The organism is Phenylobacterium glaciei (genome assembly GCF_016772415.1).
GTDB classification, from domain to species: Bacteria; Pseudomonadota; Alphaproteobacteria; order Caulobacterales; family Caulobacteraceae; genus Phenylobacterium; species Phenylobacterium glaciei.
This window is the reverse complement of the sequence record NZ_JAGSGD010000001.1, coordinates 2,021,534-2,076,932: the sequence shown is the minus strand read 5'-3', so window position 1 is coordinate 2,076,932 and position 55,399 is coordinate 2,021,534. Positions and strand designations below refer to the sequence as shown.

General features: G+C 68.6%; 52 protein-coding genes and 1 tRNA gene (2 of these 53 cut by a window edge). 32 read left to right on the top strand and 21 right to left on the bottom strand.

The window, feature by feature from the left end; genetic code table 11:
• Positions 1 to 1,930: the 3' portion of a lytic transglycosylase domain-containing protein gene (locus tag JKL49_RS10110; protein WP_249778070.1), read on the top strand. Its footprint begins 221 nt before the window's first position; 1,930 of the gene's 2,151 nt are visible here — the last part of the coding sequence; the start codon falls outside the window, past its left edge; it ends in the stop codon at positions 1,928 to 1,930.
• Here the strand turns inward: JKL49_RS10110 and JKL49_RS10105 are convergent.
• From JKL49_RS10105 to JKL49_RS10085, 5 genes are read right to left on the bottom strand one after another with little or no spacing between them, the layout of a single operon-like run.
• Complete coding sequence (locus JKL49_RS10105; RefSeq protein ID WP_215340079.1) at positions 1,927 to 2,442, bottom strand: hypothetical protein; 516 nt, start codon at positions 2,440 to 2,442, stop codon at positions 1,927 to 1,929. The two genes, JKL49_RS10110 and JKL49_RS10105, sit on opposite strands and share 4 nt — an antisense overlap.
• Entirely contained in the window at positions 2,439 to 3,200 is a 762-nt protein-coding gene (locus JKL49_RS10100; RefSeq protein WP_215340078.1) for an ATP-binding cassette domain-containing protein, read from the bottom strand. The genes JKL49_RS10105 and JKL49_RS10100 overlap by 4 nt, the downstream gene beginning before the upstream one ends.
• Complete coding sequence (locus JKL49_RS10095) at positions 3,197 to 4,174, bottom strand: FecCD family ABC transporter permease (protein WP_215340077.1); 978 nt, start codon at positions 4,172 to 4,174, stop codon at positions 3,197 to 3,199. Before JKL49_RS10095 ends, JKL49_RS10100 begins: the two co-directional genes overlap by 4 nt.
• Positions 4,171 to 4,899, bottom strand: coding sequence for an ABC transporter substrate-binding protein (locus tag JKL49_RS10090; RefSeq protein WP_347340371.1), 729 nt, complete (start codon positions 4,897 to 4,899; stop codon positions 4,171 to 4,173). Before JKL49_RS10090 ends, JKL49_RS10095 begins: the two co-directional genes overlap by 4 nt.
• Positions 4,900 to 4,955: 56 nt before the next feature.
• A complete protein-coding gene (locus JKL49_RS10085) occupies positions 4,956 to 5,585 on the bottom strand; it encodes a TetR/AcrR family transcriptional regulator (RefSeq protein WP_347340370.1) in 630 nt (209 codons plus the stop codon).
• Positions 5,586 to 5,767: 182 nt separating this feature from the next.
• Here JKL49_RS10085 and JKL49_RS10080 point away from each other — a divergent pair, with 182 nt between their 5' ends.
• Together JKL49_RS10080 and JKL49_RS10075 are read left to right on the top strand one after the other, a co-directional pair.
• On the top strand, positions 5,768 to 6,670 hold the full coding sequence (locus JKL49_RS10080) for an RsmD family RNA methyltransferase (protein WP_215340076.1): 903 nt from the start codon (positions 5,768 to 5,770) through the stop codon (positions 6,668 to 6,670).
• Positions 6,667 to 7,458 (top strand): TrmH family RNA methyltransferase, encoded by a 792-nt coding sequence (locus JKL49_RS10075; RefSeq protein WP_215340075.1) that lies wholly within the window; start codon positions 6,667 to 6,669, stop codon positions 7,456 to 7,458. The genes JKL49_RS10080 and JKL49_RS10075 overlap by 4 nt, the downstream gene beginning before the upstream one ends.
• Here JKL49_RS10075 and hrpB read toward each other — a convergent pair.
• A complete protein-coding gene (gene hrpB / locus JKL49_RS10070) occupies positions 7,455 to 9,890 on the bottom strand; it encodes an ATP-dependent helicase HrpB (protein WP_215340074.1) in 2,436 nt (811 codons plus the stop codon). The two genes, JKL49_RS10075 and hrpB, sit on opposite strands and share 4 nt — an antisense overlap.
• Positions 9,891 to 10,015: 125 nt before the next feature.
• Here hrpB and JKL49_RS10065 point away from each other — a divergent pair, with 125 nt between their 5' ends.
• The 5 genes from JKL49_RS10065 (at position 10,016) to JKL49_RS10045 (ending at position 14,868) form a co-directional block, all read left to right on the top strand.
• The gene (locus JKL49_RS10065; protein ID WP_215340073.1) at positions 10,016 to 11,557 is read left to right on the top strand and encodes an amino acid permease; all 1,542 of its coding nucleotides are present in this window, start codon (positions 10,016 to 10,018) and stop codon (positions 11,555 to 11,557) included.
• Positions 11,558 to 11,631: 74 nt separating this feature from the next.
• Positions 11,632 to 12,306 (top strand): MBL fold metallo-hydrolase, encoded by a 675-nt coding sequence (locus tag JKL49_RS10060; protein ID WP_215340072.1) that lies wholly within the window; start codon positions 11,632 to 11,634, stop codon positions 12,304 to 12,306.
• A gap of 44 nt (positions 12,307 to 12,350) precedes the next feature.
• Positions 12,351 to 13,091, top strand: coding sequence for a response regulator (locus JKL49_RS10055; RefSeq protein ID WP_215340071.1), 741 nt, complete (start codon positions 12,351 to 12,353; stop codon positions 13,089 to 13,091).
• Complete coding sequence (locus JKL49_RS10050) at positions 13,088 to 14,443, top strand: sensor histidine kinase (RefSeq protein ID WP_215340070.1); 1,356 nt, start codon at positions 13,088 to 13,090, stop codon at positions 14,441 to 14,443. Before JKL49_RS10055 ends, JKL49_RS10050 begins: the two co-directional genes overlap by 4 nt.
• Positions 14,444 to 14,652: 209 nt before the next feature.
• A complete protein-coding gene (locus JKL49_RS10045; RefSeq protein WP_215340069.1) occupies positions 14,653 to 14,868 on the top strand; it encodes a con-10 family general stress protein in 216 nt (71 codons plus the stop codon).
• Between the two features lie 68 nt (positions 14,869 to 14,936).
• On the opposite strand, the gene egtB is transcribed toward JKL49_RS10045, so the two are convergent.
• Positions 14,937 to 17,159, bottom strand: a complete 2,223-nt coding sequence (gene egtB, locus JKL49_RS10040) for an ergothioneine biosynthesis protein EgtB (protein WP_215340068.1) — start codon at positions 17,157 to 17,159, stop codon at positions 14,937 to 14,939.
• A gap of 218 nt (positions 17,160 to 17,377) precedes the next feature.
• Between egtB and JKL49_RS10035 the strand changes: the two genes are divergently transcribed.
• Positions 17,378 to 17,917, top strand: coding sequence for a sigma-70 family RNA polymerase sigma factor (locus JKL49_RS10035; protein WP_215340067.1), 540 nt, complete (start codon positions 17,378 to 17,380; stop codon positions 17,915 to 17,917).
• Between the two features lie 7 nt (positions 17,918 to 17,924).
• Here JKL49_RS10035 and JKL49_RS10030 read toward each other — a convergent pair whose 3' ends face one another.
• Entirely contained in the window at positions 17,925 to 18,788 is an 864-nt protein-coding gene (locus tag JKL49_RS10030) for an alpha/beta fold hydrolase (protein ID WP_215340066.1), read from the bottom strand.
• A 128-nt stretch (positions 18,789 to 18,916) separates the two neighbouring features.
• Here JKL49_RS10030 and JKL49_RS10025 point away from each other — a divergent pair, with 128 nt between their 5' ends.
• Positions 18,917 to 20,539, top strand: a complete 1,623-nt coding sequence (locus tag JKL49_RS10025) for a peptide ABC transporter substrate-binding protein (RefSeq protein ID WP_215340065.1) — start codon at positions 18,917 to 18,919, stop codon at positions 20,537 to 20,539.
• A gap of 11 nt (positions 20,540 to 20,550) precedes the next feature.
• Here the strand turns inward: JKL49_RS10025 and JKL49_RS10020 are convergent.
• Positions 20,551 to 20,640: transfer RNA gene (locus JKL49_RS10020), tRNA-Ser, on the bottom strand.
• A gap of 170 nt (positions 20,641 to 20,810) precedes the next feature.
• Here JKL49_RS10020 and hfsE point away from each other — a divergent pair.
• From hfsE to hfsH, 4 genes are all read left to right on the top strand, one after another.
• Positions 20,811 to 22,370 carry a polysaccharide biosynthesis protein HfsE gene (gene hfsE, locus JKL49_RS10015; protein WP_215340064.1) on the top strand — a complete coding sequence of 520 codons (1,560 nt, stop codon included), beginning with the start codon at positions 20,811 to 20,813 and terminating at the stop codon, positions 22,368 to 22,370.
• Positions 22,371 to 22,445: 75 nt separating this feature from the next.
• Entirely contained in the window at positions 22,446 to 23,891 is a 1,446-nt protein-coding gene (hfsF, locus tag JKL49_RS10010; RefSeq protein ID WP_215340063.1) for a polysaccharide biosynthesis protein HfsF, read from the top strand.
• Entirely contained in the window at positions 23,888 to 24,805 is a 918-nt protein-coding gene (gene hfsG, locus JKL49_RS10005) for a polysaccharide biosynthesis protein HfsG (protein WP_215340062.1), read from the top strand. The genes hfsF and hfsG overlap by 4 nt, the downstream gene beginning before the upstream one ends.
• Positions 24,805 to 25,569, top strand: a complete 765-nt coding sequence (hfsH, locus tag JKL49_RS10000) for an oligosaccharide deacetylase HfsH (RefSeq protein ID WP_215340061.1) — start codon at positions 24,805 to 24,807, stop codon at positions 25,567 to 25,569. The genes hfsG and hfsH overlap by 1 nt, the downstream gene beginning before the upstream one ends.
• On the opposite strand, the gene JKL49_RS09995 is transcribed toward hfsH, so the two are convergent.
• From JKL49_RS09995 to JKL49_RS09985, 3 genes are all read right to left on the bottom strand, one after another.
• Positions 25,566 to 26,831: an O-antigen ligase family protein gene (locus JKL49_RS09995; protein WP_215340060.1), complete on the bottom strand. Its 1,266-nt coding sequence runs from the start codon at positions 26,829 to 26,831 to the stop codon at positions 25,566 to 25,568. The genes hfsH and JKL49_RS09995 overlap by 4 nt on opposite strands.
• Positions 26,828 to 27,529, bottom strand: a complete 702-nt coding sequence (locus JKL49_RS09990; RefSeq protein WP_215340059.1) for a P-loop NTPase family protein — start codon at positions 27,527 to 27,529, stop codon at positions 26,828 to 26,830. Before JKL49_RS09990 ends, JKL49_RS09995 begins: the two co-directional genes overlap by 4 nt.
• 80 nt (positions 27,530 to 27,609) lie before the next feature.
• Positions 27,610 to 29,031: a GumC family protein gene (locus JKL49_RS09985; protein ID WP_347340369.1), complete on the bottom strand. Its 1,422-nt coding sequence runs from the start codon at positions 29,029 to 29,031 to the stop codon at positions 27,610 to 27,612.
• A 168-nt stretch (positions 29,032 to 29,199) separates the two neighbouring features.
• On the opposite strand from JKL49_RS09985, the gene JKL49_RS09980 reads away from it, so the two are divergent.
• Positions 29,200 to 30,000, top strand: a complete 801-nt coding sequence (locus tag JKL49_RS09980; RefSeq protein ID WP_249778069.1) for a polysaccharide biosynthesis/export family protein — start codon at positions 29,200 to 29,202, stop codon at positions 29,998 to 30,000.
• Positions 30,001 to 30,059: 59 nt separating this feature from the next.
• On the opposite strand, the gene JKL49_RS09975 is transcribed toward JKL49_RS09980, so the two are convergent.
• Positions 30,060 to 30,329 carry a sel1 repeat family protein gene (locus tag JKL49_RS09975; protein WP_215340057.1) on the bottom strand — a complete coding sequence of 90 codons (270 nt, stop codon included), beginning with the start codon at positions 30,327 to 30,329 and terminating at the stop codon, positions 30,060 to 30,062.
• A 338-nt stretch (positions 30,330 to 30,667) separates the two neighbouring features.
• On the opposite strand from JKL49_RS09975, the gene JKL49_RS09970 reads away from it, so the two are divergent.
• Together JKL49_RS09970 and JKL49_RS09965 are read left to right on the top strand one after the other, a co-directional pair.
• Complete coding sequence (locus JKL49_RS09970; RefSeq protein WP_215340056.1) at positions 30,668 to 31,150, top strand: hypothetical protein; 483 nt, start codon at positions 30,668 to 30,670, stop codon at positions 31,148 to 31,150.
• A gap of 123 nt (positions 31,151 to 31,273) precedes the next feature.
• On the top strand, positions 31,274 to 31,705 hold the full coding sequence (locus JKL49_RS09965) for an RcnB family protein (RefSeq protein WP_215340055.1): 432 nt from the start codon (positions 31,274 to 31,276) through the stop codon (positions 31,703 to 31,705).
• A gap of 60 nt (positions 31,706 to 31,765) precedes the next feature.
• Here JKL49_RS09965 and gatB read toward each other — a convergent pair whose 3' ends face one another.
• Positions 31,766 to 33,262, bottom strand: coding sequence for an Asp-tRNA(Asn)/Glu-tRNA(Gln) amidotransferase subunit GatB (gene gatB / locus JKL49_RS09960; RefSeq protein ID WP_215340054.1), 1,497 nt, complete (start codon positions 33,260 to 33,262; stop codon positions 31,766 to 31,768).
• 109 nt (positions 33,263 to 33,371) lie between these two features.
• Between gatB and JKL49_RS09955 the strand changes: the two genes are divergently transcribed.
• The gene (locus JKL49_RS09955; protein WP_215340053.1) at positions 33,372 to 33,686 is read left to right on the top strand and encodes a hypothetical protein; all 315 of its coding nucleotides are present in this window, start codon (positions 33,372 to 33,374) and stop codon (positions 33,684 to 33,686) included.
• A 57-nt stretch (positions 33,687 to 33,743) separates the two neighbouring features.
• Here the strand turns inward: JKL49_RS09955 and gatA are convergent, their stop codons facing one another.
• The 3 genes from gatA to JKL49_RS09940 form a co-directional block, all read right to left on the bottom strand.
• Positions 33,744 to 35,216: an Asp-tRNA(Asn)/Glu-tRNA(Gln) amidotransferase subunit GatA gene (gene gatA / locus JKL49_RS09950; protein WP_215340052.1), complete on the bottom strand. Its 1,473-nt coding sequence runs from the start codon at positions 35,214 to 35,216 to the stop codon at positions 33,744 to 33,746.
• 4 nt (positions 35,217 to 35,220) lie between these two features.
• Positions 35,221 to 35,508, bottom strand: a complete 288-nt coding sequence (gene gatC / locus JKL49_RS09945) for an Asp-tRNA(Asn)/Glu-tRNA(Gln) amidotransferase subunit GatC (RefSeq protein WP_215340051.1) — start codon at positions 35,506 to 35,508, stop codon at positions 35,221 to 35,223.
• A gap of 80 nt (positions 35,509 to 35,588) precedes the next feature.
• A complete protein-coding gene (locus JKL49_RS09940) occupies positions 35,589 to 37,850 on the bottom strand; it encodes an ATP-binding protein (RefSeq protein ID WP_215340050.1) in 2,262 nt (753 codons plus the stop codon).
• A gap of 173 nt (positions 37,851 to 38,023) precedes the next feature.
• On the opposite strand from JKL49_RS09940, the gene ruvX reads away from it, so the two are divergent.
• Positions 38,024 to 38,497 carry a Holliday junction resolvase RuvX gene (gene ruvX, locus JKL49_RS09935; RefSeq protein ID WP_215340049.1) on the top strand — a complete coding sequence of 158 codons (474 nt, stop codon included), beginning with the start codon at positions 38,024 to 38,026 and terminating at the stop codon, positions 38,495 to 38,497.
• A 436-nt stretch (positions 38,498 to 38,933) separates the two neighbouring features.
• Here the strand turns inward: ruvX and JKL49_RS09930 are convergent, their stop codons facing one another.
• Together JKL49_RS09930 and JKL49_RS09925 are read right to left on the bottom strand one after the other, a co-directional pair.
• A complete protein-coding gene (locus JKL49_RS09930; RefSeq protein ID WP_215340048.1) occupies positions 38,934 to 39,284 on the bottom strand; it encodes a hypothetical protein in 351 nt (116 codons plus the stop codon).
• A 24-nt stretch (positions 39,285 to 39,308) separates the two neighbouring features.
• Positions 39,309 to 41,147, bottom strand: a complete 1,839-nt coding sequence (locus JKL49_RS09925) for a caspase family protein (protein WP_215340047.1) — start codon at positions 41,145 to 41,147, stop codon at positions 39,309 to 39,311.
• A gap of 231 nt (positions 41,148 to 41,378) precedes the next feature.
• Between JKL49_RS09925 and JKL49_RS09920 the strand changes: the two genes are divergently transcribed.
• The 7 genes from JKL49_RS09920 to dprA are packed head-to-tail and all read left to right on the top strand — an operon-like array spanning position 41,379 to position 46,897.
• Positions 41,379 to 42,356, top strand: a complete 978-nt coding sequence (locus JKL49_RS09920; RefSeq protein WP_215340046.1) for an aspartate carbamoyltransferase catalytic subunit — start codon at positions 41,379 to 41,381, stop codon at positions 42,354 to 42,356.
• On the top strand, positions 42,356 to 42,937 hold the full coding sequence (locus tag JKL49_RS09915; protein ID WP_215340045.1) for an LOG family protein: 582 nt from the start codon (positions 42,356 to 42,358) through the stop codon (positions 42,935 to 42,937). Before JKL49_RS09920 ends, JKL49_RS09915 begins: the two co-directional genes overlap by 1 nt.
• A complete protein-coding gene (pyrC, locus tag JKL49_RS09910) occupies positions 42,934 to 44,226 on the top strand; it encodes a dihydroorotase (protein WP_215340044.1) in 1,293 nt (430 codons plus the stop codon). The genes JKL49_RS09915 and pyrC overlap by 4 nt, the downstream gene beginning before the upstream one ends.
• Before the next feature lie 58 nt (positions 44,227 to 44,284).
• A complete protein-coding gene (locus JKL49_RS09905) occupies positions 44,285 to 44,587 on the top strand; it encodes an ArsR/SmtB family transcription factor (protein ID WP_215340043.1) in 303 nt (100 codons plus the stop codon).
• 3 nt (positions 44,588 to 44,590) lie between these two features.
• Positions 44,591 to 45,133: an AAA family ATPase gene (locus JKL49_RS09900; protein ID WP_215340042.1), complete on the top strand. Its 543-nt coding sequence runs from the start codon at positions 44,591 to 44,593 to the stop codon at positions 45,131 to 45,133.
• A gap of 25 nt (positions 45,134 to 45,158) precedes the next feature.
• The gene (gene plsY / locus JKL49_RS09895; protein ID WP_215340041.1) at positions 45,159 to 45,800 is read left to right on the top strand and encodes a glycerol-3-phosphate 1-O-acyltransferase PlsY; all 642 of its coding nucleotides are present in this window, start codon (positions 45,159 to 45,161) and stop codon (positions 45,798 to 45,800) included.
• Positions 45,797 to 46,897, top strand: coding sequence for a DNA-processing protein DprA (gene dprA, locus JKL49_RS09890; protein WP_215340040.1), 1,101 nt, complete (start codon positions 45,797 to 45,799; stop codon positions 46,895 to 46,897). Before plsY ends, dprA begins: the two co-directional genes overlap by 4 nt.
• On the opposite strand, the gene JKL49_RS09885 is transcribed toward dprA, so the two are convergent.
• Complete coding sequence (locus tag JKL49_RS09885; RefSeq protein ID WP_215340039.1) at positions 46,894 to 47,073, bottom strand: hypothetical protein; 180 nt, start codon at positions 47,071 to 47,073, stop codon at positions 46,894 to 46,896. The genes dprA and JKL49_RS09885 overlap by 4 nt on opposite strands.
• 178 nt (positions 47,074 to 47,251) lie before the next feature.
• On the opposite strand from JKL49_RS09885, the gene topA reads away from it, so the two are divergent.
• From topA to rpmG, 6 genes are all read left to right on the top strand, one after another.
• Entirely contained in the window at positions 47,252 to 49,897 is a 2,646-nt protein-coding gene (topA, locus tag JKL49_RS09880) for a type I DNA topoisomerase (protein ID WP_215340038.1), read from the top strand.
• 6 nt (positions 49,898 to 49,903) lie between these two features.
• The gene (locus JKL49_RS09875; protein WP_215340037.1) at positions 49,904 to 51,040 is read left to right on the top strand and encodes an AAA family ATPase; all 1,137 of its coding nucleotides are present in this window, start codon (positions 49,904 to 49,906) and stop codon (positions 51,038 to 51,040) included.
• Positions 51,041 to 51,104: 64 nt separating this feature from the next.
• On the top strand, positions 51,105 to 51,506 hold the full coding sequence (locus JKL49_RS09870; protein WP_215340036.1) for a GFA family protein: 402 nt from the start codon (positions 51,105 to 51,107) through the stop codon (positions 51,504 to 51,506).
• 43 nt (positions 51,507 to 51,549) lie between these two features.
• Positions 51,550 to 53,859, top strand: a complete 2,310-nt coding sequence (gene rnr, locus JKL49_RS09865; RefSeq protein ID WP_215340035.1) for a ribonuclease R — start codon at positions 51,550 to 51,552, stop codon at positions 53,857 to 53,859.
• A gap of 72 nt (positions 53,860 to 53,931) precedes the next feature.
• Complete coding sequence (locus JKL49_RS09860) at positions 53,932 to 54,639, top strand: NUDIX hydrolase (RefSeq protein WP_215340034.1); 708 nt, start codon at positions 53,932 to 53,934, stop codon at positions 54,637 to 54,639.
• A gap of 94 nt (positions 54,640 to 54,733) precedes the next feature.
• Positions 54,734 to 54,901 carry a 50S ribosomal protein L33 gene (gene rpmG / locus JKL49_RS09855; protein WP_215340033.1) on the top strand — a complete coding sequence of 56 codons (168 nt, stop codon included), beginning with the start codon at positions 54,734 to 54,736 and terminating at the stop codon, positions 54,899 to 54,901.
• 63 nt (positions 54,902 to 54,964) lie between these two features.
• On the opposite strand, the gene JKL49_RS09850 is transcribed toward rpmG, so the two are convergent.
• Positions 54,965 to 55,399 carry the 3' portion of a hypothetical protein gene (locus tag JKL49_RS09850; RefSeq protein WP_215340032.1) on the bottom strand. 276 nt of this gene lie beyond the right edge of the window, so the window shows 435 of its 711 coding nt (coding positions 277-711); its start codon lies off the right edge, out of view; it ends in the stop codon at positions 54,965 to 54,967.

Sequence of the window (55,399 nt, the reverse complement as noted above, 5' to 3'; positions counted from 1 at the left end):
TGTCACGGGCGCGCGCACCGCGATCGCCATGATCAACGATCCGATCGCCAAGAAGATCGCCATCTGGGCGATGGCCGACGCCAATTCCGACGCGCTCAGCTTCTTCGAGATCGACCAGGCGCGCCGCGACCTGGCCGGCTGGCCCCGCGCCACCCGCCGGCAAGTGGCCGCCGAGAAACTGCTGGAGACCGGGGGCCTGAGCCCGCAACGGACCATCGAATGGTTCGGCGGCTCTGATCCCGTGACCGCCGAGGGCGCCATGGCGCTGGCATCGGCCTACCGCGCCACGGGCCGGACCAAGGAGGCGACCCTCCTGATCCGCAACACCTGGCGCAACAAACTGTTTGAGGCCGATCCGCAGCGGGCCATGCTGGCCCGGTTCGGCGATGTCCTGACGCCGGACGACCACGTGCGGCGCGCCGACGTCATCCTGTTCGGCAGCCAGGGTCCGGCGGCCCGGGACATGATCCCCCTGCTCCCCGCCGACCAGGCGCAGCTGGCCCAGGCGCGGATGGCCCTGCGCCAGAACGCGGGCAACGCCAACGCCCTGGTCAACAACCTGCCGGCCAGCGTCTCCAACTCGCCGGGCCTGGCCTTTGAGCGCGCGGCCTATATGCGCCGCCGGGGCATGGACCAGGTGGCGCTGGGGCTGGTGCGCAGCTTCCCCACCGAGATCCCCTTCTCCGAGATGGGCGACCGGATCTGGGACGAGCGCTACCAGCTGGTGATCACCTCGCTGCGCAACAGCGACTCACAAGGCGCTTACCTCGCCGCCGCGGACACCGGCCTGACCCAGGGGGCCGACGCCGCCGAGGCCGAGTTCTATGCCGGATGGATCGCGCTCACCCGGCTGAAGCGTCCCGAGGACGCCGACCGTCACTTCGCCGCCATCGAAAAGATCGGCTCCTCGCCAATCACCCGCGCCCGCGCCCTCTACTGGCGCGGCCGGTCGGCCGAGGCCAGGGGGCAACAGGATCGCGCCCAGGGCTTCTATGGCGCGGCGGCCAAGTTCAACACGACCTTCTACGGCCAGCTGGCCGGCGAGAAGGTGGGCTCGGGCAAGCTGGTCCTGGGGCATGATCCCGGCATCACCCAGTCCGACCGCAACCGTTTCGAGGGCCGCGACGCCGTGCGCGCCGCCCGCATGCTGTATGAGATCGGCAACAAGGACCTGTTCAAGACCTTCGTCCTGACCCTGGACGACGTCCTGCCCACCGCAGAGGAAGAAGCCCTGCTGGTGGACATGGTCCGCGGCTACGGCGACATCGACACGGGCATGAAGGTGGTGCGCGCCGCCGCCCAGCGTGGCTTCATCCTGCCCGAGCGCGGCTATCCCGTCCGCTCGACCCCGAGCGTGGCAGGGGGACCGGAGTCCGCACTTGTGCTTGGCATCACGCGGCAGGAGAGCGGCTTCGACCCGATGATCCGTTCCGGCGCCGGCGCTCGGGGCATGATGCAGCTGATGCCGGGCACCGCTTCGGTGGTCGCCCGCCGCATGGGCGTCGGCTATTCGCCCGGCATGTTGGATGACCCCGAGTACAACATGCGGGTCGGATCGACCTATCTGGGACAGATGGTGGACAACTTCTCCGGCTCCTACCCCATGGCCATCGCCGCCTACAACGCCGGACCCGGACGGCCCGCCACCTGGTCGGCCTTCTGCGGCGACCCGCGCGGCGCGGCCACCGACCCCATCGACTTCATCGAATGCATCCCGTTCTCCGAGACCCGCAACTACGTGATGCGTGTGATGGAAGGCATGCAGGTCTATCGCGCCCGGCTGAACGGCGGCACGGCGCCCATCACGCTCTCGGCGGACCTCAAGCGCGGTGGCTACGGCACGGGCTATACGCCGTCCGGCGGTATGGTGGAGACTCAGAACTCCGTCCCGACCCAGGCGGCGGGCGGGATGCGGCCCATCCCCAACTAGGCTTCGTTCACCCAGGTTTCGATCAACGGGGCGATCAGATCGAGGTCCTCGTAGAGATGGTCGTCGCCGGGGATTTCCACCGCCGTGCAAAGCGGGTGGCGCGCCACGATGGCGGCGACGTCGCGATAGGCGCCGTTGTAGTCGGCCGTCTGCTGGATGAAGAGCGTCGGAACCGCCGCGCAGTGGGCCTCCAGCAAGGGCATCCATCCCTCGGGAATGAACCGGGCGAGCGGGGTCGCGAGGAAGACGCAGGCCTGGGGCGCGAACCCGTGCCGTTCTCGCGCCAGCATGACGATCAGGTTGCCGATCGACTTGGAGATGACCAGGTCGGCGCCGCTGCCGCTGACCGCCAGAGCGTCGGGCGAGACATCGGGATTGCTGACATCGGCGCAGTCCCAGAAGCTATGGGGCCGTACGACGGCCTGCGTCTGACCGATCTCAAGCCGATCAATCAGACCCTGCATCTGGGCCAGGGTCTCCGGCTTGCGGCCGGGCAGTCCCAGCACCTTCATGGCCGATATCTCCGCGCCGCCAGGGTCAGGCCGGCGGAGGTTTCTTCCAACGCGCCTTCCAGGCCAAAGACCTCGCGCAGGACCGTGGGGGTGAGGGCGTCACGGGGGGCGCCTTCGGAAACCACGCGGCCTGAGCCCACCACCACAAGCCGGTCGCAGGCGCGCGCCGCCAGGCCCAGGTCGTGCAGGGTGAGGACCACGGCGGCGCCGCGCGCGGCCTCCTCGCCGAACAGCTCCAGGGACAGCAGTTGGGCGTCGGGGTCGAGGCCGGCAGCCGGTTCGTCGGCCACCAGCAGCGGCGCGGCGGTCGCCAGCAGACGGGCCAGCAGCACCCTCGCCCGCTCGCCGCCCGAGAGGTCGAGCACCCCGCGCTCGGCGAGGCCGGCCAAGCCCACGCGGCCCAGGGCGTCCATGGCGACGGCCTGGGCGAGCGCAGGGGATTTCAGGGCCGCGCCCAGGCTGGCGATGCGCCAGGCCGGCAGATTCCAGCCGACCCGGCGTTCCTGGGGCAGGTAACCGGCCAGGGCGGCGCGAGTGGCCTCGTCCAGGCCCGCGACGTCACGCCCGCCCAGCTCGGCGCGGCCAGAGTCGAGCTTGGCCAGGCCGAGGGCGGCGCGCAACAGGGTGGTCTTGCCCGCGCCGTTCGGCCCGACGACGCCGACGACCTGGCCGGGTTGAACCGTCAGGCTGGCGCCGCGCAGCACCGGGGTCTCCCCCCGGCGGACCGTGGCGTCGTGCAGGGACAATGCGGCGGTCATGCGCGCCAGCTCCGGGCCGCGCGCCAGGCGATCAGGGCGAACAGCGGCGCGCCGAACAGGGCGGTGACGACGCCGAGCTTCAGCTCCTGGTCGGTGGGAATCATGCGGGCGGCGATGTCGGCGGCGACGAGCAGAATGGCGCCGGCCAGGGCCGAGGGGGCCAGGGCCTTGCCGGGATCGGCGCCGGCGCCGGCCCGCACCAGATGCGGCGCGGCCAGGCCCACAAAGCCGATGATCCCGGCCATGGCGACCGCCGCCCCCGTGAGCAGGGAGGCGCCGGCCACGGCGGCGGCGCGCAGGCGACCCATGGGCAGGCCCGACAGGGCAGCGGTCTCCTCGCCCAAGGTCAGCATCACCAGGCCCCGCGCCGCGTAGACGCAGAGGCCGGCGCCAAGCGCCATGGGCGCCAGTTCCCAACCGATATCGCTCCAGCTTCGGTTGGCCACCGTGCCCATCAGCCACGACAGGATCTCCGCCGTGGTCACCGGCGACGGCGACAGGTTGAAGATCAGCGAGGTCAGGGCGCCGGCGAAGGCCGAAAGCGCCACGCCGAACAGGATCAGGGTCTCCGGCTCGCGGAACCGGGCGGCCAGCGCGGTCAGCAGCAGACCGGTGGCGAGGGCTGCCACCAGGGCCGCGGCCTCCGTCCCACCGGGGATGGCGGCCAAGCCGAGGGCGATGGCCAGGGATGCGCCGAGACCAGCGCCGGCCGAGACCCCGAGCACCCCAGGGTCCGCCAGGGGATTGCGCAGCAGGCCCTGCATCACCGCCCCGGCCAGGCCCAGCGCCCCGCCCACCACAGCGGCGGCCACGACCCGCGGCGCGCGGATAGCCCACAGAACCTCGCCCGGCCCCGCGGTGGGATCGCTGAAGGCCTGGGCGTACTGGGCGGCGCTCAGCGGCGTCTCCCCCAGCAGCAGGCCGAGCGACAGCAGCACCAGCAGGGCGGCGATCAGGATCAGGTTGAGCTTCATCGCGGGGCTTTGGACGCCAAGATCTCGACGGCCTCGGCGGCGGCGGGATCGGGACAGCCCAGCATGGAGCCCGGCAGGCTGGCCACGGTGCGCCGGGTGGCGACGCGGCGCATGACCTGGTGGCGGCCCAGGCTCCAATGGTTGTTGGACATCAGGTCCCCGAAGAAGCCCAGCACCAGGGCGCGCGGCGGCGTCATCGCCATCTGCTCCAGGGAGACAGGCTGGAAGCCGGGACCAGGCGGCGTGGGGGTCAGGCCGGCGGACTTCAGGATCTGATACACCAAGGTTCCCTCCCCGCCGGTGAAGCCGCCCGGGGTGATATAGAGCGCCGTGGCCCCGCGCCAGGCGCCAGCCGAGCGATCCAGCCGGGCGTCCATCTCCGCGATGACGGCCTCGCCCTGGGCTCGGCGGTCCAGGGCGGCGGCCACCCGGCGGACATTGGCCCGGACGCCGCCGAAGTCCGAAGCGTCCTCGATGGTCACCACGCGAACGCCGCGTTTCTCGACCTGAGCGATGAAGCGCGGATCGCCGCCCCAGTAGCGGACGATCAGCTCCGGCCGAGCCGCGAGGGTCGATTCCAGGCTGCTGCGGCGTTGGGGCAGACCCTTGGCCAGGTCACGGAGCCGGGAGTCTGCATCATTGGCCCGGGTGGACAGACCCACGATCGCCTCACGCGGGCTGAGCGCCAGGACATACTGGTCGGCGCATTGATCCAGGGAGAGCACGCGCGGCGACGCCTGGGCGAGGCCCGCGAAACTCAGAGCGGCGAAAAGGGCCGCGATCAGTCGACGACGAGGCCGTGCATCAGGCCGTCCAGGGTGACCTCGATCACCTCGTCCACCGGCGCCCAGGCGAAGTTCGGACGGCCGGTCATCAGGGCCACCACGCCATGGCAGGCCGCCCAGAGCGCCTGGGCCGCGCTGTCGCCAGTGCCGCTCCGCAGCCGCCCCTCGGCCGCGATCTCGCGCACCGCGCCGCTGAAGATTTCGTAGCATCGCGCGCCCATGTCCGCCGTGCCTTCGTGCCAGACGGTCGATACGGGGTGAACCCCGGCGAACACAAGCAGATAGGCGTTCGGGTGCTCGAAACCCCAGCGCATATAGGAGTCGAGCATCAGCTTGACGCGGGTCACGGCGTCCAGCGGCTTGGCGGCGATGGCGGCGTTGCGCTCCAGGAGCTGGATGATGGTCCGCTCGCAGATCTCCAGCAGAATGCCGCCCTTGTCGGGGAAATGCATGTAGAGGGCGGTGGAGGAGACCCCGACCTCGTCGGCGATCTTGCGGATCGTGGCGCCCTCATAGCCCTCGGCCACGAAGATGCGTTCCGCGGCCTCAAGGATTTCCGCCCTGCGAAGGTGGCCATCGCCCTTAGGCTTGCGCGCCGAGCGCCTCGTGGTCACTGCCGTCGTCACGGGAATCCTTTCGTCATCCGAACAGCTTGCAGCGGAAACCAAATCCGGCGGCCGCGCAAGTCAGACCTGTAACAATGCGGCATCAAGGCGGCGTGCGCCATACCCGCTCTTCCACACCGTCCACCCCCGCCGGCCACCGCCCGACTGGACGCCGCGCGGGCGGAACGGGTAAGGCCAAGGACATGAGCAAGCCTGCCCCCACCGTGGCCGAAGCCCCCGGCGTCATGCGCACCACCGGCTGGGGCGACTACGCCCTGATCGATAGCGGCAACGGACGCAAGCTGGAGCGCTACGGCCGCTATTCCGTGGTGCGGCCCGAGCCCCAGTGCCTGTGGACGCCCTCGCTGAGCGAGGGCGTCTGGGCCAATGCCGACGCGGTGTTCGATCCCACCGACGAGGAGGACGCCGGCCGCTGGCGGTTCCGCGAGCAGCCGAAGGACACCTGGCCGCTCTCCTGGCAGGACGTGAACTTCAAGGCTCGCTTCACCGCCTTCCGCCACCTGGCCTTCTTCCCCGAGCAGGCGGCCAACTGGGCGTGGCTGGATCAGAAGGTCCGCGCGGCGGAAGGCCAGCCCAGGGTGCTGAACCTGTTCGGCTATACCGGCGTGGCCAGCCTGGTCTGCGCGGCGGCCGGCGCGGCGGTGACCCATGTGGACGCCTCGAAGAAGGCCATCGGCTGGGCCCGCGAGAACGCCGAGGCCTCGGGCCTGGCCGACAAACCGATCCGTTGGATCTGCGAGGACGCGCGCCGCTACGTGCAGCGCGAGGTTCGTCGCGGCTCGAAATACGAAGGCATCATCCTCGATCCGCCGAAATACGGCCGCGGGCCGGATGGCGAAGTCTGGAAACTGTTTGAGAATTTGCCTGAGCTTTCGACCCTATGTGCCGAACTACTTTCGGATAAGGCGGAATTTCTGCTGCTGAACGCCTATGCCGAGCGCATCTCCGGCGCGGCTCTAGCCGGCCTGCTGTCGGAGAAGCTGAAGGATCGCGGCGGGCGTATCGAATGGGGCGAACTGGCCCTGGTGCAGCAGGATGGCGAACGCCAGATCGGCATGTCCTTCTATGCCCGGTGGGCGCCGTGAGCGACCGGACCGTCACCTCCCTGACCAATCCGACCGTCAAGGCGGTCCGCGCCCTGCACCTGCGCAAGGAACGCGACGAGACCGGCCTGTTCGTCGCCGAGGGCCTGAAGATCGTCACCGAGGCCATCGAGACCGGCCACGCCCCGGCGATCCTGATGTACGGCGCCGAGGCAACCACCCATCCTCTGCTCCGCCAAGCCATGGCCGCCACCCGCGCCGGCGGCGGCGAGGTGATCGAGGTCACGCAGGAGATTCTCGCCAAGGTGTCGCGACGGGACAATCCGCAGGCGGTGGTCGGCGTCTTCCATCAGGTCTTCATGCCGCTGGAGGCCCTGGCCCCCTCGGCCGCCCCCTGCTTTGTCGCCCTGCACCGGGTGCGCGACCCGGGCAACCTGGGGACCATCGTGCGCACCGCCGACGCGGCGGGCTGCGGGGCGGTGATCCTGGTGGGGGAATGCTGCGATCCGTTCTCGGTGGAGGCGGTGCGGGCTACCATGGGCTCGGTCTTCGCCGTGCCGATCGTGCGGGCCACCGAGGAGGCCTTCGCCGCCTGGCGCGCCCGGTGGCCCGGCTCGGTGATCGGCACCCTGCTGACCGCGACCATGGCCCACCACCAAGCCACCTACGCCAAGCCGGCCCTGGTGTTCATGGGCAACGAGCAGCAGGGACTGACCCCGGAGATGGCGGCGCTGTGCGACGTCAACGTCAAGATCCCGATGCGCGGCCGGGCCGACAGCCTCAACCTGTCGGTGGCTACCGGGGTCATGATCTACGCAGCCACAGCCTAGGTCCCGCGCGGCTTGGCGCGGGCCGTCGGCGGCGTGTTGGCGGGGTCTTCAGGCCAGACGTGTTTCGGGTAGCGGCCGCGCATGTCGGAGCGGACGTCCTTCCATGAGCCCTTCCAAAACCCCGGCAGGTCCTTGGTGGTCTGGACCGGGCGGTGGCCGGGCGACAGCAGCGACAGGGTGAGCGGCGTACCACCAGCGACGGTGGGATGCTCGGTCAGGCCAAACACCTCCTGCACGCGGACATCGACCCGGGGGCCGCTCTCGGCGGTGTAGTCGATGGTGAAGGCGTTGCCGGTGGGGGCGGTCCAGCGCAGGGGCGCCGCGGCGTCGAGGCGGCGCTGCTGGTCCCAGGCGATCAGGCCGCGCAAGGCGCCGTCGAGCGCGTCGGGTTTCAGCGCGGCCAGGGACCGCAGGCCCCGCAGCAGCGGGACCAGCCAGTCGTCCAGGCTTTCAAGCAGCGCGGCGTCCGACAGATCAGGCCAGTCCCCGCCGGAGGCGCGCAGGAAGCCGACCCGCGCCCGCAGGGATTCGGCGGCGGCGCCCCACGTCAGGGCGCTCAGGCCCTCATTGCGCACGCGGTCGGCCAGGGCGGTGGCGATCAGCCTGGGGTCGGGGTTCTCGTCGATCTGTTCACTCAGGGTCAGGCGGCCCAGGCGGGTGATCTGTTTGGCGCGCAGACGACCGCCGCCACTTTCCTCCAGGCGGCTCTCGACCACCAACTGGTCGGCGAAGGCCCTGATCAGTTCTGCCTCGTCCAGGGGCGCGGCCAGCAGGATGCGGTCGCGGCGGTCACCGCCGCCCAGTTCGGCGATGGCCAGCCACTTCTCGCGAGCCAGAGCGTCGGTGGCGTCGACGAAGGCGCCGCGGCCGCTGACCAGCTGGAACTCGCCGGCGGGTCCGCGGGCCTTGGCGATGCGCTCGGGATAGGCGAAGGCCAGCAGCAGGCCATCGTCCAGGGGCTCCCCCTTCCCGGCCCGGCCCGCCATGCCTGCCCAGCGATCGGCCAAGGATTTGGCGTCACGGGCGCGGGGCGAGCGGTCGCGCTCGAAGCTGTCCAGCCGGTGGCGCAGGTCGGCGTCACGGCCGCCGAGGTTGCGCTCGGTGACCAGGGCGGCGATGCGGGCGGCGCGGGGCGCCTGGCCGGTGGCCGCCGCCTTCAGGATCATGTGCGCCAGACGTGGGGCGAGCGGCATCTCGCTCAGAGCCTCGCCATGGGGCGTGAGCACGCCGTCGTCAGTCAGGGCCTCAAGCCGTCGCAAAAGGGTGCGGGCCTCGGCGAAGGCGGCGGCGGGCGGGGCGTCGAGGAAGGCCATGGCCCCCACGTCCTTCGCCCCCCAGCGGGCGAGATCCAGGGCCAGGCCCGAGAGGTCGGCGTCGAGGATCTCTGGGTCGGCATAGGCCGGCAAGGCGCGGGTTTCCGCCTCGTCCCAGAGGCGGTAGGCGACGCCCGGCTCGGTGCGGCCGGCGCGGCCTCGGCGCTGGTCGGCGGCGGCGCGGCTGACCCGGACGGTGGCCAGTCGTGTCAGGCCGCTGGCGGGATCGAAGCGCGGCACGCGAGCCACGCCTGAGTCGATCACCACGCGAACCCCCTCGATGGTCAGGCTGGTCTCGGCGATGGAACTCGCCAATACAACTTTGCGCACGCCCGGCGGGGCCGGCGAGATAGCGCGGTCCTGCTCGGCGGGGTCCAGCGCGCCATAGAGGGGCGCGATCAGCACCTCGGGGCGGCGCAAGCGCTCGGCCAACAGGTCGGCGGTGCGGCGGATTTCCCCCTGGCCCGGCAGGAAGACCAGGATGCTGCCGGTTTCCTCGGCGAGCGCCCGCTCCACGGCCCGCACGGTCCGGTCCTCCAGGCGCTGGCGGTCGTCGCGGCCGAGATAGCGGGTGTCGACCGGATAGGCGCGGCCCTGACTCTCCACCACCGGCGCGTCCAGCAGCCGGGCGACGGCGGCTCCGTCCAGGGTGGCCGACATGACGAGCAGGCGTAGGTCGTCGCGCAGCAGGCCCTGGGCGTCGCGGGCCAGGGCCAGGCCCAGGTCGGCGTCCAGGCTGCGCTCGTGGAACTCGTCGAAGATCACCAGGCCGACGCCCTCCAGGGTGGGGTCGCCGAGAATCATCCGGCTGAAGACGCCCTCGGTCACCACCTCGATGCGGGTTCGGGCGGAGATGCGCGACTGCATCCGCACGCGATAGCCAACCGTCTCGCCGACCCGCTCGCCCAGGGTCTTGGCCATGCGGTCGGCGGCGGCGCGGGCGGCCAGGCGGCGCGGCTCCAGCATGATGATCTTGGCCCCGGCCAGCCAGGACGCGTCCAGCAGGCGTAGGGGAACCAGGGTCGTCTTGCCCGCGCCGGGCGGGGCCACCAGGACGGCGGAGGTGTTTTCCACCAGCGCCGCCTGCAAGGCAGGCAGGATTTCCTCAACAGGCAGCATGCAGGGGGTCTATCCGCGCCCAGCGGCCACGCCAAGCCTTGCCGCTTGACCGCTCCGTAACCAGACCGCACGGTCGGGCAAGCTTAATTCGCGCGGCGGGGGGACCGCCGCGACTGGGAGGGAATATGTGGCGTGTAAAGCCGCTAGACGCGATCCTCGCGACCGCTGAGAAAAAATCACTGCACCGCTCCCTTGGGGCCTTCCAGCTGACCATGCTGGGCATCGGCGCCATTATCGGAACCGGGATCTTCGTTCTGACCGCCGAGGCGGCCCAGAAGGCAGGCCCCGGGATGATCGCGGCCTTCGTCATCGCGGGCTTCGTCTGCGCCGTGGCCGCCCTCTGCTACTCCGAAATGTCGGCCATGGTGCCGGTTTCGGGCAGCGCCTACACCTACAGCTACGCGGTGATGGGCGAGATGGTCGCCTGGATGGTCGGCTGGGCGCTGATCCTGGAATACGCCGTCGCCGCCGGCGCGGTTTCTGTGGGCTGGTCGGGCTATGTCGTCGGCCTGATCGAGAACGCCTTCGGCATCGACATCCCCAACGCCCTGGTTCTGGGGCCCATGGACGGCGGGATCGTCAACCTGCCGGCCGCGGCCATCGCTCTTGTCGTGACCGCCCTGCTCGTCGTCGGCACGCGGGAGTCCGCCGCCGTCAACGCCTTCCTGGTGACCATCAAGGTCGCGGCCCTGACCCTGTTCTGCGTCCTGGCCCTGCCGGTCATCAAGATGGAGAACTTCGAACCCTTCGCCCCGCTCGGCATGGCCGGGATCTCGGCGGCCGCGGCCTCGATCTTCTTCGCCTATGTGGGCTTCGACGCCGTCTCGACGGCGGCTGAGGAGACCAAGAATCCGCAGCGGAACATGCCCATCGGCCTGATCGGCTCGCTCGGCGTCTGCACCATCTTCTACATCCTGGTGGCCTCGGGCGTCATCGGCACCGTCGGCGCCCAGCCGGTGATGGACGCCGCGGGCCATGGCCTGCGTCCCGGCAGCCCCGAGATGACCGCCGCCTGCGGCGCCCTGTCGGCCGACCACGTGGTCTGCTCCAAGGAGGCGCTTGCCTGGACCCTGCGCAAGATCGGCTGGACTCAGATCGGCAACCTGCTCGGCCTGGCCGCCGGCCTGGCCCTGCCCTCGGTTATCCTGATGATGATGTTTGGCCAGACCCGCATCTTCTTCGTCATGAGCCGCGACGGCCTGCTCCCGGAGGTGCTGTCCAAGGTCCACCCGAAGTTCAAGACGCCGCACGTCATCACCATCATCACCGGGGTGTTCGTCTCCGCCTTCGCCGCCTTCTTCCCGGTGGGGGTGCTGGCCGACATTTCCAACTCCGGCACCCTGTTCGCCTTCGCCATGGTGGCGATCGCGGTGCTGGTGCTGCGCAGGACCGACCCCGACCGCAAGCGCCCGTTCCGGACGCCCGCGGTGATGTTGGTGGCCCCGCTCGCGGCGGCCGGCTGCATCTATCTGTTCTTCAGCCTGTCGAAGGAAACCCAGCTGCTGTTCGTGATCTGGGCGGCCATCGGCCTGGTGGTCTACTTCCTCTACGGTTTCCGCCACAGCCACATGGCCCGCGGCATCGTGGAGGTGCCCGAGCTATCGCCGGACGCGCCGCCGGAATCGGTGCCGCCGATGCCCGGCGCGCCGCCGCCCGGCTCGCACTAGCCAACCAAGACTGAGGGGCCCGGGATCACATCCCGGGCCTTTTCATATGGGCCACATGGGCCGATGCTGACGCCATGTCCGAGACCGCCTCCTCCCCCATCCGCGCCCTCATCGCGCCGGTCACCCCCCTGGCGCAGAACTGCACCATCGTCTGGTGTGTGAAGACGATGAAGGCGGCGATCATCGATCCGGGCGGCGAGGTGCCGCGCCTGCTGGGCGCCCTGGCGGCCCACGGCCTGACCCTGGAGAAGATCTGGATCACCCACGGCCACCTGGACCATGCGGGCGGCACGGCGGACCTCAAGGCCATCACCGGGGTCCCCATCGAGGGCCCGCACCGCGACGACGCCTTCTGGATCGACCAGATGGAGGAGAGCGGCGCCAAGTGGGGCATGCCGGAGGCCAAGTGTTTTACCCCCGACCGCTGGCTTGAAGACGGCGACACCGTTACCCTCGGAGAGACCAGCTTCGAGGTCTACCACTGTCCGGGCCACACGCCGGGCCATGTGGTGTTCTTCCATCGCGAGGCCCGCTTCGCCCAGGTGGGGGACGTGCTGTTCCAGGGTTCGATCGGCCGTACCGATTTCCCGAGGGGAAATTTCCAGCAGTTGATCGACTCCATCACCGGCAAGCTGTGGCCGTTGGGGGATGATGTGGCCTTTGTCTCCGGTCACGGCCCGATGTCGCGGTTCGGCATCGAGCGGCGGACCAATGGCTATGTCGCCGACGATGTCCTTGCGGGCGATTAGCCAGTTTCAGCCGTGAAATCTGTGCGTTACGGGAGGGGCTGAAAATGGCGCGGATGGAACCCAGCACCGAACAGGTCCCCGCGACCGCCCGCATCCTGATGGTCGACGACGACCCGGGCATCCTCGACGTCGTCTCCGACTTCCTGGGCAAACACGGCTACCTCGTCGAGACCGCCGGGGACGCGCGTGAGATGGAGCAGGCGCTGGAGCGCGGCCCCGTCGACCTGATCGTGCTCGACGTCATGCTGCCGGGCGAGGACGGCCTGTCCATCGCCCGCCGGCTCAGCGGCGAAGGCCCGCCGATCATCATGCTGTCGGCCATGGGCGAGGACACCGACCGCATCGTCGGCCTGGAGCTGGGCGCCGACGACTACCTGGCCAAGCCCTGCAATCCCCGCGAACTGCTGGCCCGGGTCCGCGCCGTCCTGCGCCGCGCCGAGCAGCGCGGTCAGGCCAATGCCATCGGCGCCGGCTGCGAGTTCGCGGGCTGGCGGCTGGACCTGGTGCGGCGCGAACTGCGCTCGCCCCCCGGCGTTGCGGTGAACCTGTCGTCGGGCGAGTTCTCCCTGCTGCGCGCCTTCGTGGAACGGCCCCAGCGGGTGCTGACCCGCGACCAGCTTCTCGACTTCGCCCGCGGCCCGGACTCAGACGCCTTCGACCGGGCCATCGACGTGCAGATCAGCCGCCTACGCCGCAAGCTGGACGACGGTGGCGGCGGCACCGACCTGATCCGCACAATCCGCAACGAAGGCTACATGTTCACCGCCAAGGTGAAGCGGACATGAGGCTGCCCTGGTCGGGCCGGCCCACCGCCTCGCTGTTCGCCCGCCTGCTGACCCTGATCGGCATCACCCTGGTGGCGTCGCAGGTGATCATCCTGACGATGATCTTCGTCCTGCCGCCGCCCGCGCCCGACTTCTACCGGCTGAGCGAGGTGGCGCAGACCTTCAAGGGCCGAGCGCCCAGCCTGACCGAACGCCGGCCCCTGGAACTGAAGATCGTCGACAGGGCGCCCTCGCCCACCATGGAGGGTCGCATGGTGCCCAACATGCGCGCCGAGCTCGCCCGCGAACTGGGGGTGGCCGAGGCCCGGGTGGTGTTCGCCGCGCCGTCTCGCATGCCGGTCTCCGACCGTCGGGTGTTCCGCATCATCCGCGACCGCATGGCCCGGGACGGCGGCGAGCAGGAGGAGCACTTCCTGATCGCCCCCTTCGACGTGGCCGTGCAGCGCGCCGACGGGCGGTGGGACATGGTCCGGCCGACGCCGCGCCTGGGGCTCGACCCCTGGCAGCTTCGCATCGTGCTGTGGCTGCTTCTGTCGGCCGCCCTGCTGGCGCCGGTGGCCTACACCTTCGCCCGCCGGCTGGCCCACCCCTTCCAGCTGTTCGCCGACGCCGCCGAGCAGTTGGGCCGCGATCCGCGCGGAACGCGGCTGCCGGTCTCTCTGAAGGGCACGGCGGAGATCAATATCGCGGTCAGCGCCTTCAACGAGATGCAGGACCGCCTGCGCCGCTATGTCGAGGACAGGACTGCGATGGTGGGCGCCATCGCCCACGACCTGCGCACCCCCCTGACCCGCCTGCGCTTCCGCATCGAGAACGTGCCGGAGGAAGCCCGCGCCAAGATGGCCGGCGACCTGGACCAGATGGAGGAGATGATCAGCGCGGCCCTGACCTTCGTGCGCGACGCCAGCGGCCCGGCCGAGCGGACGCCCCTGGAGCTCTCCTCCCTGCTGGAAAGCGTCTGCGACGAGATGGCCGAGACCGGCAGCGACACCCAGGTGGAGCGCGGCGACAAGGTGATCCTGGAGGGCGACCCTGTCGCCCTGCGACGGCTGTTCACCAACCTGCTGGAGAACGCCGTGAAGTTCGGCGGCCGGGCCCGCGCCCGGGTCTATCGCGATGGCGCCAGCGCCTATGTGGAGATCGAGGACGACGGGCCCGGCATTCCGCCCGAGGACGCCGAGCGGGTTTTCGAGCCCTTCTACCGCCGCGAGCCCTCCCGCAGCCGCCAGACCGGCGGCATCGGTCTCGGCTTGGCGGTCGTCCGCTCGGTAGCCCGGGGCCATGGCGGCGACGTCGTCATGGCTAACCGCCCGGGCGGCGGTCTGACCGCGCGCGTCCAGTTGCCGCTCTAAGCGTTCGTCCGGGAACGGACATCCCGGACTGTTGATCGCGGCTCTGCGGGCCCGTCGCCTGGGGCTCGGGTCCTTTTCAGAGCTCCCGCCGCGATTAGGTCGCAAATTTCCGCGCAACCTCTGGCGCGCCTTGAGGGTTGTCTGAGCGTAACCGTAGTTGATGCAGCCCCCCCGCATCTCCTCAAGGCACGCATAGCAGGAGCAACCCCATGGACCTCGATCCCAACGCCAAGCCGAAGTCCCGTCGCGGATTCGCCGCCATGAACCCCGAGCGCCGGCGCGAGATCGCCCGCAAGGGTGGCGCGAGCGTACCGGGTGAAAAACGCAGTTTCGCCAAGGACCGCGACCTCGCGGCCTCGGCCGGTCGCAAGGGCGGAGAATCCTCCCGCGGCGGCGGTCGCACCCGCGGGCCGCTGGAAGGCTAAGCCTCCCAGCTCTCGACCAAACTAAGCCACGGCCCCGATCCCCCTCGGGGCCGTTTGCTTACGTGGAGTTACGCCCGGAGCAGGACTATGGCGAAGGTCGGCTCGGCGCTTTCCCATTGGTTTTCCAGGCGCCAGCCCGCCGCGGCCGCAAGCTTTCCGAAGCCCTCGACCGTGAACTTGTGGGAGTTCTCGGTGTGGAGGCTTTCGCCCGCCGCGAAGTGGAAGGTGCGTCCGGCGACGATGACCACCTGGTCGCGTCGGCTGACCAGATGCATTTCCATCCGGCTTTCCTGGGCGTTCCACACCGCGCGGTGCTGGAAGGCGGTCAGGTCGAAGTCCCCGCCCAGTTCGCGGTTAATGCGGGTCAGCAGGTTGAGGTTGAAGGCCGCCGTCACGCCTTGGGCGTCGTCATAGGCCGCGACCAGGACCGCCTCGTCCTTGACGATGTCCATGCCCACCAGGAAGGCCGCCCCATGGCCCAGCAGCCGCCGGGCGCTGGCCAGGAACGCGATCGCCTCCTCGGGCCGGAAATTGCCGATGGTGGAGCCGGGGAAGAAGCCGACGCTGGTCAGACCGTCCACCGCGTCGGGCAGGCGAAGAGCGGTGGTGAAGTCATCCACCAGGGGCGCCACGATCAGATTGGGGTAGTCGCGGCCGATGGCTTGCGCAGCCTCGTCGAGCGCCGACTTGCTGATGTCGATGGGGACGTAGGCCGCCAGCTGCGGCGCGGCGTCGAGCAGCAGGCGAGTCTTGGTGCTGGCGCCGCTGCCGAACTCCACCAGGGCTGAGCCCAAGGGAATGGCGGCGGCCATCTCACCGGCCTTGTGGCGCAGCAGGGCGGCCTCGGTGCGGGTGGGATAGTATTCCGGCAGGTCACAGATTTCCTCGAACAGGCGCGAGCCTTCGGCGTCGTAGAAATATTTGGGGAGAATGGTCTTCTGCGGCTTGGCCAGGCCCGCCAGCACGTCGGCGGCGAAGCTGCCGTCGGTCTGCGCATGGACCCGCGGCTCGCCATCCCACGCCAGGCGCAGCCCTGAGAACATCCAGCGCTGATCGGGATGGAAGAAGTTGCGGTAGGTCGGCCGCGCATGGCCCTGCGGGGTTGCGTGACAGCCGCCGCGCAGCACCATCTGGCCGCTCATGAACTTGCCGTTGTACTCGCCCACGGCGCCGGCCGCCGGGTGGAAGCCGGGATAGGGGCAATAGGCGCTGCGGGTCCATTCCCAGACATCGCCGAACATCTGGCGCAGCCCCTCGCCCACCGTCGCGGCGGCCGGGCCGAGTTGGCCCGAGCCCATGAAGTTGCCGGCCATCGGCAGGCCGTTCGAGGCATGCTCCCATTCGGCCTCGGTGGGCAGGCGGGCGCCGGCCCAGGCGGCGTAGGCGTCGGCCTCGTAGAAGCTGATATGGGTGACCGGCGCGTGAGGGGCGATGGCGCGCAAGCCCTGCAGGGTCATGGCTAGCCAGCCATGGTCGCCCTGCTGCCAGTAGGCCGGCGCGCTCCAACCCTGTTCCCGCACCTGGGCCCAGCCCTCGGCGAGCCAGAGCTCCGGCTTGGCGTAGCCACCGTCAGCCATGAAGGCCAGCCACTCGCCATTGGTCACCAGCCGGTCGGCCAGCTTGAACGGTTGCAGGAAGACCTGGTGGCGCGGACCCTCGTTGTCGAAGGCGAAGCCTGCGCCGCCATGGCCGATCTCCACCAGGCCGCCGTCGAAGGCGACGACGCCGGCGCGACCGGGATCGGCGCTGACCGGCAGGGCGGTGGTGGGGGAATAGGCGGGCTTCAGCGGCGACTGGGCGAAGAGGTGCAGGATATCCATCAGGATCAGCTCCTGATGCTGCTCCTCATGGGCCAGGCCCAGGTCCAGCAGGTCCGACAGGCCGGCGACGTCCGACGACAGCAGGTGATGCATCCCCTCGTCCACATGGGCGCGATAAGCCAGGACCTCGTCGCGGGAGGGCCGGGTCAGCAGGCCGCGCTCCGGCCGGGGCTGACGCGGACCAAGCGCCTCGTAATAGGAGTTGAACAGGTAGGCGTAGCGTTCGTCGAACGGCCGGTATCCCGCCAGGTTCGGCTTCAGCAGGAAGGTCTCGAAGAACCAGGTCGTATGGGCCAGGTGCCATTTTGCGGGGCTGGCGTCGGGCATGGACTGGGCGGCCATGTCCTCGGGCGAGAGATGCCGCACTAGGTCCTCGGTGGCCTGGCGGATCCGATGGTAGCGGGCCGCCGGCTGGCCCAAAGCGCCGCGAAGGGGTGCGGGCACAGACCCAGCGTCGTCGGAATGCGCCATGGGATACTCCTGATTTGGTCAGAACGCCCGCGTCAAACTCAACGCGGATTTCGCCCCTAGGTCCGGCAACGCCGAACGACGTTCTTCGTTCCCTTAAATTGGGTCTCGGGCCCGCAACCGCAAGTCGGAACAGATGGAGTCTGCCTGCGTTGCATCACCAACGAATGACGGCTGTAGGCCTTCATCAAGAGGGTGACGGGGCGCGGATCGAGGAACGCATGACCGACGACACCGACTGGCGTGACGACGTGGTGCGGATGATCCCAGCGCTGCGGGCCTTCGGATGGTCGCTCTGCCACAATGGATCCGACGCCGACGACCTGGTGCAGGACACCCTGATCAAGGCCTGGACCAACCGCGACAAGTTCGAGATGGGCACCAACCTGCGGGCCTGGCTGTTCACGATCCTGCGCAACACCTATTACACCCAGGTCATCCGCCGCCGCCGCGAGGTGCGCGACGAACTGGGCGAGTATGCCGGGGCGCTGAAAACGCCGCCGAGCCAGGACTGGAGCGTGGCCATGCACGCCATGCAGGACGCCCTGAAACACCTGCCCGACGAGCACCGCGAAGCCCTGATCCTGGTGGGCGGGGCGGGGATGTCCTACGAGGAGGCCGCCGAGATCTGCGGCTGCGCGGTGGGCACCATCAAGAGCCGGGTGAACCGCGCCCGGGCCAAGCTCTTGAAGATCATGGACGCCGACGCCCCCTCCGACCTCATGGCCAATGAGACCATGGTGGCGGCCAACCGGGCCTGAGTCGGCGTCAGCCCACCGTCTTGCGCAGCCAGGCCAGCAGGTCGGACACCACCTCGTCGCGGTTGATCTCGTTCAGCATCTCGTGACGGCCGCCTTTGTAGATTTTCACCTCCATTCGGGTGAGGCCCGCCTCGCGGTAGCGGTTCACCAGCGGATGCAGCAGTTCGAGGTCGCGGTTGATGGGGTCCTTGTCGCCTACGAAGATGTAGAGCGGCAGATCCTTGGGAATCTTGGCGATCTCGGCGGGGTCGCGCAGACGGGCGCTGACCCGGCCGAAGCTGTCGGCGGCGCTGGGCTGGCGGGAGAAGCCGCACAGCGGATCGGCGATGTACTTGTCCACCTCGGCGTCGTCGCGCGACAGCCAGTCGTAAGGGGTGCGGGGCTTGGGCCCGTCGGCGTTCATCTCGTCCAGCTTCTTGGCCGGGCCGGTGCGGTCGCCGAAGGCCGCGGTGCCCGAGAGCACCAGGCCGTCGATCTTGCCGGCATGATCGAAGGCGTAGGCCTGGGAGAAGAACGAACCCAGGCTATGGCCCAGCAGGACCAGCGGCAGGCCAGGGTTCTCGGCCCGCGCCAGGTCGGTCAGGCGGGCGATATCCTCCACCACCAGTTCCGCGCCGTTCTCGCCGAAGTCGCCGAGCGCCGCCTTGGAGGGGGCGGTATAGCCGTGGCCGCGATGGTCGTCGGCATACAGCACGAAGCCATCGGCCATGATGGGGATCAGCGGATCGGGATAGCGTCGGGCGTGCTCGCCCATGCCGTGAGCGATCTGAAGCACGGCGCGCGGGGTGACGCTCTCGTCGGCCCAGCGGAAGCCGGCGATGGAGGCCCCGTCCCCGCCGTCAAACCGGAACTGCTTTTCGGAATAACCCATGATCCCCTCCGTACGCTCTGGCGGCGCGAGAGGTCCGACATAGCGCGCGGGAGCGGCGATGCACGTGGTTTTTCTTGGCGGCGCGGCCAAGCCTCGACAGGGCGCTCCGGCGGTGGGACGACTAGGCGATGGTCTCCAAGAGTCTCCGCCCCGCCCTGCTCGCCGGCCTCGGTCTCGCAGCCCTGCTGCTGTCCGGCTGCCAGGCCAAGGTCAGCCGCCCGCCCTGCCCCGCCGGCGAAGTCTGCCTGGCCTATGGCAGCAACAACGAGGCTGGCTCCCTGGACCCGCAGACCTCCAACCTGGTGGATGAGTTCACCATCATCGCCGACCTGATCTCCGGCCTGACCACCGACTCGCCCGACGGCCAGCCGATCCCAGCCATTGCCACCTCGTGGGAGACCAGCCCCGACGGCCTGATCTGGACCTTCCATCTACGCGACGACGCCAAATGGTCGGACGGCGTGCCGGTGACCGCCGACGACTTCGTCTTCGCCTATCGCCGCATCCTCGATCCCAAGACCGCCTCGATCTATTCCTACCTCGTCTACCTGCTGAAGAACGGCCAGGCGGTGAACGAGGGCAAGGCGCCCCTGACCGCCGTCGGCGCCCGGGCCATCGACGCCGGCACTCTTGAACTGACCCTGGAGCACCCGGCGCCCTATCTGCCGGAACTGCTGAAGCACCAGAGCTTCTTCCCGGTACCCAAGCATGCGGTCGAGAAGTGGGGCGACGCCTGGGTCAAGCCCGGTCGCTATGTCAGCAACGGCCCCTACAAGCTGATGAGCTGGCAGCTCGGCGACCACATCGAGGTGGTGAAGAACCCCTATTTCTACGACGCCAAGAACGTCTGCGTGGACCGCATCGACTATTTCCCGACCCCCGACTCGGTGATGGCCGAACGGCGCGTCGCCCGCGGCGAGCTGGACGTGAACACCTCGTTCCAGTCCAACCGCTTCATCCGACTGAAAGAGCGGATGCCTGACATGGTGCGGGCCAAGAACGCGCTCGCCACCTCCTATCTCTCCTTCAACACCCGGGAGATCAAGGCTTTCCGGGACAGTCGCGTCCGCCGAGCCCTGTCGGAGTCCATCGACCGCGAGTTCATCACCGGCAAGCTGATGCGGGCCGGCCAGCTTCCGGCCTACGCCTTCGTGCCGCCGGGCACCGCCAACTATGCGCGGGGCGCCAGAACCGTCTGGGCCGACAAGCCGCTGGCCGAGCGCCAGGCCGAAGCCAAGCGACTGCTGGCCGCCGCCGGCTACGGCCCGAACCGCAAGCTCACCTTCGACTTCAAGATCTCCAACAGCCCTGACACCGTCCTGCTGGCCAGCGCCGTCCAGGCCGACTGGGCCGCCATCGGTGTGGATGCGAAGATCGTCCAGAACGAGGGCCAGGTCGCCTTCGCCGCTTATCGCAACCGCGACTTCGGGATCGGCGCCATGAGCTGGTACGCCGACTTCAACGATCCCGTGACCTTCCTGTCCCTGATGAAGTCCGACACGGGCGGCCAGAACTACGGGGACTACAAGAACCCCGCCTATGACGCGCTGCTCAACGCCGCCGACCGTGAGCCGGACGCCGGCAAACGCGCCGCCATCCTCCAGCGGGCCGAGCAGATGATGCTGAGCGAGGACGCCATCGCCCCGATCTACTACGTCGTGAGCCGCAACCTGGTGAGCCCGCGGGTCACCGGTTGGGTCGACAACGTCGCCAACTTCCACCGCGCGCGGTGGCTGTGCCTGAAGAAGTAGGGGGAGAACCTTGGCGGTGACGCAGGGATTCGAACCCTGGATACGCTTTCACGTATGACGATTTAGCAAACCGTTGCCTTCAGCCACTCGGCCACGTCACCATCAAGGGCGGGACCGATAGCCGTTTCGAATGCGGCTGGCAATCGAGTCGAACGGTTTCCCTCCGGGTGCGTCAAATCCCGTCAATTCAAAGAACATGCTGCGTCGTTAACCCGACGATCAGACCGCTGCGGCACACTGCAGCCTCTCATTTCTGCGTGTGCGGCTCCCCATGTCTTCCGTCGTCCAGTTCCAACGCAAGGAAAGCCCGGACGCCGGTCCCGAGCCGACGCCGCGCGTCGCTGAGCCCCGCGTGGCCAATCCGCACGCCGACCTCCCGCCCGCCGAGCGTGGCGCATCTGAGGACCGTCGCGGTCCGTTCCGTCCCAAGTCCCTGATCCCCACCCGCGCCCGCCTGCAAGGTCGGGTGGTGGCCCGGATGTTCCAGGCGGGTGACGCCGCCATGCTGGTGGTGGCTGGGGCCATCGCCCACGCCCTGGGCGCGGGCGGCGCCACGGGCCTCTCGGTCAGCTGCGCCGGGGCGCTCACCGTCCTGCTCAGCCTATCGACCTTCCGAGCCTATGGCTTCAACCGCCGCGAAGGCTTGGCCTATCACCTCGCTCGCCTCAGCGCGGCCTTCGCGGTGGGCGTCGGCGCGACCTGCGCCATCCTGTTTCCCTTCGTGCCCCTCGCCAAACTGCTCCTGGCCCTCGGCGCCTGGGGGCCTGTGGCCTTCGCCACCACCTATGTCCTGCACATCGTCTGGTGGCTGTGCGTGCGGCGCTGGCGCGCCAGCGGCCGCCTGACCCCCAATATCGTCGTGGTGGGCGCCACCGGCGCCGCCGAGCGGCTGATCGTCGCCACCCTGCTGAGCCGCGAGGCCAATATCCTGGGCGTGTTCGATGACCGCGCGGCCCGCAGTCCGGCGGGGATCCGTGGCGTGCCGGTGCTGGGCGACACCAACGCCCTGCTGGCCCACCGCATCATGCCCTATGTGGACCGCATCGTGATCACGGTGCCCTCCCAGGCCCGCGCCCGCGTCGGCGAGATGATCGAGCGCCTGGGCGTCCTGCCCAACGAGGTCAGCCTGCTGCTGGACGGCGAGGACGCCGCGCACGAAGCCGCCGCCATCAGCCGCATCGCCGACGTGCCGCTGGCACACATCTCCGGCGCGCCGATGGACGAGCGCCGCGCCATCGCCAAGCGCGGTCAGGACCTGCTGGTGGGCCTGGCGGCCCTGGTGGTCGCCGCCCCCGTCATGCTGCTGGTGGCCTGGGCCATCAAGCTGGACAGCCCCGGCCCCGCCCTGTTCCGGCAGCGCCGCCACGGCTTCAACAACGAAGAGATCGTGGTCTGGAAGTTCCGCTCCATGCGGGTGCAGTCGACGCCCCAGACCAAGGTCCGCCAGACCCAGGCCGATGATGACCGCGTCACCCGGGTGGGACGCTTCATCCGCAAGACGTCACTGGACGAACTGCCGCAGATCTTCAACGTGCTGACTGGCGAGATGTCCCTGGTGGGGCCGCGTCCGCATCCGGTGGGGATGATGACCGGCGATATCGAGTCGGCCCGTCTGGTGGCCGAATACGCCCACCGCCACCGCATGAAGCCCGGCATGACGGGCTGGGCGGCCATCCACGGCTCGCGCGGTCCGGTGGACACGCCCGAGCTGGTGAAGCGCCGGGTGGCCCTGGATGTGGAGTACATCGAGCGGCAGTCCTTCCTGCTCGACCTCTACATCATCCTCATGACCCTGCCCTGCCTGCTGGGCGACCGCGAAAACATCCGCTGAAGCCCACGGGCTTAACCGTTTGAAACCGCTTGTTCAGGCACACTGACCCTAGATCGGTTCAAGAGGTTCTAGGCGATGTTCTGGCGCGGGGTGATCGGCTACCTGCCCGTCAATGTGGTGCAAGGCGTCGTCGGCCTGCTGACCATCGTCGCCTTCACGCGCCTACTGACGCCCGCCCAATTCGGCGACTACGCCCTGGGTATCTCGGTCATGGCGCTCGTCCACACCGCAGTCTTCACCTGGAACGAGGCTGCCATGGCCCGGTTCTGGGCCGGCGAGTCGGGCCGCGACGGCGGCGCCGACCACTCGGCCACCGTCTATCGCGCCTGGCTTCTGCTGCTGGCGGTACTGCCGATCGCAGCCTTGATCGCGCTGGCCTTGCCCATGACGCCCAGCCTGAAGCTCGCGGTGCTGGTGGGCCTGGCCACCGTCGCGCCGCGCACCTTCGTCAAGATCGCCCAGGAACGCCGACGCGCCGCGGGTGAGGTGAAGAGCGCGGCCCTGCTGGACATGGGCCAGACTCTGGGCGGCTTCCTGATCGGCGTGGGTCTCGCCCTGGCGGGCCTTGGCGGCGCCGCGCCGGTGGCCGGCCTTGGCCTGGCGGCCCTGGCCTGCCTGCCCTTCATCCTCGCCGCCGAGCATCGGCAGCAAGCCGGGGGGCAGATCGAACCCCAACGCCTGCGCAGCCACGCCGCCTACGGCGTGCCGGTGGCCCTGTCGCTGATCCTGGCCCTGGTGCTCTCCACCACAGACCGCTTCCTGCTCTCGGCCTTCCTCGATGAGAGCGCGGTGGGCGTCTATCACGCCGGCTACAGCCTCGCGAACCGCAGCCTGGACGTGGTGTTCATCTGGCTGGGCGCCGCCGGTGGCCCAGCCTTGATCATGGCCCTGGAACGCGGCGGCCGCAGCGCCCTGGCCGAGGCCGCCCGCGAACAGGCGCAGCTGATGCTGTTGCTCACCGTGCCGGCGGCGACGGGCCTGGCGCTGGTGTCCGCCCCCCTCGCCAAACTGATGATCGGTCCGACGCTCAGCGCTGGCGCTGGCCACGTGACTCCCTGGATCGCGCTATCGGGCCTGCTGGCGGGCATGACCACCTACTACTTCCATCAGGCCTTTACCCTCGGACGCAGGACCTCCTTGCTGCTGGCGGCCATGGCGGTTCCGGCCGCCACCAATGTGGCGCTGAACATCGTCCTGATTCCGCGCTTCGGCCTGGACGGCGCCCTGTGGGCGACGCCCGCGAGCTACGGCCTTGGCCTAGCAGCCTCAGCCTTCCTGGGCCGCCGCAGCGTGACCCTGCCGATCCCCTGGATCACCCTGGCGCAGGCCGTGGGGGCAAGCGGGCTCATGGCCCTGGTGGTCAGCCGCATCCCGGCCGTCGGCGGGCTGCTGGAGCTGCTTTTCAAGGCGGCGGCCGGCGCTCTCGTCTACGGGGCGGTCATCGCCCTGGTGGATGCCGGCGCCCTGCGCAGCCGGGGTCGCGACGCCCTTAGCACCTTCCGCGCCCGGAGCGCCACATGACCGAAGTGGTGTTCGACAACAGGCGGTGGGCCAAGGGCCGTCCGGCGCTATCCATCCTGACGCCGTTCAAGGGCGACGACCCGACGCCGCTCCTGGCCGCTCTCGCCCGCGAGACCGGTGACTGCGAACTGGTGATGCTGGATGACGGTACGGGCGACGCTGATCTGGCCGCCAGGGTCGAGATCGCCATCGCCGCCCTGCCCTTCCCGGCCCGCTTCGTGCGGCTGGCGAAGAACGAGGGCCGGTCCAGAGGCCGCAACAGGCTGGTGGGTCACGCGCGCGCCGGGCACTACCTTTTCCTGGACAGCGACATGCTGCCCGATACGCCGACGTTCATCACCGACTGGCTGGCCCTGATCGCCAGGGAGAACCCGGCGGTGGCCTTCGGCGGCTTCTCCCTGGACCAGGCGCCGCCCAACCGCGACCACGCCCTGCACCGGGCCATGGCCGGCCAATCGGATTGCCTGCCCGCCACCGAGCGGGCGCTGATGCCCGAGAAGATCTTCACCTCCAACCTGCTGGTCCGCGCCGACGTCTTCGCCGCGGAGTCCTTCGACGAAGGCTTCGCCGGCTGGGGATGGGAGGATGTGGAATGGGGAATGCGGGTGGCCCACCGCTGGCCGATCCTGCATGTGGAGAACACCGCCACCCACCTTGGCCTCGACACCGCCAAGACCCTGGCCGACAAGTACGAGCAGTCCACCCGAAATTTCGCCCGGGTCGTGGCCAGCCATCACGCGGCGATCAGCCGCTATCCCAGCTACAAGGTCGCCCGCGTGCTGAAGCGCGCACCGCTGCGGGCCCTATGGCGGCCGCTGCTGAAGGCCTACGCCCTTACCGAGGCCGCGCCTCTGAAGACCCGGGCCTTCGCGCTACGGCTCTACCGCGCCGCCCTCTACGCCGAGGCCGTGTGATGGCGAGCTATGCCGAGGCCTATTCCGCCGACCGCTCCTTGAAGGGTAAGCTGCGCCGACGCCTGGTGCGGCTGATCAACACCCGGCCCCTCGCCAAGGGACCGCCCCGCCCCATGGTCTCCTTCACCTTCGACGACGCCCCCCTGACCTCGGCGGTGGCCGGCGCGGCCCTGCTGGAGACGCGTGGCCTGGCGGGCACCTACTATGTCTCGGCGGGCCTTTCCGGGACGCAAGCGCCCATGGGCGTCTGCGCCGAGCCTGTCGATTACAAGCGCCTGGCCAAGGCCGGGCACGAGATCGCCTGCCATACCTATTCCCACCTGGACTGCGGTCAGGCCTCGGGTCCGACAGCCCTGGCCGACGTGGTCTTGAACGCGCAGGCGGTGGCCGCCTGGGACGTGGGGGAGATGGTGAGCTTCGCCTATCCCTATGGCGACGTGGCGGGCGGGCCCAAGGGAGCGCTGGCCAAGCGGTTCTCCACCCTGCGGGCCCTGCACCACGGCCTCGTCGAGAAGGGCACAGACCTCAACCAGCTCCCGGCCGTCGGCATCGAGGGCCCGGACGGCGAGGCGGTCGCCCGGAAATGGCTGGCCGCGGCCAAGGCCAGGAGCGCCTGGCTGATCCTCTACACCCACGATGTGCGGCCCGACCCCTCCCCCTGGGGCTGCACGCCCGAGGTCCTGGCGCGCCTGATCGACCAGGCGGCGGCGGACGGCTTTGATGTCGTGACGGTGCGCGAGGGCGCGAGGCGGTTAAATCTCTAGGTTCTGACTTCCCGGTCGGGCCAGCAGAGCTTCACCGCCAGGGCGACAAAGATCACCCAGCGGAAGTCGTTGTAGTTCACCGCCATGCTCTCGGTCAGCGAGGTCAGGCCGTAGACGATCAGGAAGGGCACGGCGAGATAGGCGCCCTGGTCCCGGTAGATCGAGACGATGGCCAGGGTCACGGTCTGCAGGAAGGTCAGGGCCCAGGCGGCCAGGCCGAAGACCCCCAGGGCGAGCCATTGCTCGATCCAGGTATTGTGGGAGTGGTGCGGCGCCCAGCCGGCCTCCTTGACGATCTTCGCCCGTGGGCCCCAGCGGCTGGTGTCGTCATAGACCGCGCTATAGCCATAGCCGGTCCAGGGCCGTTTCTCGATCTGGTGCATGGCCGCCGTCCAGATCTCGGTCCGGCCGGTGAGCGTCGCGTCCTTGCCGAGCGCCTTGAACACCAGGTCCGAGGCGAACAGGCCCACGCACAGCGCCATCACCAAGCCCAGCATGGCCAGCCAACTGGCGGCGACGCTGATCCCGGGCCCCCGCCGCACGATGGCGACGAACATCAGGCCGCCCAGCCCCAGGATCACCGAGACCAGGGAAGTCTTGGAGGTGGACATGATGACCAGCAGCACCGTGAGCGCGGCGAAGGGCCACCAGATCATCGCCCGGGTCGGGTTCAGCATGGCCGCCGCCGACAGGATGCAGAAGCCGAGCGTCATGATGCCGCCGAGCGCGTTCTTGTCGGCCCAGACTCCGCGCCAGGCGCCGGGGAACAGCTCGTGCATCACCCCGATGGACGGCAGGGCCAGCGGCATGACGAAGGAGATCACCGCCAAGACCGCGAAGGCGGTGGCGAACACCTCGGCCAGTTCCGCCCATCGGTAGCGGGCGGCCATCACCACGCCGCCAAGCGTGGTGGCGTAGACGGCGACGATCCGGCGCGCGGTGATGTCCGGCGCGGTGGACCAGAAGTAGGACACGCCGACGATCAGCATGAGGGCGATCAGGAACGGCTGACGGATCAAGGCCTGGAAGACGCTGGCCGGGGTCAGGAAGAACAGGAAGGCCGCCGCCGCGTAGGCCGGCAGGTAGCCCAGAGGAATCAGCTTGTCGAAGGCGGTGTTGTTGGCGTCGCCGCGCAGGGGGAAGACCCAGCCCTCGCTGAAGATCAGCAGGATCAGCACGCTGGCTGCGAAGATGGTCAGACTCCAAAGGCTGACCTGGGGCCGACCTCGAACCTCCACGCCGCTCCAGGTGGCCTGGGTCATGGCATGATGGCCTTGAGGAAGGCCGGTTGGCTCACCGTGGCGCGGTTGAAGAAGATGCCGGCCACCGTGCCGCCGGCGGCGACCAGGGCGTCGCGCAGTTGGGCTGGCGCGCGGACGTCCACCTCGTCGGCGGCCACCACCAGGACGGTCTGGTCCATGAAGGGGGCGACCGTGAGCGCCGCCTGCGATCGCTCGGGCGACGGACAGTCGACGATGATTACGTCGGCGTAGCGGCGCAATGCGGTCCAGTAGTCGCCGGTGGGCAGGATGTGGACGCCCTGGCGGCCCTTGAGATTCTCGCGGCGAAAGCGGGTCACCCACCAGCGGGCCTCGCCGACCCGGTGGGCCGACAGATAGCGGGCGTCCGGCCAAGGTTGGCCGTCGGCGCCCCGCGAGGCGGGCTGGACGGTGAAGAAGATCGAGCCGTCGGGACTGGCGGCGGCGGGTTCGCCCATCGCGCCGTAGCGATCAGCCTCGTCACGGACGGCGAGGTACTGCGGCGAGGACAGCAGGTCGAGGTCCACCAGCCAGACCGAACGGCCGGCGCGCTTCGCCGCGAACCAGGCAAGCTCACGCGCCACCGTGGACGTGCCCTCTCCCCGGCGTGCGGCCACGACCTGGATCACCCGCGCGCGGCCAGCGGCCGGCGCGCCCAGCGACGCCCAAAGGTCGGCCATCTCGGCGTTCAGGTCCACCATCCCTCGAATCGATACACGCGTAAGGCTTTCAAACTACCGCAAGTTCAAGGCGAACGAACGGCGCCGGTTCCCCTCGGCCCCTATCGGACCTTCATTTCCGCCGTGGCGAGCACCGGCAGATCGAGGCTGCGCGAGGCCGACTGCGCCGTGGGCAGGCCGGGCCGCAGGAACATCCGCAACAGGCCGGCGCAGAGCGCGGTGAAGGCGGCGAACAGGAAGGCCAACACGAACACCGGCTTCTTCAGGCTCTTGCCCTTGGTGGGGGCCACGGCCCGGCTGACGATGCGGATGTTGTCGTTGGTGGTCGATGCGATCTCGTTGGCCGCGCGGCTCTGCTCTTCCTTGACCGTGAAGTCGCGGACATTGGCCTGCAGGACGTCGCGGTCCAAGGACAGGGCCTGGAACTTGGGCTCAAGCTCAGCCAGGCGCAGCCGCCGTTCGGTGAGCTGAGTGACCTGATCGGCCAGCGCGGTCTGGGACTGCTTGAGGGCGGCGACCTCGGCGGTCAGCTGGATCTTCTCGGTCTGGATGGTCTGGTAGACCGGATTGACCCCGAACCGCTTGGCGCCGTCGGCATGGGTGCGGCCCGCGGCGATACCGGCCTCCAGCTGGGCGATCTGGGCGTCCAGCTCCTGCACCGGCCGGGCATCGTTCTTGTAGCGCGACAGCAGGTCTTCCCGCTGCAGCTTCAGGGTGGTCAGTTTGTCGCCCACGGCGCTGGAGACGTCGCGGTATAGGCCCACCTCCTGCGACACTTGGCCCAACTGCGAATCCAGCATCGCCAGCCGCCCCATGCGGTCCTGGAGCTGGGCGTCGGTCTGGTATTTCTGCTGCTCGATCTGCTGCTGGAGCTGTCCCAGCGAGACCTTCTCGGCCACGAAATCGCCGATCCGGTTGTTGTTCAGGAAGTCCTCATAGGCCGCGTCGGCGGAGACAAGACGCTGCTGGAAGGCCTCCCGCTGCCGAGCGAGCGCCGGCGACGTGGGGTCGGTCAACACCGTGCGGCGATAGACCAGGTACTCTTCCAGCAGGGTGTTCAGCACCAGGGCGGCGGTATCGGGGTTCCCGTTGGTGAAGCTCACGCGGATGATCGGGGTGTCCGGCGCCGTCTCGATCTTGGTGTTGGTGTCCAGGGCCCGCAGCGCCTGGCCCATGATCATCTTCTTCTCGCGCGCCGTGGCCCCAGCGTACTTGGCCGCCAGCTCCGGATAGATGCGGGCCAGGCCCAGCCTGTCGATCAACCGCTGCTTCAATATGCCCGACCCGAGGATCTCGGTTTCCGACTGGATCAGGGCGTCGGCCTCCGGCACCGCGCCGCGGGCGGCGTCGCCGGAGAGCGGCTCATAGACATATTCCTGGCCCAGGCGAACCAGGACGCTGGCGTTGGCCGGATAGCTGGTCTTCATCGTGAAGGCGGCCGCCGCCCCCAGGACGAAGATGATCGCGAAGACCGCCACCATCAGGTAGCGTTCGCGCCACAGCAGGGTCGCGAAATCGGACACGGCATAGCGCGGCCGTCCGGCCCAGTCGGTCCGGATCGCCTGATCGTGCGGTCTGATTGTCCAAGCCCCTGGCGCGGCCATGCGATTCCGACTGTTCTAGCCCTATGGAGGGACCGTGGCGGGGGACGATTAACGTTCCATTACCCATTGTCGTTAAGGTTTGCGGTCATGCGTCCCAGCCTGAAATTCGCCTCCGTCCTATTGGCCTGCGTGAGCTTCGGGCTCGGCGCGTGCGGCGCGCATATTCCGCGCCTGCCCCGCATGGACCTGCTGGGTCGGATCGACGAGCCGGAGAGCCGCAAGGACCGCGAGGCGCGCGCCGCCCGCGAAGAGGGGGCCGGGTTCAGCAACATCCCCTACGCCACCTGGAGCGACTACGAGCCGCCCTATCGCTTCTATCCGGGGGACGAGATCGAGGTCTCCCTCCCCTCCGCCCCGGAACTGAACAAGACGGTGACGGTGCAGCCGGACGGGCGCATCTCCATGCCGCTCATCCCCGCGATCATGGCGGCCGACCGCACCATTCCCGAACTGCAGGGCAGCCTGTCCCAGGCCTATGCCGGGACGCTGCTGCGGCCGGCGGTGGACGTGGCGCCCAAGGCCGCGCCGCTGAAGGTGTTCGTAGGCGGCGAGGTGGCCAATCCCGGCATCTTCGACATGGCCGGCGACGCCGACGCGCTGCGCGCCGTGATCCAGGCCGGCGACTTCAAGACCAGCGCCAACCGGGACAACGTGATCATCCTGCGCCGCGGGGCCGACGGGCGCGGCATGATGCGCACGGTGAAGCTGGGGAAGGGTCTTCGCAACCCGAACGCGGACCTGGTGCCCCTGCGCCGGTTCGACATCGTCTATGTGCCACGCAGCGGCGTGGCCAATGCGGGCCTGTTCATCCAGCAGTACTTGCGCGACCTCTCGCCGATCCAGTTCGGATTCAGCTACGCGCTGGGCGCCCAGACCGCGGGACAATAGCCGCAGGCGACGACGCCAGCGGACGCCGGCGCCGGGAGTCCGAACTCAAGTCCGGCCGATCAGCCGTGGGCCAGCCACTCGCGCGCCTGGCGCTGGGCTTCGGCGACCTCGTCGGAGGCCATCTCCTGGCTCAGTTCCTTGCGGTAGATCTTGGCTTCCATCGAACCGCGCATGGCGGCCAGGTTGAACAGCATGTGGGCCGAGACGTAGTCCAGCGGCGCGCCGCCCTGACCCGTCGAATAAAGCAGACCCATGCGGAACAGTTCGTCCCCGGAGGCGTCGGCGGTCGGCAACGGCAGGCCGCCTTCCGGTTCCACGCTCGTAAGCATGACTAAGTTTCCCTCTCCCGATCGGCCATCCCCCGTTCTGGGGGCGTGTCTCCGATCTTCACGACACCAGAGAAGTCGATAGCGACTAAACATATGGTTAAACTGAAGGACTGCGTTGTTCGGCCGCAGATGATCGCAGCATTCGCCGGCGTTACTCGCCGGGAACCTCCGCCCCCGATGTATACCCATAATGGGTGCTTTTGCAGTCTGGGTTATCGCCCGGCGCGAGACGGCTTCGCCCTGGACGCGAAGACAGCTTACAGCCCCGCTTAGATTGCGTAGCCCTGTTAAGCACATCCCTTGGCTGCGTCCGGGGACGATTCGATCGGGAGAGATCCGTGAAGCGTTTTGGTTTGAGCATGACCGCCCTGGCGGCGATTTCCGGTGGCCTGGCCATCGCCGCCGGAGCCCAGGCCCAGTCCTGGGAGTCCCGCGCGGGCTATTCGCAGCCGAGCCGTGAGGAACGCTGCGACTGCTACGACTACGGCGCGCGCCAGGACCGCTACCCCTATGACGACGGCCGGGGCGGCTACTATCAGGACAGCCGCCAGGGCTATGCCCCCCCGCCGCCTGTCGGCAGCAGCTACTACGCCCCGCCCGGTGGCGGCGGTCAGAACAACATGGGTTATTTCGCGCAGTATGAGCCGGGCCGCAGCGCCTTCCGTCCCGGCCTGATCCTGCCGCCCTATTTCCGCGGCTACATGGTCACCGACAACCGCCTGGCCCGGAAGCGCGGCTATGCCTGGTACAAGGTCGGCAACGAATATATTCGGGCCAGCACCTCCAGCGGCGAAGTCACGAGCATCGTCACCTTCCCCTGAACCGGGCCGCGATCGGCGGCGTTCCCATCTCCATGCGACGTTCAGGCGCGGTTCAGCCTGAATGTCTCACCGTGAGGTTAGAGGGATGTCCGCCCATCAGGGCGTGGTGAAGGAGACGTGGGCATGAAACGTCTGATCTTGAGCCTGGCCGCCATAGCGGCCGTCGCCGGCCCCATGGCCGCCACCGCCACGACAGCTCAGGCGCAGGGCTATCATCGCGACCGCGGAGAGCACAGCGACCATCGCGGGCCTGACCGCTATGACCGCCGCGATTGGGACCGGGGCCGCCACAACGGCTACTATTACGGCGATCGCTGGAACTACGGCCCGCCGCCCCAGGCCTATTACGGCAACCCCTACTATCGTCCGGGCTACAACGAGTGGCGGCGTGGCTCGGCCCTGCCGTCCTATTACCGAGGGTATCCGGTCTATGACTATGGCCGCTACCGCCTGCGCCAGCCGCCGCGCGGCTACGCCTGGTACCGGGCCGGCGACGACTACATCCTGGCGGCCATCGCCAGCGGGATCATCTTCGAGATCATCAACAACAACTAGCTGTCCCGCGTGGTCAGGCCCCGGAGTGCAGGCTCCGGGGCTTTTTGACGTGGCGGACGATCAGTCGATGCCGAGCTTGGCCTTCAGCAGCTGGTTCACGGTGCCTGGATTAGCCTTGCCACCGGTTTCCTTCATCAACTGGCCGACGAACCAGCCGATGGCCTGGGGCTTTTCCTTCACGGCGGCGGCCTGACCCGGATTGGCGGCGATCAGCTTGTCGATCATCGCCTCCAGGGCGCCGGTGTCGGAGACCTGCTGCAGGCCCTGCTTCTCGACGATGGCGCGCGCGCCGCCCTCGCCGGCCCACATGCGGTCGAAGACGTCCTTGGCGATCTTGGAGGAGATGACGCCCTCCTCGATCAGGGCCACCAGTTCGGCGATGTCGCCGGGCTTCAGCGGGCTGTCTTCGATGTCCTGGCCGGCCGCGGTCAGCCGGGCGGCCAGTTCATTGGTCACCCAGTTGGAGGTCAGCTTGGCGTCGCGGCCCTTGGCGGCTCCCTCGAAGAAGTCGGCCCGCGCCTGTTCGGTGATCAGCACGCCCGCGTCATAAGCCGACAGGCCGTACTGGGTCTGCAGCCGCGCCTTCTTGGCGTCCGGCAGTTCGGGCAGCGAATCCTGGATCTTCTTCACCCAGACGGGATCGAGGATCAGGGGCAGCAGGTCGGGATCGGGGAAGTAGCGGTAGTCGTGCGCCTCTTCCTTCGAACGCATGGACCGGGTCTCGAGCTTGGTCGGATCGAACAGCCGGGTCTCCTGGGTGATGGAGCCCCCGTCCTCGATGATCTCGATCTGACGGCGGGCCTCGTACTCGATGGCCTGCTGGATGTAGCGGTAGGAATTGACGTTCTTGATCTCGCAGCGCGTGCCCAGGTGGCTGAAATCGCCCGTCTCGCGGAACTTCTCGTAGGCGCCCGGGCGGCAGACCGAGACATTGACGTCGGCGCGCAGGTTGCCCTTTTCCATGTCGCCGTCGCAGGTGCCCAGATAGACCAGGATCGTCCGGACCTTCTTGACATAGGCCGCGGCCTCGGCCGACGAGCGCATGTCGGGCTTGGACACGATCTCCATCAGGGCGGTGCCAGCGCGGTTGAGGTCGACATAGGTGGCGTTGGGGTCCTGGTCGTGCAGCGACTTGCCGGCGTCCTGCTCGAGGTGCAGGCGCTCAATGCGCACGGTGAAGGTCGAGCCGTCGTCATGCTCGACGATGACTTCACCCTCGCCCACGACCGGGTCCTTGAACTGGCTGATCTGATAGCCCTGGGGCAGGTCGGGATAGAAGTAATTCTTGCGGTCGAAGCTGGAGCGCAGGTTGATCTGGGCCTTCAGGCCAAGGCCGGTCTTCACCGCCTGCTCGACGCAGAAACGGTTGATCACCGGCAGCATGCCCGGCATGGCGGCGTCGACGAGGCTCACCTGCTCGTTGGGGCCGGCCCCGAAGCCGACGGCCGCGCCGGAGAACAGTTTGGCCTTCGAGGCCACCTGGGCGTGGATCTCCAGCCCCAGAACGATTTCCCACGAGCCGGTGCGGCCGACGATCAGCTTGGAGGTGTCAGTCATGGCACTTTCCTAAACCGGGCCGCGCGCCAACGAAAGCACCTTGCGCGGACAGTGATTTTGCAGCTTTGCTGACGGCGTAAAAACACCCCCTCGGGGAAGGGAACTCACCATGAAGAAGACTCTCGCCGCCGGCCTCGTCGGCCTGTCGCTCTCGTTCGGCCTGATGGCCGGCGCTCCGGCCGTGGCCCAGGCGCCTGCCGCGCCTGCCGCACTGTCGGTCGAATCCACGCCGATCGAGGCCCTGGTGGCCAACCCGGCCGCCAAGGCCGTTCTGGACAAGGACGTCCCCGGCCTGACCACCCACGAAGCCTACGACCAGTTCAAGGCCATGACCCTGAGCCAGGTCGCCCCGATGAGCCAGGGCGCTCTGACCGACGACATGCTGAAGACCGTCCAGGCCGACCTGGACAAGCTGCCGAAGTAAGGTTGCTTCCAAGTCCGAACCATAGGCCCCCGCCGGCGACGGCGGGGGCCTTTTTCGTCACCACCAGCGGGTGGGCTTGGCGCGGAAATCCGCAGCTTTTTCAAGGGCGCCACCGAGGGAAAACAGGGTTCCCTCGTCCAGGGCCTTGCCGATCAACTGGAGACCCAGGGGCAGGCCCTTGTGGTCGACGCCGGCGGGGATGGACATGCCGGGCAGGCCCGCCAGGTTCACCGTCACCGTGAAGATGTCGTTGAGGTACATGGCCACCGGATCGTCGGCATTCTCGCCCAGCCCGAAGGCGGCCGAGGGCGCTGTCGGGGTCAGCAGGGCGTCGACCTTCTGGAAGGCCTGGTCGAAGTCGTCGGCGATGCGGCGCCGCACCTTCAGCGCCTTGACGTAGTAGGCGTCGTAATAGCCGGCCGAGAGCACGTAGGTGCCGATCATGATCCGGCGCTTCACCTCGGTCCCGAAGCCGGCGGCCCGGGTGTTCTCGTAGGTCTCGGTGAGGTTGGCCCCCTCGACCCGCAGGCCGTAGCGCATGCCATCATAGCGGGCGAGGTTCGAGGACGCCTCGGCCGGGGCCACGATGTAGTAGGCCGGCAGGGCGTACTTGGTGTGCGGCAGGCTCACCTCGACGATCTCGCAGCCGGCGTCCTTCAGCCAGGCGATGCCCTTTTCCCAGAGCTGTTCGATCTCGGCGGGCATGCCGTCGACGCGGTATTCCTTCGGAATGCCGATCCGCAGGCCCTTCACCGACTTGCCCACGAAGCTGGGGAAGTCGGGGACCTCGATGTCCAGGCTGGTGGAGTCCTTGGCGTCGTGGCCGGACATCGACTTCAGCAGGATGGCGGCGTCTTCGACGGTCTTGGCGATGGGGCCGGCCTGGTCCAGGGACGAGGCGAAGGCCACCACCCCCCAGCGCGAGCAGCGGCCGTAGGTGGGCTTGATCCCGACCGTGCCGGTGAAGGCGGCGGGCTGGCGGATGCTGCCACCGGTGTCCGTGGCCGTTGCCCCCAGGCAGAGGTCGGCGGCGACCGCGGCGGCCGAGCCGCCCGACGATCCGCCCGGAGTCAACCGCGTGTTGGACCCCTCTGCGCGCCAGGGATTGACCACCGGCCCGAAGGCGCTGGTTTCGTTGGACGACCCCATGGCGAACTCATCCAGGTTGAGCTTGCCCAGCATCACCGCACCGTCGCGCCACAGGTTGGACGTCACGGTGGATTCGTAGGTGGGGATGAAGTTTCCCAGGATGTTCGAGCCGGCGGTGGTGCGGACGCCCTGCGTGCAGAACAGGTCCTTGATGCCCAGCGGGGCGCCGTCCAGGGCGCCGGCCTGCCCGGTCGCCCGGCGGGCGTCGGAGGCGCGGGCCATGTCGAGGGCCTTTTCAGGGGTCTCCAGGATAAAGGCGTTCAAGGGCGCGGACGCGGCGACCGCGTCCACGTGCGCCTGGGTCAGCTCCACCGAGGAGAAGGACTTGTCGGCGAGACCCGCCAGCGCGGCCTTCAGGGTCAGAGAGGTGAGATTGGTCATGATCTTACTCGACCACCTTGGGGACGACGAAGAAGCCGTCGATGGTCCTGGGGGCGTTGGACAGCACGCGGGCGGCGTCGCCACCCTCGGTGACGACGTCCTCGCGCATGGGGGCGGCCACGGCCACGGCCGAGGTCATCGGCTCCACGCCTTCGGTGTCCACTTCGGCCAGCTGCTCGATCCAGTCCATGATGCCGCTGAGCTCCCTGGCCAGCGGGTCGATCCGATCTTCGGGCTCGGCGATGCGGGCCAGTCTGGCGACCTTTCGAACGGTCGCCGCGTCGATGGCCATGGGGGGCCTCCTGAATGTTCGACGCAGGGGTTAGCCGTGCGGCCCCGCCTTTGACAAGCTATCCCTGAGGGGAAACCGCGTCAGGCGGCCTGGGCGGCGGTGTCCGGGGCGCCGTCGAGGGCGGCTTCGATAGCCGCGAACAGCTTCTCGGCCTCGATGGGCTTGGCCACAACGCTGCTCATGCCGGCGGCCAGGTACTCGGCCACCTGCTCGGACATGACGTTGGCGGTAACGGCGACGATGGGGGTCGGCGGCACGCCGCGCTCGGCCTCGCCCTGGCGGATGGCCAGCGTCGCCTCGACCCCGGTCATCTCCGGCATCTGGATATCCATCAGCACCAGGTCGTAGCCGCCGGCGGCGAACAGCTCGGCGGCCTCGCGCCCGTTCTCGGCGATGGTCAGGTCGATGCCGAATGGCTCCAGCAAGGAAGTGAGGATCAGTTGGTTGGTCTTATTGTCCTCGGCGGCCAGGATGCGCAGGGGCACGGCGTCGGCATTGGGTTCGAGGTCGGATATGAGCTCGGCGGCCGGCGCGGCGGACGACCGCTTTTCCAACGGAACCTCAAGGGTGAAGACCGAGCCCCTGCCCTCCTCGCTGGCCACGGTGATCTTGCCCCCCATCAGGGTGGCCAGCTCGCGGGCGATGGAGAGGCCGACGCCTGTGCCGCCGGTGGCCCGGGTGGCCGAGGCGTCCACCTGGCTGAACGCCTCGAAGACCTCCTCGACCCACTTGGCCGGGATGCCGACACCGGTGTCGGCCACGCGGACGCGGACGGTGGCGTCCTGATGGTCCACGGCGATGGTGACGCCGCCGGCCTTGGTGAACTTCACGGCGTTGGAGGTGAGGTTGCCCAGCACCCGGGCCAGGCGCTTGGCGTCGCCGCGCCAGCGGCCCTGGCTCTCGGCGGCTACGGCGATGTCGAAGCTGAGCCCCTTGGCCGCCGCGGCGTCTCCGTCGGCCACGCAGGCGGTGCGCACCAGGGCGGCGAGGTCGAAGTCCTCGGCCTTCAGGGTCGCGTCGTCGGCCTTGGAAATCTCCAGGATGCCGTTGAGGATCTTCAACAGGGCCTCACCGGACTCGCGGATCACCGCCAGGCGCTGGCCGTGGGGGGCGTCGGCGGGTTCGCGGGCCATGATCTGCGCCATGCCCAAGATGCCGTTCAGGGGCGTGCGGATCTCGTGGCTCATATTGGAGAGGAAATCGGTCTTGGCGCGATTGGCGGCCTCGGCCTTCTCGGTCGACAGCTTCAGGGCGCGCTCGCGTTCGGCGATGCCCTGGGCCATGGCGTTGAAGCTGCGCTCCAGGGAGCCGATCTCGTCGGCGCCCGCGGCCTCGACCTGTACGGATTCGCCCCGCTCCAGCCGCTCGGCGGCGTCGCGCAGAGCTAGCAGGGGCCGAGTGACGTTGCGGGCCAGCGCCCAGCTGCCCGCCGCGATCACCCCCAGACCCGCCAAGGCCAACATCAGCATCGCGCCCAGCAGCCAGCTGTAGGGCTCCAGCGCGCGGGCAAGCGGATAGCGCAGCAGCAGGACCACCCGGTCCTGGGCGATGGAGGCCAGGGGCTTAATGACCGCCACGGCCGGGCCGATTCGGGTGACGGCGGCCTGGCGCTTGGATTTCGGCGCGTCGAGGAAGCGGGACACGGCCTCGAGCTCGGCGGTCGAGGCCGCCCAGGTGTTGGCCTTCCAATGGCCGTCGGCCCCGCGCACCAGCACCACCGGCTGCAGGGGAATGGCGGAGAGCTGCTCCAGGGCCTTCATCTCGGCCTGATCCAAGCGGACGGCGAACACCACCCAGCCGCTGAGCATGGGGGTCATGATGGGGGCCGAGACCGCCTCGTAGGGGGTGCCGGCCATGACGAAGACACCCGCCGAGGTGTCCTGGCCGGCGATGGCCTGCAGGACGGCGTCGGTGGGACGGGCGGGCGACTTACTGGACGCGGCGAGGACCCGTCCGTCCAGGCCGACCACGAAGGCGGCGTCGATGCCCAGCCGGGTGCGTAGGTTGTCGAGGGCTGACTGGATGGTGGCCGCGTCCTCGGTGGCCACCGCGGCGCGGAAGCCAAAGTCGCGGGCCAGCACACTGGCCCCGCTCTCCAGCTCGTGGGAGCGCAGGCTCCAGATGCGGTCGAAGACCAGCCCGCTGACCGCCAGCTCGTCGCGGACGATGCGCTCGGCGTTGCGGGCCACGGCGGCGTAGACCGCCGAGAGGATCACAAACAGGATGGCGACGAAGAGGCCGGCATAGAGCACGGTGAGCTTGGTGCGCAGGCGGTTGAAGCGCGGCGGCCAGAGGGGCGGCGCCCATTTGAACATCCCCGCCAGGTTCGGAAGCTTGGGCATTTCCGTCCGTCATTCCAGGGCGACCAACGCCAGTCGAGCGATGACTAACCCAGAGATTCTAAGGTCCGGTGAATGGCGTTGGGGCGGGTTGCGACACGACGCCGCGCTTACGGCGCCCCAAATATTTCGCCGGCGGCCGGACGAAGGGCGCGCCGGTTCGGCTATAGAGCCCCATGGCCGTCGTCGACATCACGCAACTCCCGCCCCTGCTGCCGCGCTACGGCGCGCTGGTGGGGCTTGACCTGGGGGAGAAGACCATCGGGGTGGCGGTGTCGGACACCACGCGGATGGTGGCCAGCCCGCTGGAGCTGATCCGCAAGACCAAGTTCACCGACGACGCGGCAGCGCTGTTCAAGCTGATGGACGGCCGCGAGGTGGCCGGGATCGTCATCGGCCTGCCGGTGAACATGGACGGCACGGAGGGCCCACGCGCCCAGTCCAGCCGCGCCTTCGCCCGCAACCTGCTGCGCCTGCGGCCCGAGCTGGTGATCACCTTCTGGGACGAGCGGATGAGCTCCATGGCCATCAACCGCTTCCTGATCGACGAGGCCGACCTCAACCGGGGCCGCCGCGCCGAAGTCGTGGACAAGATGGCGGCGGGGTGGATTTTGCAGGGGGCGTTGGAGCGGCTGCGAGGGTTGGGGTGAGCATCGCCTCCAGTTGGGCGTTATCGACTACAATTTCTCACGCCATGGCGTGAGATGCACTCCAGGAGCGCCCTCGGGAGGAAGCCCCTTACAGTAATAACTGGCGTCGTGATGGTGCCAACACTGGGCTTGTCGCCACCGATTTTGCAGGCCGGCGTAGAGCAACAGGCAGGTGAGGGCTGCGAACACGATCGCAAGAACGGTGAGCCACCGCCAGTGGTCCAGACCACGCCAAACTAGATTTATGCAAGCCGCTAGAATGATGGGTACGGCAATTATCGACCAGGTAAGTAAGTCGACGAGGGTTTCCATTCCAGGCGCACGAAAGATCGTCTCTAGGTCACGAGCGTCCAAATTCGCCTCCGTCGCCAGGCATGCCTACAAGATGTAGTGCTAGTCGCCAGCTCATCGGCACTGCGGGCCGCTCGCATCCTTCTCAGCGGAACTCTGCGACCACGGCGATCTCGCCGACGATAGCGTCGTTGAAAGACGGAAGATCATCGGCCGGAATCCAGTATTCCAGATGATCGCGTCCGCCAGCCTGATGGATGGCGTAGCCGTCGAGGTACTCCCGGCGCACATCGAAGCGCGTCACGAAGCCCGCACCGTCGGCCTTCACGTTCCAGTCGCGGGCGATTTGAACGGCATAGGCCTTGTTCAGCACCGGATAGAAGATTGGCTGCTCTGGCAGCCGCGGCGGAAAGGCGCGAAAGCCGCTGTCCTGGATGAGGCATAGCTCCAGTGGCCCGACGGGACGCCACAGGGTGATGGGTTGGCTCGCTTTCATCTCGCAAGTCTAGCTGGGCCTGACTCAACCCGACAGCTTCGGCGTTGAGCCGCCCGGCGTGCCGGCGGGGGGTGATGTCTTGCCGCCCTGGCCGGTGGGCCAGGGGATCTGGGCGTCGACAAACAGGCTAGGGCCGAGGATCTGGGGCGTCTGCCCGTACTGCAGCTCGGCCAGCTTTTGCTTCGTCCGCTCGACCAGCTGGGCGAAGGTGAGCGACTTGTACTCGCGCAGGATGCTGGCGAAGCAGAAGGTGAAGGCGCCATAGCTGGTGGCGCCGTGGCGATATTCGAAGGACAGCTGGTCCTCGCCGCAGGCTTCGATGATCATCGGCAGGTAGGGGCCTACCGCCCCGGCGCCCGTCTTGGCCCGGCGATACTCGGTCTGGCTGGTCTGGGCGCGCAGCATCGCGGCGCGGCCGAGCCGCAAGGTCGACCCACCCTTTCCGAAAAAGTCCGCATTGGACTTGGTGCTGGTGGAGAAGTCGGCGTTGATCCGCTCGAATTCGCGGTCCACCCACATCTGGGCCCTGACGTCCCACTTCAGCTGACGGTGGCGGATATCGTCGGGCGGGGTGATGCCCCTGGCCCGCGCGCCGCCCTGGCGATGCACGCCGCCCGAGTGACAGCAGTCGAAGATCATCACCAGCCGGGCGTCGTAGGGCAGCTGGCTGTAGAGGGCGTAGATGTGCTCGTCGGTGATCGCCGTCTCCGGCGACCAATTGAAGTCGGAAGGGACCAGGGTCTCCACCAGGCGGTCGGGCTCTTCTGTCGGCCCGTAGACCGGCATCTGGGCGCCGTGGCCGCTGTAGTAGAAGACCCGCTCGTCCCCCGGCTGGAAGTCCTCCACCAGCCACTCCAGGCGGTCGAGGATGCCTTGGGCGGTGGCGCGGCGATCGAGGCAGGTGCGGATCGCCTCAGGGTCAAAGCCGCACTCCTGCAAGACGGCGCTGATGGAGAACACGTCATTCACGCAGCCCTCGAGCTGGTCCTGAGGATTGACGTAGTCGTTGATCCCCACCAGCAGCGCCCTGCGGCGGGTGGGTGACTTGGTCCGCCGGCGTTTCGGCGGGGGCGATATCAAGGGCGCGAACCCGAAAGCCTTGCCGCCGTCGGCCGAGGCCGCATAGGGCGCCCAGAACCGGGCGATCGTCTGGCTGTGTCCAAGGTAGCCGGTGGAACTGTGGTTTTGCAGCCCGCCCGGATTGAAGGGGGTCAGGATCTGCTCGAAATTGGTCGCTCCGCCCCCCTGAAGCGGCGCGGTGAACACCGGGTCGTAGCGGTTGAACAGGTGATGCCATTGGCGGACGGCCAGGGGCTGGACCCGACCCTGGGTCAGGTTGCCGAGCACGAAGGGATTGCCGATCTGGGCGCCGAAGGTGACGTAGTGGGCCTTCTTCAGGATGCTCGCGACCGCGGCCTCGGCCGCGTCGGGATGGGAGATGGCGTTGTAGGTGACCAGGGAGCCGAGGCTGTGGGCCAGGATGATGTCGGGCTTGAAGGTTCGCACCTGGTCTAGGAACATGGCCCGGGTCTTGGCCTGGAACTCCTTGTCCTCCACCCAGGCGACGACGTAGCCGGCCGTCCAGTGCAGGGTCTTTTGGATGTCCGAGATCAGCCCGCGTTCCCGCTGGAACAGATGGGTCACGCCGCTCCAGGCGAGTTTACCCACCGCCTTGGCGGTCTCCAGCGGCGTAAGGTCGATGCCCTCGAAGATGGGATCATAGTAGCAGGCCTGGAATTCCAGCTCGAGTTCCGGGTCATTCTTGTAGATGCCCTCGATGACATCGACCCAGTCCTTGAACCAGGTGGCCTCCTGGTGTCCCAGGCCGTGAACACCGAGAATGCGGACTTTCCTGGCAGCCATTCCGATACCCCCTGGCAGAGATCGGGCGCTCTAAAGGACCGCACGCGCCGGTCATGGCCACAGCGCCCCCGCCCACCAGCGCAGCAACCTTAAGTGACGAGATTTTGCTTAGCAACCTCACGTCTGACGACAAGGCGCTTCAGAAGCAGTGACCGCGATGGCACACTTAGCTGTGCGTGGAATCCCCCTGCCCTTGTGATCAAACGCGGGCTCCGCTACGACGCGCCTTTAATGACAACCCTGCCCCCTGGTCTGAACGAGGTTCTCGGAAGAACCTTCCCGTTCCCGCGGCGACACTTCCTATCGGTGCTCGATCTGAACGAGGTGGAGGTGGCAAACCTCCTCGACCTCGCCGACGGCTTCGTGTCGCTCAACCGGCAAACCTCCAAGAAGCTCGACCTGCTTAAAGGCAGGACGCTGATGAATCTCTTCTTCGAGAATTCGACGCGGACCCAGAGCTCCTTCGAACTGGCCGGCAAGCGGCTGGGGGCGGACGTCGTCAACATGAGCCCACGGTCCTCGTCGATCTCCAAGGGCGAGACCCTGATCGACACCGCCGTGACGCTGAACGCCATGCAGCCCGATCTGCTGGTGGTGCGCCACGCCTCCTCCGGCGCGGCCAGCCTGTTGGCGCAGAAGGTCACCTGCTCGGTGATCAACGCCGGCGACGGCCAGCATGAGCACCCGACCCAGGCCCTGCTGGACGCCCTGTCCATGCGTCGCGCCTTCGGCCGGATCGCCGGCCTGCGCGTCGCCATCTGCGGGGATGTCCTGCACAGCCGGGTAGCGCGGTCCAATGTCAGCCTGCTGCAGATGCTGGGCGCCGAGGTGCGGCTGGTGGGGCCGCCGACCCTGATGCCGGCCGCCGTCGACCGCTGGAAGGCCCAGGTGTTCCACAACATGCGCGAAGGCATCGAGGGCTGCGACGTGGTGATGATGCTGCGCCTGCAGCTGGAGCGGATGGACGGGGTGATGGCCCCGTCGCAGCGGGAGTATTTCCGGTTCTACGGCCTCGACCGCGAGAAGCTGGCCCATGCGGCACCCGGCGTCCGCGTTATGCATCCCGGCCCGATGAACCGGGGCGTGGAGATCGATTCAGACGTCGCCGACGACCTGTCGGTCAGCCTGATCCAGGATCAGGTGGAGATGGGAGTGGCCGCGCGGATGGCGGTGCTGGCCTCCATGGCCGCGCGGCTGGACAACACCTGATGAAATCCGTGGGCGTGTTCTGCGGCGCGAGCCCCGGCGGGGACCCGGCCTATATGGCGGCTGCGCGCGCCATGGGCGCGGCCATTGCCGGCCGCGGCCTGGCGCTGGTCTATGGCGGGGCCAAGGTCGGACTGATGGGCGGCATGGCCGACGCGGCCCTGGCGGCCGGGGGCAAGGTGTTCGGGGTGATGCCCGAGGCCTTGATGGACAAGGAGATCGCCCACACCGGCCTCACCCGGCTGGACGTCGTGCCCTCCATGCACGAGCGCAAGGCGCGGATGGCGGAGATGGCCGACGGCTTCGTCGCCCTGCCCGGCGGCGTCGGCACCATGGAAGAGATTTTCGAAATCTGGACCTGGGGCCAACTGGGTTTCCACGCCAAGCCGGCGGGGTTCCTGAACGTGCTGGGCTATTTCGATCACCTGAAGGCCTTCGTGGACCACGCCGTGGGCGAGGCGTTCCTGAAGGCGCCCCATCGCGACATGCTGATCTTCCGGTCCGACGTGGGCGAGATGCTGGACGGACTGGCGGTCTACAAGCCGCCGGTGGTGGAGAAATGGATCGGACGGCAGGAACTATGAGCGCGCAGCCGACCGCCTTCATCAATGCCCGCATCGTCGACCCGGCCAGCGGCTGGGACGGCCCCGGCGCCCTGCTGGTCCGCGACGGCAAGATCGCCGACGTCCGCCACGGCGGCGACCTGGGGAGCCTGTCGCAGGACATCGAGATCATCGACGCCCGAGGCGCGATGCTGGCGCCGGGCCTGGTGGACCTGCGGGTCAAGACCGGCGAGCCGGGATCGGAGACCAAGGAGACGCTCAAGTCGGCGGGCCTGGCCGCGGCGGCCGGCGGGGTCACCTCCATCGTGCTGCAGCCCGACACCGACCCGGTGATCGACGAGGCCTCGGTGGTGGACTTCATCCTGCGTCGAACCCGCGACATCGAGCTGGTTCACGTCTATCCGGCCGGCGCCGCCACCAAGGGCGCGCGCGGCGAGCGGATGGCCGAGATCGGCCTGATGGCGGAGGCAGGCTGCGTCTATGTCACCGACGCCGACCGGCCCATCGTCGACTCCAAGGTGCTGCGCCGGGTGCTGGCCTACGCCAAGAGCTTCGGCGTGCTGGTGGCCCACCGTCCGGCCGATCCCTGGCTGAGCGCCGGGGCGGCCGCCACCGAGGGCGAGTTCGCCGGACGCATGGGTCTGCCCAGCGTCCCGGCCTTCGCCGAGAAGATCATGCTGGAGCGGGACCTGGCCCTCGTCGAGATGACCGGCGCCCCGTTCCTGGTGGACCAGGTGACCACCGCCTGCGCCCTGGAGACCCTGGCGCGGGGCAAGGCCAAGGGCCTGCCGATCACGGCGACCACCTCGATCAACCACCTGTCCTTCAACGAATTGGACATCGGCGACTACCGCACCTTCATGAAGTTCGACCCGCCGGTGCGCAGCGAGGATGACCGCCAGGCGGTGATCGAGGCGCTGGCGACGGGGCTGATCGACATCGTGGTCTCGGCCCACGCTCCGGCGCCCGCGGAGGATAAGCGCCTGCCCTATGACGAGGCCGCGCCGGGCGCCATTGGGCTACAGACCCTGCTGCCGGCCCTCCTGGCCTTCCATCACGACGAGCGCATCCCGCTGATCGACCTGATGCGGGCGGTGACTAGCAAGCCCGCCCAACTGCTGGGCCTGAACGCCGGGACGCTCTCCAAGGGCGCGCCCGCAGACTTGGTGCTGTGCGACCTGAACGCCCCCATCGTCATCGACGCCGACAAGCTGCGCTCGAAGTCCAAGAACTCCCCCTTCGACGGGCGGCGTTTGCAGGGCGAGATCCGCATGACCCTGGTGGACGGCCGGGTGGTCTACCGGGTCTGAGGTTGTCTGCGCCCGCGCCGCGACCTAGGCTTGGGCTGAAACTTAGCCAATTGGCGATATGACGAACGCACTTGCCTTCAAGGCCCTGGGTAACGACCGGCGCCTGCAAATCCTGGCCTGGCTGAAGGACCCCCGCGCCAATTTCCCGCCGCAGGTGGACGGGGACCTCGTGGAGGACGGGGTCTGCGGCGTGCGGATCGCCGAGAAGCTGGGGGTCAGCCAGCCGACGCTGTCAGAGCATATGCGGGTCCTGACCCAGGCGGGGCTGGTGACGCCCAAGCGGATCAAGCAGTGGACCTTCTACCGGCGCGACGAGGCGGCGCTGGCGGCCCTGACCGCCGCCCTGGCGCAAGAGGTCTGAGCGATGCGGCAAGTGGTCATGGTCTCCGGCGCGCCCGGCGCGGGAAAGACGACCCTGGCCCTGCCACTCGCCGAGGCGCTCGCCCTGCCCCTGCTCTCCAAGGACGTCATCAAGGAGCGGCTGGCCGACGTTCTGGGGCAGCGGGCCGAGCCGGAGGTCTGGACCAAGGCGCTGGGCAGCGCGTCCATGGAACTGATCTGGACGCTTGCGGCCCTGTCCCCAGCCGTCTTGCTGGAGGCCAATTTCCGGCCGAAGAACCCCTATGAGCGCCGCATGCTAAGCGGCCTGGGCGGCCGGCTGGTGGAGGTCTATTGCCGCTGCCCGCCGGAGGAAGCGAGCCGGCGCTATTCCGCCCGCTCGGTGATCGGAAACCGTCACGCCATCCATACCCTGCGCGACCTGCCCCCCGCCCTGCTGGCGGAATACGATGGTCCGGTCGGCTTGGGCCCGGTGATCGAGGTGGACACCACCGGTCCGGTGGACATCGCCGCCCTGGCCGCGAGCGTGCGCGCGCTGCTGGATGACGAAGCCGCTCCGGGCGGCTAGGTTTCCCGCAACAGGGGGAAACCACATGTTCGAGTCACTCAGTCCGGTGCTGATCGGCGCCGCCATCGTCGGGGGCTATCTGCTGGGCTCCATTCCCTTCGGCGTCATCGCCACCCGGCTCGGCGGCGCGGGCGACGTGCGCAGCATCGGCTCGGGCAGCATCGGGGCGACCAATGTCCTGCGCACCGGCCGCAAGGATCTGGCGGCCATCACCCTGCTCGGCGACGGCGGCAAGGGCGCGGTGGCGGTGCTGATCGCCTGGCTGGCGACGAAGGACGGTCCCAAGGAGGCCCAGGCGGTCCTGGTCGCCCTGGCCGCAGCAAGCGCCTTCCTGGGGCACCTGTTCCCGGTCTGGCTGAAGTTCAAGGGCGGCAAGGGGGTGGCCACCTTCTTCGGCACCCTGCTGGCGGCGGCCTGGCCGGTGGGCATGGCGGCGGGCGCCACCTGGCTCGCGGTAGCCTTCCTGTTCCGCATTTCGTCCCTGGCGGGCCTGACGGCCGTGGCCCTGGCGCCGGTCTTCGCCTTCGTCTTCCACCGGGGCCTGCCGATCATCTATCTGACCCTGTTCATGGCGGTGCTGGTGTTCTTCCGCCACGCCGACAACATCCGCCGCCTGCTGAAGGGCGAAGAGCCCCGCATCGGCGGCGGCAAGAAGGACGCCGCTTGAGCCGACCGCTGACCGAGGCCGGGCGACGCGACTGGCTGCGGCTGGCGCGCACCGAGAATGTGGGGCCGGTCACCTTCGACCAGCTGATCACCCGCTATGGCGAGGCGTCTCTGGCGCTGGCCGCCCTCCCCGACCTGGCGCGGCGCGGCGGGCGGGTGTCGCCCCTGGGCGTGCCCTCCATCGAGGATATCGAGGCCGAACTGGCCGAGGGCGCGGCGCTGGGCGCGCGGTTACTCTGCGCCTGCGAGGCGGAGTTCCCGCAGGCCCTGGCGGCGCTGGATCCGCCGCCGCCCCTGCTCTGGGTCTGGGGTGACGCCAGCCTGCTGCAACGCTCCATCGTGGCCATCGTCGGCGCGCGGGTGGCGTCGGCCGCCGGTCAGAGGTTCGCGCGCGGTCTGGCGTCCGAACTCGGACAGGCCGGCCAGGTCATCGTCTCGGGCCTCGCGCGCGGCGTCGACGGCGCGGCGCACGAGGGCAGCCTGGCCACCGGGACCATCGCCGTCCTAGGCGGCGGGATCGCCGACATCTATCCGCCGGAGCACCGCGACCTGCACGCCCGCATCCTCGAGACCGGCTGCGTGGTCTCCGAGAGCCGGCCGCGGCAGACCGCCCAGGCCAAGGACTTCCCCCGCCGCAACCGGATCATCTCGGGGCTGTCACGGGCCGTCGTCGTGGTGGAGGCGGAAATCCGCTCCGGCTCGCTGATCACCGCCCGCCTGGCCAATGAACAGGGGCGTGAGGTGCTGGCTGTGCCGGGCTCTCCGCTGGACCCGCGCGCCAAGGGGACCAACGACCTGATCCGCCAAGGCGCGGCGATCTGCGAAGGTGCGGAGGACGTGCTGCGGGCGTTGGAGGGGTTCGGCGGGTTCCGGGAGCCGGAGCAGGACCGCTATCTCGTGTCGGCCGAGCTGACCGACGTGGCAGCCGAAAAGCTGCGGGAGACCATCGCCGACCTTCTCTCCCCCACCCCGGTGTCGCGCGATGAGATCGTGCGCGCCGCGCGGGCGCCCCTGCCCCAGGTTCTGGCGGCCTTGATGGAACTTGCGCTGGCGGGTCGCGCCGAACTGTTGCCCGGCGGCATGGTGTCGCGCGCCTAGCTGGGCTTGTCCGGGGGCCCTGCGGCGGCCCGGGCGGCGTCCAACGCGGCCATCATCAGGGTCGTGGCGAGCGCCCGGTAACCCTTGGCGGCGGCCAATTCCGCCAACTGGTTCAAGACCTCTTCAATGAAGGTCACGGCCGCCTGGGGCGAGCCCTTGGGGTTCCACTGTTCCATCTGTCTGATGCCAGACCCTAACAGATTCGAACGCTCGACGCGCGTGAAGGTTGTATCACAACTTCCCATTGTAACGCTTGAAGTGAAATCGGCCCGTTGACACGCCCTAGGTGGACACCCCACCTTCCGGGCCCTTGAATTTCGGGCGCTTCGGCCCTTGGACCACCCTTAAAACCGCATGAACCTCGTCGTCGTCGAGAGCCCGGCCAAGGCCAAAACCATCAACAAGTACCTGGGCTCGGACTATAAGGTCCTGGCCTCGTACGGCCACGTGCGCGACCTGCCGGCCAAGGACGGATCGGTGAAGCCCGACGAGGACTTCCTGATGCTTTGGGACGTGGACGCCAAATCCGCCAAGCGTCTTTCCGAGATCGCCGACTTCGCCAAGAGCGCCGACAAGATCATCCTCGCCACCGACCCCGACCGCGAGGGTGAGGCCATCTCCTGGCACGTGCTCGAGGTCCTCCAGAAGAAGAAGGCGGTCAAAGGCGCGATCGTCCAGCGGGTGGTGTTCAACGCCATCACCAAGTCGGCCGTCACCGAGGCGATGAAGCATCCTCGCGACATCGATATGGAGTTGGTGGAGGCCTATCTGGCCCGCCGCGCCCTGGACTATCTGGTGGGCTTCACCCTGTCGCCGGTGCTGTGGCGCAAGCTGCCGGGCTCGCGTTCGGCCGGCCGGGTGCAGTCGGTGTCGCTGCGTCTGGTGGTGGACCGCGAGATCGAGATCGAGCGCTTCAAGAACCAGGAATACTGGACCGTCGAGGCCGATGTCAGCGCTGGGGGCGACCCCTTCCTGGCTCGCATGGTCAAGCATGACGGCAAGCGGCTGACCAAGTTCGACCTGGGCGACGAGGCCACCGCCACCGCCGCCAAGGCCGCCGTGGACGGCGCGACCCTGACCATCGCCTCGGTGGAAAAGAAGCCGGCGCGCCGGTCGCCTGCCCCGCCCTTCACCACCTCAACCCTGCAGCAGGAGGCCGCTCGCAAGCTGGGCTTCTCCACCCAGCGCACCATGCAGGCCGCACAGAAGCTGTACGAAGGCATCGACATCGGCGGCGAGACCGTGGGTCTCATCACCTATATGCGGACCGACGGCGTGCAGTCGGCGCCCGAGGCGCTGGACGAGGCGCGCGAGGTGATCGCCGGGGTCTACGGCAAGGACTACGTTCCCGAAGCCGCCCGGATCTACAAGACCAAGGCCAAGAACGCCCAGGAGGCGCACGAAGCCATCCGCCCTACCAGCCTGGCCCGCAACCCCGGCTCCCTGCGGCTGGAGAGCGACCTCGGCCGGCTCTATGAGCTGATCTGGAAGCGGATGATCGCTTCGCAGATGGAGGCCGCCCGCATCGAGCGGACCACCATCGAGCTGGACAGCGCCGACGGGAAGACCGGCCTGCGCGCCACCGGCCAGGTGATCCTGTTCGACGGCTATCTGGCCGTTTACGAGGAAGGCCGCGACGACGACGCCGACGAGGAAAGCGGCCGCCTGCCTCAGGTCAACGAGGGCGCCGCCGCCAAGGTGATCGCCGCCCGCGCCGACCAGCACTTCACCGAACCGCCGCCGCGCTATTCGGAAGCCAGCCTGGTGAAGAAGATGGAAGAGCTGGGCATCGGCCGGCCCTCCACCTACGCCTCGGTGCTGACCGTGCTGCGGGACCGAGAATACGTCCGCATGGACAAGAACCGGTTCATCCCCGAGGACAAGGGACGGCTGGTCACCGCCTTCCTGGAGCAGTTCTTCAACCGCTACGTCCAATACGACTTCACCGCCGCCCTGGAGGAGAAGCTCGACCTGGTTTCGGCCGGCGAGCTGAACTGGAAGGCCCTCCTGCGCGAGTTCTGGCAGGACTTCCACGCCGCCGTGGGCGAGATCGCCGAACTGCGCGTCACCCACGTGCTGGACGCCCTGAACGAGGCGCTCGGTCCCCACATCTTCCCGCAGAAGGAGGACGGCTCCGATCCGCGCGCCTGCCCCACCTGCGGCGCGGGCCAGCTGTCGCTCAAGACCGGCAAGTTCGGGGCCTTCATCGGCTGCTCAAACTATCCGGAGTGCCGCTACACCCGGCCCATCGCCCAGTCGGCCGATGACGCCGAGGGTGAGAGCGGCGACCGCGAACTGGGGGTCGATCCGGAGACGGGCGAGATCGTGTTCCTGAAGTCCGGCCGCTTTGGTCCCTACGTCCAGCTGGGCGACGGCGAGAAGCCCAAGCGCTCCAGCTTGCCCAAGGGCTGGTCGGCGCCGGCGATGGACCTGGAAAAGGGCCTGCGCCTGCTGCGCCTGCCCCGCGAGGTGGGAGCCCACCCGGAAGACGGGATCATGATCACCGCCGGCATCGGCCGGTTCGGCCCCTTCGTCCTGCACAACGGCACCTATGCCAACCTGCCCACCGCCGACGAGGTGTTCGAGGTGGGTCTGAACCGCGCTGTCACCCTGCTGGCCGAGAAGCGCGCCGGTGGCCGGGGTGGTCGCGGCGAGTCCGCGGCCCTGAAGGACCTGGGCGCGCACCCGGTGGACGGGCAGCCTGTGAAGGTGCTGGCCGGCCGCTACGGCCCCTACATCAAGCATGGCTCCACCAACGCCAATGTGCCCAAGGGCTCCGACCCGCAGGACCTGACGCTCGAAGAGGCGGTCAAGCTGATCGCCGAGCGCGTGGAAAAGGGCGGCGGCAAGAAGCCGGCGAAGAAGGCCAAGGTGGCTCCCAAGGCGAAGGCCGCGGCCAAGCCCAAGGCCGAGGCGGGCGCGACGGCGGCGGTGAAGAAGCCCGCGGCCAAGAAACCCGCCGCCAAGAAGCCGGCGGCCAAGAAGGCGATAAAGGCCTAGAGACCGATGCTGCTGCCCGTCAGCGACTTCTCCGCTTCGGGCTACCGGTCGCTTCGGCACATCGCCTATCCGGTCTCCAACCTGGAGGTCTTTGTCGGCGCCAATGGCGTCGGCAAGTCCAACCTCTATCGGGCCCTGGAGCTGCTGCGGGCGGCGGCGTCCAACACCCTGGGCGCGGAGCTGGCCCGCGAGGGCATGGCGGCGGCCTTCTGGGCCGGCACGCGGCAGAAGAACCAGCCGGCGCGGATGAGCTTTTCCGTGGACCTGGCCATGCCGGGGCGGCCGGGCGTCGGTTACCGCTATGAGGTGGAGGTGGGCTTCCCCTTCCCGACCTCGCCGGCCTTCGAGACCGAACCGCAGATCAAGACCGAGCAGCTCTCCTATCTCAGCGGCGGCCGGCCCGTGCGGCTGCTGGACCGCAAGGGCGCCTCGGTGATGGCCCGCGACGAGGAAGGCCGCCCGCAGGAGGTGGATATCGACCTGCTGGCCTCGGAGACCGTGCTGGCGCGGCTGGAGGACCCCGGCAAGTATCCGGGCCTGGACATCGTGCGCCGCACCCTGCTGGAGTGGCGGTTCTATCACGACCTGCGCACCGACTCAGGCTCGCCCCTGCGCCGCCCCTGTACGGCGGTGGCGACACCGACCCTGGCCTCGGACGGTTCGAACCTGGCCGCTGTGTTCGCCACCCTGGCCCATATCCGTCAGGACACCGTCGACCTGGACGCGGTGATCGACCAGGCCTTCCCCGGCGCGAAGCTGGTGGTTCCGCAGCCGGACCGCACAGCCAGTTTCGGCATGAGCTTCCCGGACTTTCCCAAGCGCGTGTTCGAGGCCGCCGAACTGTCGGACGGCACCCTGAAGTTCCTGGCCCTGGCCGGCGCCCTGATGGCCCACCGGCTGCCGGCCTTCGTGGCCCTGAACGAGCCGGAGTCCAGCCTGCACCCGGCGCTGATGACGCCCCTGGCGCGGCTGGTGGGCCAGGCGTCGGAGCGGTCGCAGGTCTGGCTGGTCACCCACTCCGAAGCCTTGGCGGCGCAGATCGCGGCGACCACAGTGGGGACGGTTCGGACTGTAACCAAGGTCGAGGGCGCGACAACCATCGAGGGGCTGACCCGCCTGGGGACCTTCCGCGAAGATGACTGAGGGGCAGGCTTTACAGCCCCCGCACCGCGCCTAGAGTTCACCCAACAAGACGGGAGGACGACCCATGAAACTCGAAGGCGGATGCTATTGCGGGGCCCTGCGCTATGTGGCCGAGGGCGAGCCGATGATGCAGGCCCAGTGCCATTGCCGGGAGTGCCAGCACATCAGCGGCGGCTCGCCCAATGTGTTCATCGCCATGCCGATCCCCAGCTTCCGCTACACCAAGGGGACCCCCAAGACCTTCAGCCGCGCCGATCTGGAAAACCCGGTGACTCGGGAGTTCTGCGCCGAGTGCGGCTCCCACATCCTGGCCCGCTCGCCGGGCTTCCCGGCGGTGATCCTCAAGGTCGGCAGCCTGGACGACCCCAGCGTCTTCACGCCGGGCATGGCGATCTTCACGGTGGACCAGCAGGCCTTCCACCACGTGCCGGCCGGCATCCCGAGCTTCGAGCGACTGCCGGGCTAGGGTTCACCTAGGCGAGGTGCGCCGTTCCACGTTACAAGACGGCATGCCCAAGACCCGTGCGCCCAAGGCGTCCCGCTTCAAGTCCGCCGCCGCCAAGCCGACCCAGGGTCTTCCCGACCGCGAAACCCTGCTGAAGTACATCCGCGAGGCCGGTGAGACCGACAAGGCCGAGATCGCCAAGGCCTTCGGGCTGAAGGGCGCCGACCGCAAGGCCCTGCGCGAGATGCTCAAGGAGCTGCAGGAGGCCGGAGACCTGGGCCGCCGCGGCCGCCGCGGCCTGGCCCAGGCCGGCGCCCTGCCCCCGGTCGGCGTGGTGGATGTCATCGAGAAGGACAATGATGGCGACCTGATGGTCCGCCTGACCAAGGGCGACGACACCGCCCTGGTGCGCCTGGCGCCTGGCCGCAGCGACCCGGCCGGCGCGGCGCCCGGCGTCGGCGACCGGCTGCTGGTGCGCTTCGAGACCCTGGAGAACGGCGAGACCGAGGCCCGGCTGATCAAGAAGCTGGGCGCCAGCGTTCACAAGATCCTGGGCGTCATCCGCAAATCCAACCGCGAGGTCCGTGTCGAGCCGGTGGACCGCAAGTCCAAGGAAAGCCTGATCCTCACCGATCCCAAGGCCCAGGAGCTGCGGGACGGCGACCTGGTCCTGGCCCAGGTGGGGACCTCCGAGGAGCGCTACGGACCGAAGAGAGGCAAGTTGCTGGAGGTCGTCGGCCGAGAGGACCAGCCCCGCGCCGCCTCCCTGATCGCCATCTACTCCCACGGCATCCCGACCGGCTTCCCGGCGGCCGCCGAAGCCGAGGCCGAAGCCGCCCAGCCACCGACGCTCACGGGCCGCGAGGACCTGCGTCAGGTCCCTCTTGTGACCATCGACCCGCCGGACGCCCGCGACCACGACGACGCCGTCTATGCCGAGCCCGACGACGACGCTGGAAACAAGGGCGGCTGGATCGTCTGGGTCGCCATCGCCGACGTGGCCGCCTACGTGCGCCCCGGATCGTCCCTGGACGTCACGGCGCGGGAAAAGGCCAACAGCGTCTACTTCCCCGACCGGGTCGAGCCGATGCTGCCCGAACGGCTGTCGGCGGGGCTATGCTCCCTGCGCGAGGGCGAGAACCGCGCCTGCATCGCGGTGCGGATGGTGTTCGACAAGTCGGGCCGCAAGAAAGGCCACCGCTTCGTGCGCGGCCTGATGCGCTCGGCCGCCAAGCTCTCCTACGAGCAGGCCCAGGCGGCCGTCGATGGCGAACCCGACGATGTGACCGGCCCGATCCTTGCGCCCATCCTGGAGCCCCTGTGGGCCGCCTATCGGTGCATGCTGCAGGGCCGCCTCGCCCGCTCGCCCCTGGCCATCGAAAGCGCCGAGCGCCGCATCCTGATCAATCCCGAGGGCGAGATCACCGCCATCACCCCCCGGGCGGCGCTGGAGGCCCACAAGCTGATCGAGGAGATGATGGTGCAGGCCAATGTCTGCGCCGCCGAAACGCTTGAGGCCAAGAAGACCCCGCTGATCTACCGGATCCACGACACGCCCAGCCAGGAGAAGGTCCAGTCGCTGGCCGAGTTCCTGGCCACCCTGGACATCCCCTGGAACAAGGGCGAGGCGCCGCGCACCGACCGCTTCAACAAGCTGCTGGCCGAGACCCGCGAAGGCCCGAACGCCGACATCATCAACGAGGTGGTGCTGCGCAGCCAGATGCAGGCGATCTACTCCACCGAGAACATCGGCCACTTCGGTCTGAACCTGGCGCGCTACGCCCACTTCACCTCGCCGATCCGGCGCTATGCCGACCTGATCGTCCATCGGGGTCTGATCCGCGCCCTGGGCCTGGGGGACGACGGCCTGAGCGACCAGGACATCAGCCAGATGAAGTCCACCGCCGAGCAGATCACTCTGGCCGAGCGCCGGGCCATGGCCGCCGAGCGCGACGCCACCGATCGCTACGTGGCCGCCTTCCTGGCCGACCGGGTGGGCGCGACCTTCGCGGGCCGCATCACAGGAGTGACACGGTTCGGGTTGTTCATCCGCCTGGCCGAGACCGGCGCCGACGGCCTGGTCCCGATCTCCAAGCTGGGGGGCGAGTTCTTCATCCACGACGACCGCAGCCACGCCCTGGTGGGGGAACGCTCCGGCGCCCGCTGGCCGCTGGGCATGCAGGTGGAGGTCAAGCTGGTGGAGGCAACGCCTATAACAGGGGGCCTGCTGTTCGAGATGGTCAGCGAGCCTGCGCCCCGTGACCCCAACGCCGCCCGCCCCCGCATTGGGGCCATCCGCCGCGCGCCCGGCTCCTTCGACGCCAAACGAAAGGGTGGCCCTCCGAAGGGGGTGCGAAAGGGCAAGCGGCGCTAGGCCGGCCACAAATATCGCGCTTGACGCAACGGCGCCGTTTCCTGCCGGAGACTCGGGTCATACAGTCGTTTCATGACCGACCAAGCTCCCCGCCCGACCGAGGGCAATCGCGTGCGCCAGCCCGGCGTCAAGGCGGTGAAACCCCGCGACGCCGCCACACTCTTCATCATCCGCCGCGACGGCCCCAAGCCCCGCGTGCTGATGGGCAAGCGCCACGGCGGGCACGACTTCATGGCCAACCTGTGGGTCTTCCCGGGCGGGCGGGTCGACAAGACCGATTTCAAAGGCCCCTTCGCCACCGACCTCCGTCCCGAGGTGGCCGCCAAGTTCCAAACCTATGTGTCGGCGGGCAAGGCCCGCGCGCTGGGCCTGGCGGCGATCCGCGAGACCTTCGAGGAGGCCGGCCTGCTGCTGGCCAAGCCGGTGGAGTCCCGCCCCGCCCTCGGCCCCTGGCGCGAGTTCATGGCCCATGGCGCGGCGCCTGACCTGGAGGCCCTGTCCCTCGTCTACCGCGCGGTGACCCCGCCGATGCTGGCCAAGCGGTTCGACACCTGGTTCCTGATGGCCGACGCCGAGCGCTTGGTGAGCCTGGAGCGGCAGCCCGACTGCGGAGAGCTGGAGGAGATCGCCTGGTTCGACTTCCAGGAGGCCCTCGACCTCAAACTACCCATGGTCACCCGCTCGGTGATCACCGAGGTGATGGCCCGCCTCGAGGACCCGGAACGGTCGATCCCCTACATGCGCTTCCGGTCCGGACCCACGAAGGCAAGGATTCTGTAGGGGCCGATTGACTTTGGGTTCGGGATTCGTATTGTCCGCGGCTCTTTAGAACCCAGCCGGCGCGACTGCGCAGCCGGCCGCGCGAGGACCGACCATGGCGAAGCCCGCCTCAATTAAGATCCGCCTGAACTCGTCGGCCGACACCGGCTTCTTCTACGTGACGAAGAAGAATGCCCGCACCAAGACCGACAAGCTGGTCATGAAGAAGTACGATCCCGTCGTGCGCAAGCACGTCGAGTTCAAGGAAGGCAAGATCAAGTAGGTCTGCCGACCCACAAGAGATTCCAAAACGCCCGGTCGCAAGCCGGGCGTTTTTCGTTTCCAGTCAGGGCTTAATCGGCCTGACCGTCAGCTTGTACGGAATGTAGAGCGCCAAATCCAACGGCCCGGCCTGATACCAGGACACCGGCAGGTGCAGCCCCTGCACCTCCACGCCGTAGCCCTCGCCGAAGGCTCCGGCGACGCGTTGAGCGTCCTCCGACACCAGCTTGATGACGTCCGGGCGGTATTTTGACGGCCCAACCAGGGTCAACTCCCAACTGCTGTTGAGCAGCACCTCGGTGCGGCCGACCTTCGGAGTGCGCTCCACGAAGCCCCTGATGCGGCCCGTCGCGCCGTCAAAGCTGTCGGTCGCGGCGATGGCGGTCTCGACCAGCAGGGTGGCCCGGCTGGTGTCGGCCTTGGCGTCCGGCTCGATCACGGTGTCCAGCATGCTCTCGTCGAAGGCGGTCACCACCTCGTCGCCGATCCCCAAAGTGAT

Bases quoted from the DNA above. Each gene is read 5' to 3' on its own strand.
- hfsH (WP_215340061.1), top strand. From the start codon at position 24,805: ATGGCGAGCTATGCCGAGGCCTATTCCGCCGACCGCTCCTTGAAGGGT.
- JKL49_RS09925 (WP_215340047.1), bottom strand. From the start codon at position 41,147: ATGGCTGCCAGGAAAGTCCGCATTCTCGGTGTTCACGGCCTGGGACAC.
- hfsE (WP_215340064.1), top strand. From the start codon at position 20,811: ATGTCTTCCGTCGTCCAGTTCCAACGCAAGGAAAGCCCGGACGCCGGT.
- JKL49_RS10060 (WP_215340072.1), top strand. From the start codon at position 11,632: ATGTCCGAGACCGCCTCCTCCCCCATCCGCGCCCTCATCGCGCCGGTC.
- JKL49_RS10050 (WP_215340070.1), top strand. From the start codon at position 13,088: ATGAGGCTGCCCTGGTCGGGCCGGCCCACCGCCTCGCTGTTCGCCCGC.
- JKL49_RS09955 (WP_215340053.1), top strand. From the start codon at position 33,372: ATGAAGAAGACTCTCGCCGCCGGCCTCGTCGGCCTGTCGCTCTCGTTC.
- hrpB (WP_215340074.1), bottom strand. From the start codon at position 9,890: ATGCTGCCTGTTGAGGAAATCCTGCCTGCCTTGCAGGCGGCGCTGGTG.
- gatA (WP_215340052.1), bottom strand. From the start codon at position 35,216: ATGACCAATCTCACCTCTCTGACCCTGAAGGCCGCGCTGGCGGGTCTC.
- egtB (WP_215340068.1), bottom strand. From the start codon at position 17,159: ATGGCGCATTCCGACGACGCTGGGTCTGTGCCCGCACCCCTTCGCGGC.
- JKL49_RS09930 (WP_215340048.1), bottom strand. From the start codon at position 39,284: ATGAAAGCGAGCCAACCCATCACCCTGTGGCGTCCCGTCGGGCCACTG.
- rnr (WP_215340035.1), top strand. From the start codon at position 51,550: ATGCCCAAGACCCGTGCGCCCAAGGCGTCCCGCTTCAAGTCCGCCGCC.
- JKL49_RS10080 (WP_215340076.1), top strand. From the start codon at position 5,768: ATGAGCAAGCCTGCCCCCACCGTGGCCGAAGCCCCCGGCGTCATGCGC.
- JKL49_RS10045 (WP_215340069.1), top strand. From the start codon at position 14,653: ATGGACCTCGATCCCAACGCCAAGCCGAAGTCCCGTCGCGGATTCGCC.
- ruvX (WP_215340049.1), top strand. From the start codon at position 38,024: ATGGCCGTCGTCGACATCACGCAACTCCCGCCCCTGCTGCCGCGCTAC.
- JKL49_RS10030 (WP_215340066.1), bottom strand. From the start codon at position 18,788: ATGGGTTATTCCGAAAAGCAGTTCCGGTTTGACGGCGGGGACGGGGCC.
- gatC (WP_215340051.1), bottom strand. From the start codon at position 35,508: ATGGCCATCGACGCGGCGACCGTTCGAAAGGTCGCCAGACTGGCCCGC.
- gatB (WP_215340054.1), bottom strand. From the start codon at position 33,262: ATGACTGACACCTCCAAGCTGATCGTCGGCCGCACCGGCTCGTGGGAA.
- hfsG (WP_215340062.1), top strand. From the start codon at position 23,888: ATGACCGAAGTGGTGTTCGACAACAGGCGGTGGGCCAAGGGCCGTCCG.
- JKL49_RS09915 (WP_215340045.1), top strand. From the start codon at position 42,356: ATGAAATCCGTGGGCGTGTTCTGCGGCGCGAGCCCCGGCGGGGACCCG.
- JKL49_RS09995 (WP_215340060.1), bottom strand. From the start codon at position 26,831: ATGACCCAGGCCACCTGGAGCGGCGTGGAGGTTCGAGGTCGGCCCCAG.
- JKL49_RS09875 (WP_215340037.1), top strand. From the start codon at position 49,904: ATGCTGCTGCCCGTCAGCGACTTCTCCGCTTCGGGCTACCGGTCGCTT.
- topA (WP_215340038.1), top strand. From the start codon at position 47,252: ATGAACCTCGTCGTCGTCGAGAGCCCGGCCAAGGCCAAAACCATCAAC.
- JKL49_RS09965 (WP_215340055.1), top strand. From the start codon at position 31,274: ATGAAACGTCTGATCTTGAGCCTGGCCGCCATAGCGGCCGTCGCCGGC.
- JKL49_RS10100 (WP_215340078.1), bottom strand. From the start codon at position 3,200: ATGACCGCCGCATTGTCCCTGCACGACGCCACGGTCCGCCGGGGGGAG.
- JKL49_RS09860 (WP_215340034.1), top strand. From the start codon at position 53,932: ATGACCGACCAAGCTCCCCGCCCGACCGAGGGCAATCGCGTGCGCCAG.
- JKL49_RS10025 (WP_215340065.1), top strand. From the start codon at position 18,917: ATGGTCTCCAAGAGTCTCCGCCCCGCCCTGCTCGCCGGCCTCGGTCTC.
- hfsF (WP_215340063.1), top strand. From the start codon at position 22,446: ATGTTCTGGCGCGGGGTGATCGGCTACCTGCCCGTCAATGTGGTGCAA.
- JKL49_RS09900 (WP_215340042.1), top strand. From the start codon at position 44,591: ATGCGGCAAGTGGTCATGGTCTCCGGCGCGCCCGGCGCGGGAAAGACG.
- JKL49_RS10095 (WP_215340077.1), bottom strand. From the start codon at position 4,174: ATGAAGCTCAACCTGATCCTGATCGCCGCCCTGCTGGTGCTGCTGTCG.
- JKL49_RS09980 (WP_249778069.1), top strand. From the start codon at position 29,200: ATGCGTCCCAGCCTGAAATTCGCCTCCGTCCTATTGGCCTGCGTGAGC.
- JKL49_RS09990 (WP_215340059.1), bottom strand. From the start codon at position 27,529: ATGGTGGACCTGAACGCCGAGATGGCCGACCTTTGGGCGTCGCTGGGC.
- JKL49_RS10105 (WP_215340079.1), bottom strand. From the start codon at position 2,442: ATGAAGGTGCTGGGACTGCCCGGCCGCAAGCCGGAGACCCTGGCCCAG.
- JKL49_RS09870 (WP_215340036.1), top strand. From the start codon at position 51,105: ATGAAACTCGAAGGCGGATGCTATTGCGGGGCCCTGCGCTATGTGGCC.
- JKL49_RS10055 (WP_215340071.1), top strand. From the start codon at position 12,351: ATGGCGCGGATGGAACCCAGCACCGAACAGGTCCCCGCGACCGCCCGC.
- JKL49_RS09885 (WP_215340039.1), bottom strand. From the start codon at position 47,073: ATGGAACAGTGGAACCCCAAGGGCTCGCCCCAGGCGGCCGTGACCTTC.
- JKL49_RS09905 (WP_215340043.1), top strand. From the start codon at position 44,285: ATGACGAACGCACTTGCCTTCAAGGCCCTGGGTAACGACCGGCGCCTG.
- plsY (WP_215340041.1), top strand. From the start codon at position 45,159: ATGTTCGAGTCACTCAGTCCGGTGCTGATCGGCGCCGCCATCGTCGGG.
- JKL49_RS09940 (WP_215340050.1), bottom strand. From the start codon at position 37,850: ATGCCCAAGCTTCCGAACCTGGCGGGGATGTTCAAATGGGCGCCGCCC.
- rpmG (WP_215340033.1), top strand. From the start codon at position 54,734: ATGGCGAAGCCCGCCTCAATTAAGATCCGCCTGAACTCGTCGGCCGAC.
- pyrC (WP_215340044.1), top strand. From the start codon at position 42,934: ATGAGCGCGCAGCCGACCGCCTTCATCAATGCCCGCATCGTCGACCCG.
- JKL49_RS10065 (WP_215340073.1), top strand. From the start codon at position 10,016: ATGTGGCGTGTAAAGCCGCTAGACGCGATCCTCGCGACCGCTGAGAAA.
- JKL49_RS10035 (WP_215340067.1), top strand. From the start codon at position 17,378: ATGACCGACGACACCGACTGGCGTGACGACGTGGTGCGGATGATCCCA.
- JKL49_RS09920 (WP_215340046.1), top strand. From the start codon at position 41,379: ATGACAACCCTGCCCCCTGGTCTGAACGAGGTTCTCGGAAGAACCTTC.
- JKL49_RS09975 (WP_215340057.1), bottom strand. From the start codon at position 30,329: ATGCTTACGAGCGTGGAACCGGAAGGCGGCCTGCCGTTGCCGACCGCC.